The organism is Clostridium boliviensis (assembly GCF_033342255.1).
GTDB classification, from domain to species: domain Bacteria; phylum Bacillota; class Clostridia; order Lachnospirales; family Lachnospiraceae; genus Lacrimispora; species Lacrimispora boliviensis.
Genome location: NZ_JAWONS010000280.1, coordinates 1 through 57,671 on the forward strand (window position 1 = coordinate 1; position 57,671 = coordinate 57,671).

Here is a 57,671-nt window from a genome sequence, read left to right on the forward strand (position 1 = left end):
GCTTTGCATCTTGTAGAAACGCTTGTCTCAACTCAACGCTGACGCAGAAGGAGGGATTTGAACCCTCGCGCCGCTACTAACGGCCTACTCCCTTTCCAGGGGAGCCCCTTCAGCCGCTTGGGTACTTCTGCAATTAGCTGATTTCTATGTTATTAGCGGCTAAAACCTGCCAACGGAGAGGGTGGGATTCGAACCCACGCGCCCTTGCGGACAAACGGTTTTCAAGACCGCCTCGTTATGACCACTTCGATACCTCTCCAAACGCGCTTTTACATTTTAATAGAAGTTTGTACTTTTGTCAAGCACTTTTTTCTATTTTTTCAAATCTCTTGGAGCTTTTTTTCTCTCAATTACCGGCTTCATCAGCGGCAACTTGGATAGTTTATCATTGTTTGTTCCATCTGTCAACATATTTTTACATATTTTTCAAATAATTTCTAACACCCCAATAAATACTCCAAAAGGCGTTGCTTTGCCTGCTCAGCAGTGCTAAAGTTTTCTTTTATTTCGGTTATATAATACAACGCATCCTGCCATACTTTTACTGAATAATCCAATGCCGGAATATCAGAAACAATAAAACGGAACTTCCCCTTGGCTGTGGCTCCCCGCAGATCTGATAAATACATGCAGCCCATTTCTGATGCGATCCGTTCCAACAGCCCCTCCCTGGTGCCTGAATCCGTTTCTTTCCTGGTTTTTCCAGTTTCCATCTATATGTACCTTCTTTCCTGCTTTTCATCTGACAAAACAACTGTTACTATCTAATAGCCATAAGATCCTGATAGCGGATCTCTTAGTCTGATTATACATTACATACTTTATATAAATAATAATATTGTAATGAATGCAACATGTCAAGTGATCGAATGCATTATTTACTACACATATTTCATTTAATGCAATACTATGGAATCAGGAGGAGTTATCCATGTATATAGACTTCAATTTTTCCAAACGCCTCTCAGAGCTAAGAGCTCAAAAAGGTGTATCCGCGCGTGATATGAGTCTTTCTCTCGGACAGAATCCCACATATATTCATAAAATAGAGAATGGACGGGCACTCCCCTCTATGATGGGTTTTTTCTATATATGTGAGTATCTGGATATTGAACCTTCCGAATTCTTTTCCCGTGACATAAACAGTCCAGCCAAAGTCAGAGAACTTATGGATGATGCACAGTATTTGAATCGAGAGCAGCTTGAACACCTTCATCTGATTGTCAGAGATTTGTTAAAACCAGGTGGAAAAAAATAAAAGGAAGCTGCTCCTACAGCATTCCTTTTATCTATTCCCATATATTCTGTTCAGAAATACACCGGCGATCTCTAAATCTTCTGGTGTAGTCACCTTAATATTGGTATAATCGCCCTGTATTAATTTCACCTTTTCTTTCGTCATGGTTTCTACTACCATGGCATCGTCAGTAACCCCTTTTTGAAACTGTTCTGAATCCATGAGTCTGGTATAAGCATAAAAGACCAGATCGTAGCGGAAGGCCTGTGGAGTCTGGATCTGCCAAAGGCTGTTCCTGTCCGGAGTTACTGCCGCATATCCGTTCTCATCCGAAACCTTAATGGTATCCTTTACCGGCATTCCAACAACACACGCCCCATATCTGATTGCTGCAGATTTAGATGCATCAATAATTTCTTTCGTGACGCAGGGTCTTGCACCGTCATGAATCAGCACATAGGCACAGTCCCTTACCGCCTTCAATCCGGCATAAACGGAATGATACCGCTCTTTCCCGCCTTCTGTTACGCAGGACACTTTGCGAAACCCATAGCGGTCTGCAATCTCATTCTGACAATATGAAACCTCACCCGGACCGGTTACCAGAACAATCTCATCCACTGAGCTTTCTTCAAATGCTCTCAGAGTATAATAAAGAAGCGGCTTGCCGCACAGCTCCATATACTGTTTGTGGATCTGGCTTCCCATACGGGTTCCTTTTCCTGCTGCCAGCACAACTGCTGCTGTTCGTTCCATAGTCCGTTACCTTTCCCCCAGTTTCAGATTAGGTACTGCGTTTAAATCCCAGCCGGCCCTCGCTCCATTAATAAATTCATAATAGGCAGCTGTTCCAATCATGGCAGCGTTATCGGTACAATATATAGGAGATGGATAATAAAATGAAATTCCATTTTTTTCACAGGCATTCTTCATCCCTGCACGAAGAGCTGAATTAGAGGCCACTCCTCCTGCGATCGCTACTTTTTTAAATCCGTATTCGTTTGCCGCATCTACCGTATGGGATACCAGAACATCAACCACCGCATTCTGGAACGATGCCAAAAGGTCCGGAATATGGATTTCTTCTCCCATCATATTAGCATGATTAATATGATTTAAAACCGCAGATTTTAATCCGCTGAAGCTGAAATCGTAAATATTGCCATCCACTTTTGCTCTGGGGAACTTAATGGCGTTTGGATTACCCTCTTTTGCTGCTTTATCAACCTTTGGTCCGCCAGGATAACCCAGACCCACAGCTCTTGCCACCTTGTCAAATGCTTCGCCTGCCGCATCATCTCTGGTTCTTCCCAGAATCTCAAATTCTCCGTAATCCCGTACAATCACCAGATGAGTATGACCGCCTGACACAATCAGACACATAAAAGGCGGTTCCAGATCAGGATGCTCAATAAAATTAGCGGATACATGACCTTCTATATGATGAACACCTACCAGAGGCTTGTCTGCTGCATACGCCATTGCCTTCGCTTCTGCTACTCCAACCAAAAGTGCTCCCACCAGTCCTGGTCCGTACGTAACTCCGATTGCATCCATCTCCTCAAGTGTCAGCCCTGATTCCAAGAGAGCAGACTCGATGACCTGATTGATCTTTTCGATGTGCTTTCTTGATGCAATCTCAGGAACCACACCTCCATATAAGGTATGAAGATCGATCTGGGAGGAGATTACATTGGATAATATCTCTCTTCCGTTCTTCACCACTGCCGCTGCTGTCTCATCACAGGAGCTCTCAATTGCAAGTATATAAACATCTTCTTCTGTATGATTCTTCTTCATAGCCATGCCCTCATTCCTCATCAAACTCCAGTTCCAGTGTCCAGGCATCTCTTGCAGCCTTTGCCCTGGGGAAAATCTCACGGACTTTATCCATAAACTCCTCCGGTCTGGTTAAAGAGGGACTGTAGTGAGTCAGCCACATCTGCCTTGGCTGAGCTTCCTTCGCCAGTCTGGCAGCCTCATAAAATGTCATATGACGGTACTCTCTTGCTTTTGCCTCTTTCCCATCTTCTCCATACATGCCTTCGCATATGAAAAGATCGGCATCCTTTGCATATTCCGCAATAACGGGTACGGGTCTGGTATCTGTACAGTAGGTTACCCTAAGCCCACGCCTGTCCGGTCCTAAAACCATATCAGGTGTCAGGATCTCACCATCATTGTCAATGGTTTCTCCTTTCTGAAGACGGCTCCAGAATTTTTGCGGAATACCGGCTTCTTTGGCCCGTTCCACATCAAACCTTCCTGTCCTTGGAATGGAAATGGAATAACCATAGCAGACAACGTTATGATTGACGCGGTATGCATCAATTACGTAAGGCGCCATGGTTATCTTCTCCCTGTTTTCAGAGAGTTCAATAAATTTAAGTTCAAACGGAAGCTCCGGCGCAATGGTACGTAGTGCACCCACCACCCGCTCAAGCCCTTTAGGACCTATCAGCGTTAACGGTTCTGTCCGTTCTGCATTCCCCATTGTCAAAAGAAGTCCGGGAAGACCGCTGATGTGATCCGCATGATAATGGGTAAAACAGATGATATCGATGGGTTTTGGGCTCCAGCCCTTTTCTTTTAATGCAATCTGGGTTCCTTCCCCGCAGTCAATCAGTAGACTGCTGCCATCACACCGTGCCATCATAGACGTCAGCCAACGGTATGGCAGAGGCATCATGCCCCCGGTTCCCAGCAAACATATATCCAACATAGAATTTCCTCGCTTTTGTCTCATTCAGTGGGCAGTACAAAAAACTGCCACATAAAATCATAACACAAAGCAGAGGGAATTAGCAACTATAAATATTCCAGCTGTTCTTCTACCTCCACCGGTATCTTAAACTCAGATATCAATACATCATAGCAGTTTTCACATAAATCAAAATGATGGATCTCCCCATCTTTCTCTGAAAAGAAGTCCCACGCGTGGTTAATGTTTAAAACCCCTTCCCTGGCAATCCCTTCTGACACAATAATTTTTTTGCCGCAGCAGTTGCAAACAACTGTTTCTAGCTGACCGCCGTTTTTGTACTTTCTCATCTTAGTCTCACCTTTCCTTTTACCGCCCATGCTTTTCTTTCCAGACATACCGGGATGCCTGCAAGGCGTTCCTTTTTCGCATTTTCCAGCTTTATCCCTTAATTTCTCTCCCCGCACACTGGGATAGAAAAAAGGGCATCCTTACTGGATACCCCTACATTATAAACGGTGTTATGCCTTATTTTTAGTGGTAAATGTTTCAAATATTGCGGCAAACCATTAAGACTGCATCTTCACATGGATTAAGGTAATAGTTTTTTCGGATCCCTTCTTCCGTGAATCCGTAGGATCTATAAAGGTTTCTCGCCCGCTCATTGCTTTCCCGGACCTCTAAAAATATAGATTTTACATCTTTTTGTCTGGAATAAAAAACCAACTGGTCCATAAGTTTCTTAGAAAGGCCCCTCCCCCTGTATTCAGGACGGACCGCGATCCGAAGCAATTCACATTCGTCTGCCACAATCCGGAACACACAGTATCCTGCTGCCCCTTCTTCTGCCAGCACCAGCCAGGTATCCAGACCGCTCTTCATGCTGTTTTCAATCATCCGCTCAGACCATGGATCCTTAAAACACAGCTGCTCGATTTTAAGAATACCGGGAATCTCTTCCCAAGTCAGTTCATGAACCATCTTATTCTCCTTTTAATGCCTCTTCCCTCTCCCGTTCTGCCTGCGGCTTTCGCAGATAATCGGGAGCATGCTCCGCTGCAGTAACAGTTTTCCCCTGAGAAAACAGGCGGGCTCCATAGGACGCCACTGCCCCTGCCCGCTGTCTGTTAAGATGGGCAGGGGCAAATTCAAACGGAACCTTCATGAATTCTTCTATACTTTCTTTACAGGCCGGTATTCCATCCCCAGAGAAAATCACACTCTGTCCCATAGAATTCAGCTCATCAATCAATTCCCTTATGTCCATAGCACAGGATTCCTTTATCACAGAAAAGCCCTTGCGATTATCATAAATACCGGTATAAACCTGGTTCCTTCTGGCATCCATAATCGGACAGATGGTGGATGCACTGCCATAAAACTGATAAGCCATGGCATCGATGGTAGGAACCGAGATCAACGGTTTTTTCAGTGCCAGACCCAGGCCCTTTCCAGTAGCAGAACCGATCCTGAGACCGGTAAATGACCCAGGTCCTGCAGAAACTGCTATGGCATCTATATCTTCTAAGCTGATACCTGTCATGGTGACAATCTCGTCTAACATGGGCAGCAGAGTCTGGGAATGAGTCTTTTTAAAATTAACCGTATATTCTGCAGTCAGTATATCATCCGTCAGAAGGGCAACAGATGCAACAAGAGACGAACTTTCAATTCCTAACAGGTTCATTTACATTCCCTCCACGGTGATTTTTCTGTAGTCAAATCCTTTTTCCAAATCTTTTTCTATTGTTACTGTAATAACTTGTTCCGGAAGAATCTCCCGAATCAGTCCGGACCATTCAATCAGCGTTACGCCTTCACCATAAAAACAATCTTCATAACCGATTTCATCCATTTCGCTGACATCACCGATCCGGTATACATCAAAATGATAAAACGGCATACGCCCGTCGTCATATTGCTTCACGATTGTAAATGTTGGACTATCCACGGGCTCTTTAATTCCAAGACCTGCGGCAAACCCCTGAGTAAAAACGGTTTTGCCTACCCCAAGATCTCCATTTAAGCAAAAGATGGAGGAAGGATACGCATCTTCTCCCAGTTTTTTTCCAAATTTAAAGGTTTCTTCAGGTTTCCAGCTTTCTATTACCATCACTTATATCCTCTTTCGCCTCTCCGGAGGCAGATTCTCTTTTATGAATGCCATTAGTTCTGATGTTTTTTCACCTGTTACAGAATCCGGAATCAGATAGGCATGAATCCGGTCCATATAGATAATCAGCATAGTTCCAATTCTTTTAACTAAAACCACATCTTCCCACAACAATTCAAGCTTCTCCTGCCCCTGGGTTACCACAATCCCTTCCGCTGAGATGGAAAGAGTCATGCCATCATGAATTACAGACCGTTTTGCCTGTCTGGCTGCCTTCATATAAAGAATAAACGGCTGCCACACAGTAAACATCAGTACACAGACGAATAAAAGAAGGCGGTATGGAAGTGTTGCCGTCCTCCAGGTTGTTGCCAGCGCATACAGCGCTGCGGCACTGAAAAGGATGCTGAAAATCCCCTGAAATCCCCTGTATGAATGATACATGGAGAATTTCCAGAGATCTTTTGCATTAAGTTTTATATCTAACACAAGCGGATTATTTTGTTCCACGTTTTCCTCCTTTTGTACAGCGGCAAGCTGTATCTCCTAGAACTTCATGGTAAGAGCAATTCTCTTTTTAGGAATATCTACGCTTATCACTTTAACTTCCACGACATCTCCCACACTGACCGCTTCTAAAGGGTGTTTAATAAATTTATCAGATATCTGGGAAATATGAACCAATCCGTCCTGATGAACGCCAATATCCACAAAAGCGCCGAAGTCAATGACATTTCTTACGGTTCCCTTTAATACCATTCCTGGCTGTAAATCCTTCATCTCCATAACATCAGTGCGCAGGATTGGTTTTGGCATCTCATCACGGGGATCCCTGGCCGGCTTCTCCAGCTCTTTTACAATGTCACGAAGGGTAATCTCACCAATCTCCAGTTCCTCAGCCAGCTCTTTATAGTTATGAATCTTCTTACTGATTCCGTTTAACCCGCCATTCATCAGCTCTTTGGCCTCATATCCCAGTTTCCTCAGCAGCTTTTTCGCAGCATCATAGGATTCCGGATGAACGCTGGTAACATCAAGAGGATTCTTTCCTCCCTGAATTCTCATAAAACCTGCACATTGCTCAAATGCTTTCGGTCCCAGCTTTGCAACCTTAAGCAGCTGGCTCCTGCTTTCAAATGCTCCGTTCTCCTCCCGGTAAACCACGATATTCCTGGCAATGGGCTTTGAAATACCGGATATATATTCCAGTAAAGAGGCAGATGCTGTGTTTAAATCTACGCCTACTTTATTGACACAGTCTTCCACGACTCCCTGTAACGCTTCACTTAAATGCTTCTGATTCATGTCATGCTGATACTGACCCACACCAATGGATTGGGGATCAATTTTTACCAGTTCTGCAAGAGGATCCTGCAGTCTTCTGGCAATAGAGGCAGCACTTCTCTGTCCTACGTCAAAATTGGGGAATTCTTCTGTTGCCAGTTTACTGGCGGAATAAACAGAAGCTCCGGCTTCGTTGACTATAATATACTGAACCTGCTCCGGAATCTCTTTTAGCAGTTCCACAATAATAGTCTCTGACTCTCTGGAAGCAGTTCCATTCCCAACGGAAATCAGGGATATTCCATACTTTTTAATCAGTTTCTTTAAAACAGTCTTCGCTTCTTCCACTTTATTCTGAGGCGCAGTGGGATAAATGACAACGGTATCCAGCACTTTTCCAGTCTCATCAACCACCGCCAGCTTACAGCCGGTACGAAAGGCCGGGTCCCAGCCAAGAACTACTTTTCCCACAATCGGAGGCTGCATAAGCAGCTGCTCTAAATTTTTACCAAATACACGAATCGCTCCATTTTCCGCTGTTTCCGTTAAATCATTTCTGATTTCCCGCTCAATTGCAGGTGCGATCAGACGGTCATAACTGTCTTTTATGACTTCCCTTAACACAGGAGCAGTCACAGGATTGTCCCGGGTAATTACCTGTTTTTCCAGATAACGAAGAATCACGTCCTCCGGTGCCAGGACTTTCACAGTCAGAACCTTTTCCTTTTCTCCTCTGTTAATAGCAAGAATCCGATGTCCTGCGGTCTTTTTTAAAGCTTCTTCATAATGATAGTACATTTCATAAACAGATTCCGTTTCCTCATCCTTTGCGGCTGAGATAAGAGTTCCCTGGTTCATGGTTGTATTGCGGATGTAAGTACGGTACTCTGCCTGATCTGAAATCCGTTCCGCCAGAATATCCATAGCTCCACTCACTGCTTCTTCGGCAGAGGCAGCTCCCTTTTCTTCTGATATATAATCCGATGCAGCTTCCAGAAGCGGTGTCTTTATCATCTGAAGTAAAATCAGATCTGCTAACGGCTCCAGCCCCTTTTCTTTGGCAATCGTAGCCCTTGTCCTTCTTTTCTGCTTGTAAGGGCGGTATAAATCTTCCACTGCAACCAGGGTCAGGGCATTTAAAATCTTTTTTTCCAATTCTGGTGTCAGCTTCTCCTGTTCCCGGATGGATGACAGTACCTGCTCTTTCCGCTCCTCTAAATTTCTTAAATAGCGAAGCCTTTCGTCTAAGTTACGCAGAACTTCATCATTCAAAGAACCAGTAACTTCTTTCCGGTATCTTGCGATAAAAGGTATGGTGTTCCCCTCATCAATGAGTCTGATCGTCTCTTCTACCTGGTTCCTGGAAATGGAAAGTTCTTCCTGCAAAATCTTTATGATATCCATGCTGTACCTCTTATTTTTCATAGTTGGTTCAATTCAACTATTATAATTCATCATTCTGAGTAATGCAATACCCGTCTGGACACAGCGGTTATTTCGTGCTACAATCATACAATACAGTTTATATCAGGAAAATCCTGGATGTTCTTATGTACTATACAAAAACGAGGTAAACATTAATGGGAGAAAATTATAACAGCAACAATGGCATGCTTCCGCAAACTCCGAATACCGGATCGTTTTTTGCATTCTGGTCTGTCCTTTTCGGCGGTCTGGGACTGCTTACAGACTGTCTTCCCTTATTCAGTATCTGGAACCTGCCTGCAGGTCTTATTTTTGGTTTGACCGGCATTGCTCTTGCCGTATTATCTAAGAAAGGAAAGCCCTTCAGCCATCAGGCACAGCTTGGCCTGATCCTTTCCATCATTTCTGCTGTCTGCGGTCTTTTACTGGCATTATTTATCATATTTGTCTATGATGTCATGGATACCAACACTCCTTTGGGGCTGTATTTCAGACAGGTCTTTGAAGCAACCACTCAGGCACTGATGCCCTCCTCCGCAAAATAATCTTAATTTAACGGAGGAAGCAGATCAATTCCTCTAACCACAAGCATATAATTCTTAAAAATCCAGTTTATGATCACAATTGCAGCACCTATAAGAACAAGTATCCGTTCCCTTTTTCCATGGTTAAACGGATGCTTTCTTTTTTTTGACACCAGCCGAATGGTTATCTCTGCTATAAAAGCTAAAACAGTATAAAGGACCAGCGGATGATACTCAACACTCATCCGCAGGTCCCCCTGTAACAATGTCCGGACTGCCCTCGTTCCCCCGCACCCTGGACAATAAAGCCCGGTAAGGGAATGAAAGATACAGACGGATCCTAATTTCCATATTTTTTCTAACCAGATCATTCGTTCTTCCTTCCTTTAATCTGCAAGATCAAAGGCATCATGAACCGTTCTCATGGCGCGGTTTACGTCTTCTTCGTGAAGCAGAACCGTGATCCTGATTTCAGAGGTTGCGATCATCTTGATATTGATGCCCGCATTGTAAAGCGCTTCAAACATCTTTGCAGCAACTCCAGGATTACTTGTCATACCGGCACCAATGATGGAGACCTTCGCCACATCTTCCTCACTGGTTACACTCTGTGCTGTGATCCCTTCCTTATGCTCATTTAAAAGCTCCATGGTTTCTTTTAAATCAGGCTTTGCCACCGTAAAGGAGATATCTTTTCTCTCTTCCCTGCCAATGGACTGGATGATGATATCAACATTAATGTTGTGTTTTGCCAGAAGATTAAAGATTTTAAATGCGATTCCAGGCTCATTCTTTACCCCTATCACTGAAATACGGGCTACATTTTTATCTGCGGCAACCCCGCTCACCAGCATTCTTTCCAATTTCGTTTCCTCCTTGACGATGGTACCTTCTTCTCTGTTCAGACTGGACCGTACGACCAGCTGCACTCCATATCGTTTTGCCATCTCCACCGAACGGTTGTGAAGTACCTTCGCTCCCAGAGATGCAAATTCCAGCATTTCGTCGTAGGAAACCTCCAGAAGTTTTCTGGCATCTGGTACAATACGGGGATCTGCAGTATATACCCCATCCACATCGGTGTATATTTCGCATGCGTCTGCATGGAGCGCAGCAGCAAGTGCCACAGCAGTCGTATCCGATCCTCCCCGTCCGAGAGTCGTCAAATCGTCATATTTATTAATGCCCTGAAAACCAGTGATAATAACGATTTTCTTCGCTTCCAGTTCATGCTGGATCCGTTCCGTATCTATTTTTTTTAATTTGGCCATCCCATAGGCTGATGAGGTATGCATGGCAACCTGTGCCGCGTTTAACGATACAGATGGTACACCCAGAACATTCATGGCCATGGACATCAGTGCCACACTGATCTGTTCACCTGTTGCAAGCAGCATATCCATCTCTCTCTTGGGAGGGTTGGGATTAATCTCATGAGCTTTGGCAATCAGACCGTCGGTCGTCTTTCCCATTGCCGATAAAACCACTACCACCTGATTGCCTTTTTCATATTCCTCGATGCAGCGTTTTGCTACATTAAATATTCTTTCTTTGTCTGCGACGGAGCTACCGCCAAATTTTTTAACAACTAACATTGATGCCTCCTGGCGAAATTAAATTTCTGCGCGGATGCGCTGTCTGATCCCGGACAGTTTTTTCGCTCTTAACCTGTATTCTTCTTCCGTCATAACATCTGTCATAACTGCGAATTCGTCCATATGATCCAGTTCTGTGACTTCTACCTTTCCAAAGGCATCTTCTATCTCACTGAGCCGTTTGGCCGCAATCCCCTTAATCCGTACGAAATGACGAAATGAGACGCTGTCCATGGAAGAGAGATTCAAACTGTTTCCATCCCAGCCCATCTTCACATGATGGTCCGGGTTTTTAAGGGCTTCAATAATATCTGCTACTACGGCACTTGCTGTGGGGAGCTTCCCAGCTCCGCTTCCATAAAACATGGAAGTGCCCAGCATATTTCCCTTTACAAGAATGCCGTTATAAACATCGTTTACTAAATACAGCGGATTGTCCTTCCCGATCATAACCGGAGCTACAAAGGCATGAACTGTATTCCCATTGATTCTGCTGGATCCAAACAGTTTAACAGAAGTTCCAAGAGCTTCGGCATAACGGAAATCCACATCCGTTATATTTGTTATCCCTTCTGTATAAATATGCTCATAATTCACTTCGTGTCCCGTGGCAAGGGCAGTTAATATGGCAATTTTTCTGCAGGTATCATGTCCTTCCACATCTGCTTCCGGATTTCGCTCCGCATATCCCAGTTCCTGAGCTTTGCGAAGTGCCTCTTCAAAGGTCTCACCGGCTTTGTCCATTTTAGTCAGTATGTAGTTGGTAGTACCGTTTAAAATACCTGTTATTTCTTCGATTTGTTCACCGGCAAGAGATGTATACAAAGGACGGATAATAGGAATACCGCCTCCCACGCTTGCCTCAAACAGAAAATTAACCTTATTTTCTTCTGCTGTTTTTAACAGCTCTGTTCCATACGCAGCCACCAGAGCCTTGTTGGAGGTAGCCACATGCTTGCCTGCCTTAAGGCTGGCTTTTACAAAGGGATACGCCGGATTTAATCCTCCCATGGTCTCAATTACCATGGAAATTTCCGGATCTTTCTCTATAACGGAAAAATCATGAACAATCTTATTTTCAATGGGTGTACCGGGGAATTCTCTTAAATCCAGAATGTACTTCACATTCACCGGTTCACCGACTTGTCTGGCAATGATATCTTTATTCTTTTCCAGAATCTCAACAACACCTGACCCGATAGTACCATAGCCCATAACTGCAACATTCATCATATTCTCACTCCCTGGCTAAAATTTTTACGTAGTGGACCCCATCCTTTTCTTCCATATCCTCAACCATCTTCGAAACATTCCCTGTTGTTTCAAGAACCTCAACACTTATTGTGAGGGTAGCAACGCCGTTGACCGGAATACTTTGATGAATGGTTAATATATTCGCGCGGTACACAGCTACCACATGAAGTAAATCGGATAGAAGACCCGGTTCATCATCCACCTGCATGACCAGCGTAATGGTCTTACCTTTGGCATTGTCATAAAACGGAAAAATATCATCTTTGTACTTGTAAAAGGAGCTGCGGCTGATTCCAACCCGGTCTGTAGCCTCCTGTACGGTGATAACCCGTTCCGATTCCAGTAATTTTTTTGCCTCAACTACCTTCAGCAATACTTCAGGTACAGCCTTCTGCTTAACCACAAAATATTTACTTTTATCTTCCATAAAAAAATATCTCCCCTTCTGTGTCCGCATCGGAAATACATCTGTGCTCATAGGGAAGATATTATCATATTTACAATTGGTATGCAACTATTTTTATATTTATTTTCTTCGGTATTGAAAAAAATGCATGAAAAAACTAGGTATCTGCGGAAACTTCATCAGCTTTTGCTCCAGTACTTATCCAGCGGAGATATGCATACATAAACTGGTCCAATGCTCCATCAAGAACACTGTTTACATTGCCGGTCTCTGAATTGGTCCTGTGATCTTTCACCATCGTATATGGCTGAAGCACATAAGAACGAATCTGGTTTCCCCAACCGATTTCCGTTACATCTCCACGGATTCCGGAAAGTTTTTCCGCATTCTCCTGCTGCTTTAACATATAAAGCTTTGCTTTCAGCATCTGCATCGCCTTGTCCTTGTTTTGGAACTGAGACCGCTCATTCTGACACTGCACCACAATTCCAGTCGGAAGATGAGTGATCCGGATGGCAGAGGAGGTCTTGTTGATATGCTGTCCGCCTGCTCCACTGGAACGGTAGGTATCAATTCTTAAATCTTCTTCATTGATATCCACATCAAGATCTTCTTCAATATCTGGCATGACATCGCAGGACACAAAGGATGTCTGACGTTTGCCTGCCGCATTAAACGGGGAAATCCGTACCAGTCGGTGTACCCCTTTTTCTGATTTTAAATAACCGTAAGCATTGATGCCATTAATCTGAACAGTTACGGATTTGATACCTGCTTCATCTCCGTCAAGATAATCAAGCACTTCTGTCTGAAAACCCCTTTTCTCCGCCCAGCGGCAGAACATACGGTAAAGCATGCTGCACCAGTCACAGGATTCAGTTCCACCGGCACCGGCATTCAGTTTTAGAATGGCGTTATGGCTGTCATACTCACCGGAAAGCAGGGTATTAATCCTCATCTCTTCCAGTTTTTCTTTCAGCTCAGCCAGCATCTGGGCCACTTCCGGAATCAGGGAAGCATCGTTTTCCTCGTTTCCCATCTGGATCATGACTCCAATGTCTTCATATTGCTGCTCTAAGTCTCTGTAGCTTTGTACAGTATCCTTTAAATTCTTAGCAAGCTGGACGATCTTTCCTGACTTTTCCGGATCTTCCCAGAAACCAGGTTCCTCCATGGACTTGTCCAACTCATCGATTCGCTTTAACTTGTTATCTAAGTCAAAGTGAATCCCTCACTTCCACTAATGGTTTTTGATACGTAGATAATTCGTATTTGTACTGATCTAATTCTACCACTGTGTCACCCACTTTCTGTTTTTTAATTTATCAATATAAAATTGGGGTCCGGCCCCTAAAAGGGAACGGACTCCAATCTCATAAAAATACTATACTAATTTACGTCCGCAGCACTGCTTATACTTTTTGCCGGAACCGCATGGACACGGATCATTGGGATAGACCTTATTATCAGCCTTTTTCACCGGAGTCTTCACTGAACTGTCATCCTTATTGGTTCCTGTCACCTTGGCAGCGGGTTCCCGCTCCACCTTCTGCTCAACTCTGATATGGAAGAGGATCCGGACGGTATCTTCCCTGATCGCTGCTGTCATCTCATCAAACATCTGATAGCCGCTCATCTTGTATTCCACAAGGGGATCTCTCTGACCATAGGCCTGAAGTCCAATACCCTGGCGCAGCTGATCCATATCATCAATATGGGACATCCATTTATTATCAATAACTTTTAAAAGAATAACACGCTCTATCTCACGGATCTGCTCTCCCTCAGGGAACTCCGCTTCCTTTGTTTCATAAAGCTTAATCGCTTCTTCCTTGAGCATATGCTTTAGTTCATTCTTTTTCATCTTACCGTCTTCAGGAAGAGTGATCGGCGAAAGAGGGATCACAGGAAGGAGAAGGGTATTCAATTCATTTAAATCCCATTCTTCCGGTGACTGTTCGTCGCTGACGGATAAATCCACCGCATTCTCCACAATGTCAGTGACCATCTTTAAGACAACGTCACGCATATTGTCTCCATCAAGAACCTTTTTTCTCTCATCATAGATCACTTCACGCTGTTCGTTCATGACCTCATCGTATTTTAACAGGTTCTCACGGATTCCGTAGTTGTTGGTCTCTATCTTCATCTGTGCCTTTTCAATAGCATTGGACAGCATCTTATGTTCAATCTGCTCTCCTTCCGGCACACCTAAGGCATTAAACATACCCACAAGGCGTTCGGAACCAAAGAGACGCATTAAATCATCTTCCAGAGAAATGTAGAATCTGGATTCACCCGGATCTCCCTGACGTCCGGAACGACCGCGCAGCTGATTATCAATACGGCGTGATTCATGGCGCTCTGTACCGATAATTTTAAGACCACCTGCAGCTTTGGATTCGTCGTCCAGCTTAATATCAGTACCACGGCCTGCCATGTTGGTAGCAATGGTAACCGCTTTATGCACACCTGCGTCAGCAACAATTTCCGCTTCCAGCTCATGATATTTTGCATTTAAGACTTTGTGAGGAATCCCTCTGCGCTTTAACATTGAGCTTAACATCTCGGATGTTTCAATGGTTATGGTACCAACCAGAACTGGCTGGCCCTTTTCATAGGCAACTGCCACTTCGTCGCATACTGCTTCAAATTTTTCTTTCTTAGTTTTATAAACTGCATCTTCCTGGTCGATACGAGCAATGGGACGGTTGGTTGGAATTGAAATCGCATCCATTCCATAGGTATTTCTGAATTCCTTCTCTTCTGTAAGAGCCGTACCGGTCATACCTGCTTTTTTGTTGTATTTATTAAAGAAGTTCTGGAATGTAATGGTCGCAAGAGTCTTGCTCTCTCTGCGGACATTCACATGCTCCTTCGCCTCAATTGCCTGATGAAGACCGTCAGAATACCGTCTTCCCGGCATAATACGTCCTGTAAATTCATCTACAATCAGGACCTCATCATCCTTAACCACATAATCTTTATCCCGGAACATCAGATAGTTTGCCCGGAGAGCCAGGATTATATTATGCTGGATCTCTAAGTTTTCCGGATCTGACAGGTTCTCAATATGGAAGAACTGCTCAACTTTTTCCACACCCTGTTCTGTTAAGTTAACAACCTTGTCCTTCTCATCCACAATGAAATCACCGGTCTCTATGATTTCTTCGCCCATGATGGCGGCCATCTTAGAGAATTCTCCGGAAGCCTCGCCCTTTTCTAACTGGCGTGCAAGAATATCGCAGACTTCATAAAGCTTCGTGGATTTTCCGCTCTGTCCGGAAATAATCAGAGGCGTTCTTGCCTCATCAATTAAGACAGAGTCGACCTCATCAATAATACAGAAATCTAAATTTCTTAATACCATCTGTTCTTTATAGATGGCCATGTTATCCCTTAAATAATCAAAACCAAGCTCATTGTTGGTTACATAGGTAATATCACAGTTATATGCGTCACGTCTTTCATCGGAGCTCATGTTATTCAGTACAACACCGACAGTCATGCCCAGGAATTCATGAATTCTTCCCATCCATTCCGCATCACGCTTTGCCAGGTAGTCGTTTACAGTAACAATCTGCACACCGTTGCCAGCCAGTGCATTCAAATAAGCCGGACATGTGGAAACGAGAGTCTTTCCTTCACCCGTTCTCATCTCCGCAATACGTCCCTGGTGAAGAACCAGACCACCGATTAACTGCACACGGAAATGTTCCATATTAAGAACTCGCCTTCCGGCTTCTCTTACAGTTGCGAATGCTTCCGGCAAGATGTCGTCAAGAGTTTCTCCTGCTGCCAGTCTTTCCTTAAAAAGCTTCGTGTTATTCTTCAATTCCTCATCCGTAAGTGCAACCATGGTCGGGCGCAGAGATTCTATTTTATCCACAATGGGATTAACAATTTTCAATTCTCTTTCACTATGAGTTCCAAATATTTTTTGAACCAAGTTCATGATTTATTCTCCTACTCTATCTTTCAATATACACCGTACAATCCTGTATATTGTAGCACTAACCCGTATTTAATTCAACGAATTCATAAAAAATTAACATTCTGGTAACAATCAGACTTATTATTGCCAGGTACTGCCAATTTCATCAGCAACCTCCAGCAAATCATGAGAAAATTATGGTTAACCTGACACATTGCACAAAAAATTTGTTCGATTCCCGACTTTTCCACATTATCCACATCCGATTGTGTATTTTTCCCCCATTTTTATCCCCACCACCAACCCTCACAATTGCGAAATAAATCAGTTATACACCGAGTTATCCACATTATCCACATTTTTTCTCCACATTTACCCAGCATTCCCATGACAATGACAAAACCATTCATTTTTGTATATTTGTCATAAAATTTACTTTTTCGACGAAAAATCCCATTTTTCCCTTGACTTTTTTTTAGTCTTATCTATAGTTTTTCAATAAATTGATAAAATAAGAAGAAGATAATTTTTACATTAACTTTTCATGAATTATCTTAACATTTTACAATCACATTGAATTATTCTAATAAATGTGATATACTATACCCATCTCAAGAAAAAGGAGCTGATGACTTATGCGTTTTACAATTACAGGAAGAAATATTGAGGTGACAGCAGGGTTACGGGAGGCTATTGAAGACAAGTTTGGAAAGCTGGACCGTTTTTTTGCACCTGCTACAGAAGCAACAGTAAGACTCAGCGTGCAGAGGGAAATGCAGAAAATTGAAGTGACTATTCCAGTGAAAGGACATATTATTCGTGCGGAAGAATCAAGTAATGACATGTACGTTACCATCGATCTGGTTGAAGAGATCCTGGAACGCCAGTTGAAAAAATATAAAAACAAATTAATCGACAAAAAATTAAACGCACCTTCCTTTTCAAAAGCTTTTATAGAAGATGAAACTGTCTCCGATGATCATGTGGACATAGTGAAAACGAAGAAATTTGCAGTAAAACCAATGGATCCGGAAGAAGCATGTGTGCAGATGGAGCTTCTCGGACATAACTTCTTCGTATTCCTCAATGGGGATACCGATGAAGTGAATGTAGTATATAAAAGGAATAGCGGTTCTTACGGACTGATTGAACCGGAATTCTAAGAAAAACTTTAATTAAATAATAATGCAAGGGCGGAACCATAATCGGTTTCCGCCCTTTTTATAGTTCACCTACTGCATAACCAATCATTCTGCCTGCATTTCGCAACATTACACTTGAAGTTTCGCATTATCAAATGTATTCTTAATATGATTTATTTATTACATGATACTGAGGTACTTATTTTGATTAAAATAGCGGTATGTGATGATGATGGCAATATGATACAGGAATTAAAAAACAAGATATGTGATTATATGAATAAAACCAGTTATAACGCTGATATACTTTCCTTTTCCAGTGCAGAAGATCTGCTTAAATACGATGAATCATTTGATATCATCTTTCTTGATATACAAATGAGCAGTTTAACCGGTATGGAAGCAGCAAAACGGCTTAGGCAGTCCGGTTCAGAAAGCTTTATTATTTTTGTAACAATCCTAAAAGAATATGTCTATGATGCCTTTTCCGTAGAGGCAGCCGATTATCTGCTCAAACCACTGAACAGTCAGCGTTTTCAATCCACAATGGACCGTATAATCCACTATGTTTTGGAGAAAAAAACAGCCGTTTTGACAATTCAAAAAGGATCCTGGTGTCAATCTGTCCATTTTGCTGATATTTTATATTGCGAAGCTATAAACAGAAAAATTTTTGTACATACAAAACAGGAGATTATTGACTACTATTTTAGGATAAATGAATTAGAGAAACAGCTGGCACCTGACTTTTTCTGCTGCCACCGCAGCTACCTGGTTAACCTTCACGCTGTCATTGGGTATGAAAATGGACAGGCGAAGTTAGTTAACGGGGAGAACATCCCCGTTTCCAGGCTTCGCAGGCAGGAGTTCATAGAAGCAATGCTGATTTATATGAAGAAAGGGGACAGATAGATGCCGATAACCGGACTGTTCATCGGGTGGTTTGATTTTATTTACTTCTTCTGTATATTGAATGCCTGTCTGGCTTTGCTGGAGATTTGGTTTTTGGGGAGATTTACGATTCGAATTGTAAAATGGTATCATTTTGCAGGTTACATACTTGTCATTTATCTGCTGGCTGCAATTGAACTATTCACCCGGGCTGCATTTCCAGCATCCACTCTTCTGGAGCTGGTAGCACTTTCTTTATTCGGATGGCTGGCTCTAAAAAGTCCGCCGGCATCGTCTGCGTCTTCAGCTATACTGGCAATCTGCATTATGCAAGTGGTTAACGGGATATTTCAGACTTTGCTTAATATAGCCTTAACACTCTTGTTTCCCTATACTACGGTTCTTACGGTAATAAGCAGTCTGTTTGTAATGGCAGCCGTATTTTTTTCTTATCAGCTTGCCCTCAAATGGCTGAAAGACAGGAAATTACCCATGCTGCGTTATATTCTGATTCTTTTGCTGCCCATCCTCTTCGTGCTTTTAGTTATGCAGCAGGTTTTTGCCACATATGGGAATACCGTTACAGTAAATTCAGAAGGCACTAGAATCTTACCTGTTGTAAATGACTGGACGATGCTGATTATCCAGATTGCTGCTTATTTATGTCTGTTTGCAGTGCTATTTGCTTATAAAAAATTATTGGAAAGCTTTGCGCTGCAAATGCGGAATACTCTTCTGGAACAGCAGGTAAGCATCCAGACTAATTCTGTTCAGGATATGCAGATGCGCTATGAACTGACAAGAACATTCCGGCATGATCTAAATGGCCACTGGACCGTACTGAGTGGTTTTTTAAAGACAGGACAAAACCAAAAGGCCTTAGAATATCTGGGGAAACTGACCACGATGTCAGATCAGCTTTCTTTTCCATGTCAGACAGGAAATGCCATTCTGGATATTTTGTTAACAAATAAATTAGGGATAGCACACCAGAAGGGAATAAACGTTGACTGCACCGTAAAAATTCCTGATAGCAGTAATATCGATGATATTGATTTATGTATCGTATTCTCAAATGCTGTGGATAACGCTGTCAAAGCCTGCAGCAGTGAAAGCAAAACACCTCAATATATGATACTTAAAACGGTCCGGAAAGGCGGCTTCTTTATGATTGAGATAGAAAACAGCCGATCCGACGACATTGTGCCAGTCAAAGGCTCCGGAATCGGACTTCAAAGTATAAAAGCAGTGGCAGAGAAATATCATGGCACTGTCGATGTTGAGAAAGGTCCGAATAGCTTTCGTTTAAATGTGCTCTTTATCATTTCACAACAATCAGAATACATCTCAATGCAAAGCTCTTGAAACCCCATGATATCCTTAATATATTCATAGTATCTCAGAAAAAAGGAGGATTTACTATGAATGTCAGCAATATGGGAACTTATTCACCTCAATATTCGGCTGGGGCAGACACCAGTCAAAAAACAGAACCGGATACCAGTGATATAGAACAGCAAATAAAAACGCTGGAAAAGGAAAAGGGAAAACTGGAAGATCAACGGGATAAAGAACGAAATCCTTTTGCATTGCAGCAAAGCAGCAAATACAAAGATCTGGAAAAAAGAATCAAAGAATTGGACAAGCAGATACAGCAGTTAAAAGGGGATGCATCCTCTGCTCAGAAAAAAGCAGATAACGAGAGCCAGGAGGCAGGCTCCAGCAGAAAACCTTTCGACACCTATATGCCAGAAGAGCAGGAGTTTAACGGTTAGCAAAAACACTACCCTGATAGTTAATCTAACTATCAGGGTATACTGTTTTAGAATTATCTTACAACAGCTCTGGTTTTCACTTTCCTAAGTTCCTGGTTTAAATCCCGTTCCGATGAGAGGGAAAATACCGGATTGCCAGTTATGTCAAAATGAACCCGGTGAATTCCGGTACACCGAATGTGATCCTTTATGGATTCCACCCCATGGTAAGCAATCATTAAATTCCCTTCCGGATCCACAAAAAAGGAGTTATGACCAGGGCCATATCTGTGTTCCAGAGAATAATAGGAAAGAACCGGTGCAGTACTTTTATTCCAGCTTTCCGGATTTAGCAGATCAGCCCCTGTCTTTGCCTTCAAAAGTCCTAATGCATATGTGTAACCATTGGCTGCACCTCCGGAATATGTAACATATACCGTATCATCCGTTACAAATGCATAAGGTCCTTCATTATTGATGGTTCCCTCCACATTTTCCCAACCATAACGGGGACGTGACAGCAGCACCGGATCACTGGTTAATTTCCATGGAAGCTTCTCATCTGTTGTTGCAATATAAAGCATAGATCCGGTGTCTAAATCTGTACCAATGTGTTCCCGGTAAGACCATATCATATAGGAGACTCCCTTTACCTTTAAATATGTCATATCTAAAGTTATCCCCTTATCTGCCAGCCACGATCCATCTCTTTTCTGTATTCGAACGGGCTTTTCCCAGCTGTTTTTATCCAGTATATTTCCTCCCTTTTTCAGCTTCATTAAATGGCACTGAGGAGACCATCTTTTTCCCCCGACTGCGAACAGAATATAAAGCTCACCACCTATGATATGAAATTCCGGTGCCCAGAAAGTCTGAATAAACTCATCCTCTTCATTATACTCAAGAATCAGCTGATGTTTGGTGCTTTCATAAAAAAGCGCTTCCGGCGTATCTGCCTGACGAACATAGAGGCCCACATCATTTAAATTATCATTGGTTGAAATGAAATAATAGGTTCCGTTCCACTGGAAAACCACCGGATCTGCAAATCCTCTTGCAAGGGGAAATGGATACTTCCGGTCTGCAACCGTTCCGTTTACCGTATATTCCCCCGGCCGTTTATAATCCACACCGCTGTGATCCCACCGGACAGCCTTTAACACACTAGATCCATCTGAATAGAAGGCTGTTGCGCAAATCTGGTTTAGATCCTCCTCAGACGAAACCTCCACTTTATCCGGGACAAGAATCTCTGTATTCCTGACAGGTCTCCATCTTCGGACAATGCGGTCACAGAAATCGCTTTTTATCTTTATACAATTCCCAGGCAGTGCTCCTTCCGGTCCTTGAATCTCCATAGCCTCCCCTCTTTTAGAAGCAGATTGGGGAGCAGAAAGATCCGATGGACTAATTATATCTGAGGTTGTATTAAAATAGAGTCCGTCTTTCTTATCCTCCCATAAAATTTCATAAAAACCAGCTGTCCTTAAGTACTGACACGATACCCGGTTAACAGGAATATCCCCTCCCAGATTCAACATTCCTCTTTCCTTAAATTCTATAAAATCTTCTGTGGTCCATAAGAAAACGCATCCCAGACTCTCTTGATCTGCACTCCCGTCTTCATTCACCCGTATTGCAAAAATCCCATAGGAGCCCGCGGGCATCTCAAATACCCATGGGTTTTTCAGCCCCTTGGCGCAGATGGTATTGTTTTTGCGGATAACAGCCTCTGCAAACAGTATTCCATAATTCCGGTTTAACGGCTGATAAATGCGTCCATCTTTGCTCCATGCTAAGTGAATGCTCCGTGCCAGGCCGTCCGGATATTGTTCCCTGTCGGGGTGACGGGTATAAATCAGCAGTTCTGCCTCTTTTTGCCTGTAAATCTCATTCATTTATATTCTGCCTCCCATAATCTATTTTGCTACTTTAAAAGAAGATTTCCCCATTTGGCCGTTGACTGCCAGGAATTATCAGAATCATCATTAAACTTGGCTACACTGATCCGTTCTCCCCGTTCATTGCTATCATTGATCTGAATATCAAATCCCATAATTTTACCTTTACAAGCTTCACTTGTTAACGGAATCTTCGTTTCCACCAGATATCCTTCTTCCGTCACTTTTACCGCTGACTCAAACCCTTCTCTCGTTCCATTACTTCCAAACGTAACAACGTTTTTACAAGACACTCGATACTGTCCGTCGTCCTCCTGGTAAGAGTAAGATTTGTTATTGTTTTCATCTAAGAAGACTTCAACCGAATCCTGCTCATAGGCATTTTGGCTATCCGTATTTAAAATCTTATCTTTAACATTCACAAGAACATAAATATTCTTTTCATCCCAAAGTGTTCTTACAGTGCCGGATGCTCCCTGCCAGGCCATTGTCATAATATTAACCGGCTCTTCCTTTGCACTATTCCAGATTTCATCTACAGCACCATCGATTACCGGGCTGCCTTTTGCCGCAGTGATGGTATTCGGCTCCGGGATCTCCTTAACAGGGTGTTTTCTTAAATATCCATCGGGATCTGCAACTGCATAATAAGCTTCTTTGGCTTTGTAATTCCCGTCAAATAAACAAGGGAAATAGGAGCTTCTCCAACTCTTTGTATCATTATAACCCCAAAACGTTACTCTTTTTATAACATCTGAATATTGGTTATAAAGTTTGAAAAGCTGGGCATATATCTGTCCCTGAGCAATCTCCTGATCTTTTGTAAGCCCTGAGGCCTCAGCCTGGCTGACTACGACATCAAGTTCCGTTATTGATATTTCGGCCCCGGACTCTTTAAACAATTCCAGGGAATTTTCTACTGTAGCAACAGGCAGGGTGGTGCTGTAGTGTGCCTGCATACCTATCCCATCAATGGGAATACCCCTTTTCTTTAAATCAGAAAACATTGCGGCTGCTATCTGAGCTTTGTTAATATCGTTTAAATTGTAATCATTATAATACAGTTTGGCATTGGGGTCTGCCTCATGGGCAAACTGAAAAGCCAGTTCTATATAATCGTTACCTATGTTTCTCAGCCACGGAGTATCCCGTAAGCAGGATTTCCAGTTCCCGTCTGCAGGAAGTCTGGCTCCGTCCTGAATCGCTTCGTTTACCACATCCCAGGATAGCAGTTTTCCACTGTAATGCCCTGCCACATTGGATATGTGATTTCTCAGTCTGCCAATTGCTTCTTCCCGGCTGCATCCGGCATTCATCCAGTCAGGAGTCTGCCCATGCCATGCCAGTGTATGCCCCACAGTCTGCAAACCATTCTCCTGGCAGAATCCGGTCATTGCATCTGCGGATTCAAAAGTAAAGACCCCTTTTTCCTTCTGCATTGCATCTGGTTTCATCATATTTTCGGGTGTAACCACATTGTAATGTCGGAGTATGATGTCTCTGTCCATTCCCGTAAGGTTAAAGCTGTTATAAATATTGCCGATCAGAAATTTTCCCTTATAAATATCCTTTAAAGGAACCTCTCCCTGACTATCAGCCCAGCCCATGCCTGTTGTCATATTCAGACAGACCACGACCCCCATGCAGACTGCCGCTGCTTTCCCCAATAACCTACTCATTGCTTTTTCCTCCTTAAAATTTTACTGCAGACAGTTTCCCGTCACTTATCAGTTCATAATACCATTTTATTATTTTCAATACTTTTCACAACCGGAGAAAGCATATAAGAAGTCATGGCAGATTATATGTTTTAATGGGATTAAACTCAGACTGTAATATTAATATGCTCCCTTCTCAGCAGACAGTTAAAACTGTTTGCTGTGAAGAGAGCATATCCAGACTTCAGTAGTTATTTTATTTTCCGTTCCGTGTCAGGTAACGCTCCACGCTTGTAATTGCATTGGCACCGTCTGAAACTGCTGTGGATACCTGTCTCAGCTGTTTGGTTCTGACGTCACCTGCTGCAAAAATTCCTGGAATATTGGTTTCACAATCTTCTCCTGCCTTAATGTATCCATGATCCATTTCCACAAGATTGTCAAAAGCATCGCTCTGCGGATTGATTCCCACTGCTATGAACACACCATCAACGGAAAGTTTGCTTGATTCTTCTGTTTTGGAATTTTTAATGGTGAGCGATTCCACCTGATCTCCGCCTTCAATCTCTTCTACTACCGTATCCCAGATGATTTCAACATTCTTCTGGTTAAAGAGCTGTGTCTGCAGTGTCTTCGCTCCACGCAGTTCATTTCTTCTGTGAATTAAGTACACCTTTTTGCACATTCTGGAAAGGAATATGGCATCTTCAATTGCCACATCGCCCCCGCCTACAACAGCGGCTACCTTGTTGCGGAAAAACGCTCCGTCACAGGTTGCACAATAGGAAACACCCATCCCGGTCAGTTCCTTTTCACCAACGACGCTGAGTTTCCGGTACTGTGCGCCAGTTGCGATAATAACCGTTTTAGTTTCATAGGACCGTTCCTGGCCTACAACTGTGAATTCTCCGCCTGCTGCTTCTATACGAAGCACCTCATCTATGGAGAACTCAGCTCCCAGCTTTTCAGCATGCTCTCTGAATTTCATGCCTAAATCAAATCCGTTAATACCTGGAAGGCCCGGATAATTATCCACCTCGTAGGTATTAAGAATCTGGCCGCCGCTGGCTACCTCTTTTTCAATCACTACCATTCTCAGTTCTGCTCTTTTACCATATACTGCAGCGGACAGTCCTGCAGGACCTGACCCTATAATCACTACGTCATAAATCTCATTCATTTTATCTACCTGCTTTCTTTATTTTGTAAATACAGATTCTTTTGTATTCATTATATCTCACCCATCTTTTTGTATGCAATGCCCTCGTTGCATTTTGAAGCAGAATTTGTTAAAATATAGGCATCATACAACGACAGAGAGGGTGGTTTTATGTCTCGAAAAACAGTACTTGTAACCGGCGCTTCCCGTGGAATCGGTAAGGCCATTGCTGTCAAATTTGCAAAAAAAGGATACAATGTGGTCATTAACTGTCTCCATAATGAAGACCGCCTTTTACAAACCAGGAAGGAACTGGAGTCCTATCAGATCTCCTGCCTCTCCTACATGGGTGACATGGGTGACATCAATCAATGCCAGGAGCTTTTTTTGCAGATCAAAAAACAGTTTGGTTCTCTGGATGTTCTTGTCAACAATGCAGGAATTTCCTACATCGGTCTTTTACAGGATATGACAACTGAGGCCTGGGACCGTATTATACGGACCAATCTAACCTCCGCCTTTCACTGTTCCAAGCTGGCTATCCCAGGAATGCTGGAACGCAAACAGGGTAAAATTATAAACATCTCTTCCATCTGGGGTGTCTCGGGTGCTTCCTGTGAAGTAGCCTATTCCGCTACCAAGGGAGGAATCAATGCATTTACCAAGGCTCTTGCCAAAGAACTGGCTCCAAGCAATATCCAGGTTAACGCGGTTGCGTGCGGAGCTATCGATACGGAGATGAATCAGTTTTTAAGTGAAGATGAGCTGATTGCCTTAATCGATGAGATCCCGGCCGGAAGACTGGGAAAAGCCGAAGAAGTCGCAGATCTTGTCTATCATCTGGGTTATAAAAACTCCTATTTAACCGGTCAGATCATTGGTCTTGACGGAGGTTTTATTTAACAGGCTTTCCACATTCTGATTCATAATTGACGCGGTGCGGTGAAGAATCCCGATATATTCTTTGGGAATATCTTTGTGAAGCTCTTCCACGAAGTTCTTCCTGCACCGCCTGATCCGGTTCACAACCTCATCGCTTTTCTCCGTAAGCTTTAAGAGAACCAGCCTTCGGTCATTTTTATCTCTGTCTGCCGTGATATATCCCTTCTCACAAAGAGAATCCACAGATTTCGCAATCAGACCTTTTGAGATGTTTCTATATTGGGCAATCTCCGAAGCACTCTTTAATCCCCCATTATTTGCAAGAAACATCATGACTACTATTTCATTGGGAGTAAATCCGTACTCTGATACGGACTGACTGCATAGTTTCTGATAGATCTTATCGATCTTTACAAAACATGCCAGACAGCATTCCTCTTCCAGACTCATTCTTTCCCCCGGCATATTCGTTACAGTCTCATTCATTCCAACACCCTTACTAAATCATATGAGAAAATCGCCTCACTGTATACTGATGGATTCGTTCTCATGTTATTATTAGTTCATTATTGAACCGTTTACTTTTGAAGTATATCTCAGAAGCAACAACCTGTCAACCCGAAACACACATAAAACCCGGAAAAAGTAATCTTTCTCCGGGTTTTTTAATTCTATCGATACATTCTATGCTTCTGGCTTTTCAACCTGTACAATGGCTGATTTCTGCGTAGGAATTCTACAGTTTTTATTGTTGCCGAATTCTACAATTACGGTATCATCCGTCATGTCGATAATGACTCCGTAAAAACCACTGCTGGTTAATATGCTGTCACCGATTGCTATGCTGGCGAACATCTCCTGCTGTCTTTTCTTCTCTTTCTTCTGTGGTCTGATCGCAATAAAATACATAAAGCCAAAGATTACTGCAATATAAAGCACCCAGAAACCCATGCCCATCGTACCGCCTGTTGCTAATAACATAACCGTTTCCTCCTTATAGATCGATCCTGCCGTATATGCCTGTCCAAAGGGAGCGCTTTATTCCCCGGATGTACCTGCTGCCATGCCGGAAAGCTTCCTCTCCTTATATTCTCCATAACGGTGGTTCTCAATCGCTTCTCGAATCTCTTCCATCATTGTATTATAAAAATACAGATTATGCAAGACACATAATCGCATGCCCAGCATTTCTTTTGCTTTCAATAAATGCCTGATGTAAGCTCTGCTGTAGGAACGGCAGGCAGGGCACTGGCACCCTTCTTCTATCGGCCTATGATCCAGTTCAAATTTGGAATTAAATAAATTTAATTTTCCATGGTTTGTATAAACGTGGCCGTGACGGCCGTTTCTTGACGGGTATACACAGTCGAAGAAATCAACTCCCCTGTCTACAGACTCTAAAATATTAGCAGGAGTCCCAACGCCCATAAGATATGTGGGCTTGTTTTCCGGCAGATAAGGCACAGTCTCATCAAGAATGCGGTACATCTCCGAATGGCTCTCGCCAACAGCAAGACCTCCCAGTGCATATCCGTCAAGATCCATAGCAGATATGGTATTTGCATGGGCTATCCGGATATCCTCAAAGGTACCGCCCTGATTGATTCCAAAGAGCAGCTGATCTTTATTAATGGTGTCCGGAAGCTCATTCAGTTTTGCCATCTCTATTCTGCAGCGCTCCAGCCATCTGGTGGTGCGGTCCACACTGTTTTGCATGTACTCCCTGGTTGCCGGGTGGGGTGGGCACTCATCGAATGCCATGGCAATGGTAGAAGCCAGATTGGACTGTATCTGCATGCTCTCCTCCGGTCCCATAAAGATCCTGTGGCCGTCAATGTGAGACTGGAAATACACGCCTTCTTCTTTTATTTTTCTTAACCCGGTGAGTGAAAACACCTGAAACCCACCGGAATCTGTCAGAATCGGGCGGTCCCAGTTCATAAACTGATGAAGCCCGCCAAATTCCTTAATTACCCGGTCGCCTGTGCGCACATGAAGATGGTAGGTATTAGACAGCTCCACCTGGGTTTTGATCTCCCGGAGATCATCGGTGGAAACAGCACCTTTGATTGCCCCCACCGTCCCCACATTCATGAAAACCGGCGTCTGTATCGTTCCATGAACGGTGGTTACTTCCGCCCGTTTGGCACGTCCGTCCTTTGCAATGATTTTATAGTTCATTTACAATTCCTTACTTTGATTTTTTGCTGTTTTTAGCAGTTGCTTTTGCATTAACACTTTTCTTATTCTTATTGGCAGTCATGACATACCACAGAGAACCTGTGATGCAGACAGAAGAATAGGTACCGCAGATAATGCCTACCATGAGCGGAAGAGCAAACTCCCGAATGGAAGACACTCCCATAAGAAACAGAACAAATACCATGACAAATGTGGTCAGTGAGGTATTAATACTTCTGGTAATTGTCTGGGTTATACTTAAGTTAACGATATCAGAAAGTTCAAGCTTGCTCTGAGTCTTTAAGTTTTCACGGATACGGTCAAAAATGACGATAGTCGCATTGATGGAGTATCCTACAATGGTAAGCATACAAGCAATGAAAGTGGAACCCACGGACCATTTCAGGATTGCGTAGAAGGTAAGCACGATCAATACATCATGAACCAGTGCCAGTACTGCACTTCCTGCAAAACGGATATCCTTAAACCGGAACCAGATATAAAGCAGCATGCAGATGGTAGCGATGATCACTGCAACAATGGCATCTCTCTTCATCTCCTGGCTGATTGCACCGGATATACTTTCCGCTGTAATCTTCTCTGCTTCCACACTGAAATGATCTACCATGGCTTTGTCTAACGCTTTTCTTTCCTGTACAGTCAGAGTTTTCGTCTTAATAATTACTTCGTTGGTTCCTGCTACCTTCTGAGTCTGAACATCTGTGTCATTGGTAACTTCCCGCACAACAGGTACCACCTCTGAGGAGATCTTGTCCAGTGACAGATCCTCATTAAAGGTTACATTGGTGGAGGTACCGCCCTTAAATTCCATGCTGTAATTTAAGATATTCCCTGTCTGGGATTTATTTAAACCAAGCCATACCAGTCCGACAACGATTACAAGCAAAGATGCGGAAAACCAGATCTTACGTTTGGATACAAAATCAATGATCTTTTTATCCTTTTTCATTCCATACAGCTTTTCATTTTCAAAGCCAAGCAGGAACAGGCTGTTTAAAATAAACTTTGTCACAAACAGTGCGGTAATCATGGACAGTACAATACCGATTGCCAGTGTGGAGGCAAAGCCCTTTACTGTACCGGAACCTCTCCAGAACAGAACTGCAGCGGCAATCAGAGTGGTCACGTTACCGTCCACAATAGCAGACAGTGCCTTGTTAAATCCAACCTGAATTGCATTTTTTACTGCTTTTCCAGACCCGATCTCTTCTTTGATACGGGTAAAGATAATTACGTTGGCATCCACCGCCATACCGATGGAGAGAATAATACCTGCAACTCCGGGAAGTGTAAGTGTCACCTCAAATGCATCCAGCAGAATTAATATAACGCCTACATAAATAGATAATGCCACAACTGCAGCAAATCCCGGAAGTAAATAAGCCAGAATCATAAATACTGCCACGATACCAAATCCGATGGCACCTGCCTTTAAGCTGGTGGTAATGGCTTCCTGTCCAAGTTTTGCACCAACTACATTGGAACGAAGCTCCTCCAGCTCGAGAGAAAGGGAACCGATACGGATAGTGGAAGCAAGTGTTTCTGCTTCTTCATAGGTGTCCATACCGCTGATCTGGCACTGTCCCTGGGTAATTGGTTCCTGCACAACCGGATTGGAATAGATCTTTCCGTCATAGATGATGGCAATTCGTTTCCCAACATTGGCAGTGGTTGCGTCTGCAAACGCCTTTTTCCCTTCATCGGTGAAGGTCAGATCAACCATATATTCCTTGATACCATTATTTTCTGTGATAACCGGCTTTGCTGTTGATACCTGATTACCATTTAAGATAACTTTTCCGGCTTCATCCGTAAATGATAAAGAGCCGGGTTTTCCAAGTTCTTCAAGAATTGCATTGGCATCGGAAACGCCAGGGATGTCCACATTAATACGGTTGTCCCCTTCCTGGTATACTTCAGCTTCCGTGCTGTAATTCTGTACTCTCTGCTGCAGCTTATAAATTGTGTCCTTCATATCCTCGGCACTTGGTTTTTCTTCTTTTGCCTGATAGGTAATGCTGACGCCCCCCGCCAGATCCAATCCAAGCTTAATGTCACTCATGGTGCTATATCCGAAATAGCCGAACAAACCAACCAGTGCCAGTGCAATAATCAGCCCTAAGAGGCCCTTGCCTTTGTTACTTTTCATGACTTTTCTCCTTCACATTATTCTTCAGCCAAAGCTGCCTTAATCATGATCGCACACTCAATCCGCTTCTTCTGCATCTCACAGCCGATTTCATACGCATCGGTAATGCTTCCATGGAAATTATAGGAGTTGGCTGCACAGCCTCCGCTGCAGTAAAACCTTGCAAAACAATCCCGGCATTTATCTTTTGCATAAACATTGCAAAGTTTAAATTCGTCGCGGATCTGTGTATTTGTCACACCTGTATCTACATTGCCGAGAAGAAACTTCTCTTCTCCGACAAACTGGTGGCATGGATAGAAATCCCCCCACGGGGTAACTGCCAGATACTCGGTCCCAGAACCGCAGCCAGACAATCGTTTCGCTACGCAGGGTCCCTGAGTCAAATCAATATTAAAATGGAAGAAATTAAATCTTCTTCCTTCCTTCTGTCTTTTAATATACTCAACAGCCAGCTTATCATACTCCTCTAAAATTGCCGGAATATCTTCCTGTCTGATAGAATACTCCTCTTCCTCCTGAGCCACAACGGGTTCAATGGACATACTCTCAAAACCAAGATCGGCAAACTCCAGCACATCCTTTGAAAAATCCATATTATTCCGTGTAAATGTACCACGGATATAATAATCCTTTGACCCTCTCATTTTTGCAAACTTCTGAAATTTGGGAACAATGAGCTCATAGCTGCCCTTTCCATTGCGGAACGGCCGCATCCGGTCATTGACTTCCCTGCGCCCATCAAGGCTTAATACCACATTGCTCATCTCCCGGTTGCAGTATTCCATGATCTCGTCATTTAAAAGAACGCCGTTGGTTGTCATGGTAAAACGGAAGTTTTTATTATATTCTTTCTCTTTTGAGCGTCCGTATTCAACAAGCTGCTTAACAACTTCCCAATTCATCAAAGGTTCGCCGCCAAAAAAGTCCACTTCCAGATTCTTTCGGTTCCCGGAATTTGCAATCAGAAAGTCCAGTGCCTTCTTTCCAACTTCAAATGACATCAGGGCACGGCGTCCATGATACTCTCCTTCTTCCGCAAAACAGTATTTACATGCAAGGTTACAGTCATGAGCAATATGTAAGCAAAGTGCCTTTACAACCGTCTTTCTCTTTTTAAAATCAACCACATAGTCGTGGTAAATATCCCTGGTAAACAGTTCTCCTTCATTGATCAAAGACTGAATTTCTTCCAGCGCCTCTCTCACCTCGGGCTCTCCATAAGTCCCTGTAAGGTCATGAAGCACTTTTTCCTCCACCTCTTTTGGAAGTGCTGCCGGTTCTTCCATATCCGGCACCAGTTCTGCTGCAATCTTTACAGCATCATACATAACCGGATCAACCGAATGAACAGAACCGCTGTTGACATCCATAATAATATGGAAGCCATTATTCGTATATTGATGGATCACTTGTATTCTCCTTCATTTAAATTTAAACCTGAAATCATTTTTAGCAGACAAGCGAAGCAACCCCTACCGTCTAACGACCGTAGGGGCATCTGCTTATCTGCCTTAAGGCTGCTCTATACAGTTATATACTAGCGGTTGCTGTTCTCGCAGCTCTGGTTTCCTACTGTACAGGATGTTTTGCAAGCTGACTGACAGGAAGTCTGGCACTCACCGCAGCCACCTTTTTTCATAGATTCTTTTAATGTACTGGAACTTAATGTTTTTACGTGTTTCATATAAACTTACACCTCCTGTATTTGCCTAATTCCCTGAGATTATACCACATGTTTCTAACCAGTGCAAGATTTATTCCCCCCTGCCCATGGGCTGAAACAATTTTTTGAACCGTCAATATATTTGAATATCCTCCCTAATGGACGAATATACTGAACCATAAGACAAGACGTAAGGAGTAATAAAATGGAAAAATCAAAGCTTCAGGTCACACTTAGAAATCTGCTTGTCACCTACATACTGACCGGAGTCCTGCTGGTGGTCCTGGCCTTAGCGCTTTATAGATTCCGGCTGAAGGAAGGTCAGATCCGGCTGGGTGTCAATGCAGTCTACATCATCACCTGTCTCTTTGGCGGTATTCTTATGGGAAAAAGCATAAAGCAGCGGAGATTCTTCTGGGGTCTGTTACTGGGTCTTTTGTATTTTCTTGTGCTTATGGCAGTTTCCTTTTTGCTGAACAAAGGGATCAATGGGTCGATGAATCAGATTCTTACAACTATGGCTATCTGCGCGGCAAGCGGGACCGCGGGGGGGATGTTAAGTTAATGGGTTGGCGGAAAATGAGGAGTGCTGTCCCCGCCTGCGCTCATGGCTCCGGGCGGGATAGGTGTTAGGGATAGAAAGCACGGAAATAAGGACACCGGCACCATTCATCGGGTTTTCCTGATGAAAACCCGATTCAGGGCGCCTAAAAAACGGACTTTGTGAGTCCGTTTTTTGTCCTCATTTCCCCGCTTCCTCTCCCTAACACCTATCGACGCCCTTCTCGAATCGACGCAGCCGGGGACAGCACTCCTCATTTTCTCCCAAACAGTAATGGCTTATCTGGTAAAAAAACATTAGCAGTCGGAGGGTATGCTTTTACTCATGGACTTTATTGTTTTTTAACAGGTGGTTTCGAAGACGTCGCGGGAAAAAGGACAGAGCAAGAGGGGCAGAGACGGTTTGGAGGCGGGATAGAACTTCTTAGGGCGGACAGGTGCAAAAAGCATGGGCGGCAATTGGCTTCAAAGCCAATTTCCGAGGAAACCCTGAGCGCGAATTTCTTTCAGAAATTCGGGTGAAGTGTTTCCGATCCCATAATTTTTGTACCTGTCCGGCCTTAGAAGTTCTCCCGCCGAAACTCCGTCTCTGCCCCTCTTGCTCTGTCCTTTTGCTCTGACCTTTTTCATCACCCCATCAAATCCTGATTCGGCAGATACATCCTTACTTTATCAATTCTGTTCTTATCCAGACCTTCAACTACCAGTCTGATGTCACGGAATTCTACTTCTTCGCCCTGCTCCGGAAGGCGGTCTAAAAGTCCGATAATCAGTCCGCCGATAGAATCGTAATCCTCTGATTCCAGCTCAAGACCCAGCCTGTCGTTTAAATCGTCAAGCTTTATGGAGCCTTCCACCAGATATTCATAAGGTGCTACTTCTACCAGTTCGTTCTCTTCGTCTTCATCGTACTCGTCCCTGATCTCTCCTACAATTTCTTCCAGCAGATCTTCTAAGGTGATCATGCCGGCGGTTGCTCCGTATTCATCAAGTACGATGACTACATTGTTGCAGGTCTGGCGCATCTCTATCATGAGTTCAGCCGTTTTTTTGTACTCATATGTATAGAGCGGTTCTCTTAAGAAATTACGGATATTAAAATCGGTACTGTTGTCGTTTAAAAGAAGGTCTTTCATATTGATGATTCCGATTACGTTATCACTGGTCTCCTCGTAAACCGGTATTCTGGTGTACATCTCCTCACGGAATATATCGATGAGTTCTTCGTATGTGGCGTTAACTTCTACAAGTGTCATATCAATACGGGGTATCATGATGTCCCTGGCTACAGAATCGCCGAAATCGAATACATTGTTAATCATCTTTCTTTCTTCTGATTCAATGACTCCCTCTTCATGACTTACATCTACGATGGTTCTCAGCTCGTCCTCGGTGATGGCATCCTGCTTTCTGTTAGGGTTCACATGCACCAGACGCAGAAAATTGAATGAGAGTATATGCACTACATAGATGACTGGTGTCATGATTGTCATAAAAGGGTATATGATTTTCGCATACTTTAGAGATATTGTTTCGGAATATAAGGTAGATATGGTTTTTGGTGATATCTCGCCGAAAACCAAAATTACAAGCGTCAGAATACCGGTCGCAATGCTGATTGCCTTATTCCCCCAGATGCTCATGACCAGTGTGGTGGACATGGACGAGGCGGTTAAGTTAACCACATTGTTACCAACGAGAATAGCGCTGAGCATCTTACCCTGGTCTTCCAGAATCTTTGCAAGCGTAATGGCATTCTTATTGCCTGCTTCCGCCAGAGTCCTGACCCTGATCCGGTTCACCGTTGTAAGTGCTGTCTCAGCTGATGAGAAAAATGCTGATAGTCCAATTAAAAAAGTCAAAATAAGCAACTGTATATAGTCACTCGAATCCAAAAAGATCAACTCCTGTTTTATAATATTTTATGAATGATTGTACAATAGAAAAACGGCTGTGTCAAGAAGACAGCCGCTTTTTTAGGTTCAGCGTTCTTTGAATGCACGTACCATTTCAATGATAATGATGAGACCGGCTCCCAGAAAGATGAAAAAATCGCCCAGGTTAAAGACTACTTTTTTCAGCTTTCCGTACTGAATGCTGAAATAATCTACTACGTAATGCCGCACTAAACGGTCGTAGAGATTGCTGACAGCCCCCCCCAGTGCTATGGATAAGGCCAGCTTCTCTGCGGTCTTACCCCTGGTCCTTAAAAGACATGCAAGCATGCCTCCGATAAAGGAGGCAACTGCCAGGGGAATCATGGAAACCAGATCCGGATGGTCTTTGAAATAACCGAAGGAAAAACCGGGATTGTGATTCTTGTATAGCAGGATCTTTCCCCCGCTTTCGTTTAACTCTTTGGGAAAATCAGAGTCATTCTGCTCTTCAATGGCCTTTTTGATCCATAAATCGAGAGCCGCCAGAACTCCTATAATACCAATATAGATCATGATTTATTCTCCTTTTTTCTTATCCTCTCATCTGGATGAGAGGTCCGCCGTTTTTATCTAAATAGGCTCTGGTTATAATGACTGATCCGATGTTGGGATCCTTGGGGATCTCATACATAATGTCAAGCATAAAGCTTTCCAGGATGGCTCGAAGTGCTCTGGCACCGGTCTTTTTCTTGATTGCCTCTTCTGCGATCCACTCCAGGGCATCGTCTTCAAATACCAGTTTTACTTCATCAAGTTCCAGAAGCTTCTGATACTGTTTTAATATGGCATTCCTGGGTTCATTTAATACCCGGACAAGCAATTCCTTTGTTAATGATTCTAAGGTGACTGTAATGGGCAGACGTCCGAGAAACTCCGGGATCATTCCGAATTTTCTTAGGTCTTCATTGGTTACACGGGAAAGTATGTTGGCGTCCTTTTCATACTTGTCCTTTAATTCTGCTGAAAATCCCATGGAGGACTTTTCTTTCAGCCGCTCCTTTATGATATCCTCCAGATCGGGAAATGCGCCTCCGCAGATAAATAAGATGTTATCCGTGCGAATTGTCGTCATTGGAGTCATGGCATTCTTCTGGTTTGCACCTACCGGAACCTCAACCGTACTTCCTTCCAGCAACTTTAAAAGCTCCTGCTGAACAGACTCTCCGCTTACATCTCTGCTGCTGGTATTCTTCTTCTTGGCAATCTTGTCAATCTCATCAATGAAAATGATTCCCCGCTCTGCCCGCTCTACATCGTTGTCTGCAGCAGAAAGAAGCTTTGATACTACGCTTTCAATGTCATCACCGATGTAACCGGCCTCCGTCAGGGAGGTGGCGTCTGCGATGGCAAGAGGGACATCAAGGAGTCTGGCCAGTGTTTTCACCAGATAGGTCTTTCCGCTTCCGGTGGGTCCGATCATGAGAATATTGGATTTCTCAATCTGAATGGCATCTTCCTCTTTTCCCGCCGCATCCGCTAAATATACACGTTTATAATGATTGTAAACTGCTACGGATATGGCTTTTTTCGCCTGGTCCTGCCCGATGATGTATTCATCAAGCTTCTTGCGAACTGTATGGGGCGCAGGAATATCTTTTCGCTCCATCTGCTTTTTCGGTTCCTTGTCTGATTTCTTTTTAATCTTCTGTTTCTTCGGAATCTCAAGGTCTTTGTTTAAGCTTCCAAGATCGTTGAGATTCAGGTTCATATAGGGCATTCCTGGAATCTTGCTTAGATCAAGGCCTCCCTGGGTTACGGAATCAAATGCCTTTTGCATACAGTCGTGGCATAAATTCATTCCGCCCGGCATGGAAACCATAGCACCTGCCTTGCTTTCCGGTCTGCGGCACACATAGCAGATTTTCTCGTATTCCTGCTCATCATCTTTTTTTTCTTTATCTACATCAGAGTTTTGGATCTCTTTCTCATCCATCTTCTCCTCCAGAATATCGTTATCGTTCAAAGTATAATCTCCTTTTATCTTTAATTCTATACGGTATACCCAATTATTATAATGCATTTAAAACACTCCTACAAGAGGAGACAGGCAGTTTAGATTTTTTTAATGAAATGAAAAACTCCCGGAATTTAGATCTGAATTCCGGGAGACAATACTTTCTGTATGGTTTTGTTATATTATTACTGCTGTTTTACTTCTGCAGGCTTTTTGCCAAGTGTGATTTCCACGCTGCGCTCCACATACTGTCCGTTTTCAAGTGACTGTACTGTGAGAGTGACTTTTGTACCGCCTGCATAGTATTTTAACATGCCGGTTAAATCATCGTAGGTCTTGATCCCCTGTCCGTCGAATTTGGTGATAATATCCTTTTCTCGCAGATCGGACTGAGATGCTGCTCCGCCTTCCACAATCTTATAGATGAAGACACCCTGAGGCATACCAAGCTGCTGGCTTGTGGTGGAATCAATATTCTTGCACTGAATTCCCAGATAGCCCTGATCGTCGTCTGCAACCTGTGTTCTGGTTTTCTTTGTCATAAGACTGTCTATAATTGTCTGGGCCTTGGAGATAGGAATGGCATATCCCATACCTTCCACCTCAGTAGAGGAATACTTGGCTGAGTTAATACCGATTACCTCTCCCTGCATATTTAAAAGAGCGCCGCCGCTGTTACCAGGGTTAATTGCTGCATCGGTCTGAAGCAGATCACGGTTTGTTCCGTCTTCGGTCTGTACGGAACGGTCAAGTGCACTGATGTAGCCTACTGTTACGGACTGTCCATATCCCAGTGCATTTCCGATTGCAATGACTCCCTGCCCTACTTTTATGGTGTCTGATTTGCCCAGTGAGGCAATGGCTATTTTGGACAATGTGTCGGAAGAAATATTTTTTAACGGAACTGCTATTACTGCCAGGTCACTCTCAGCATCAGTTCCCTTAATTGCCGCGTCAACAGCTGTCTGGTCGATAAAGGTTACTTTCAGTTCGCTGGCACCCTGAACTACGTGGTTATTGGTCACAATCAGAAGCTCGTCGTCATTTTTACCGACCACAATACCGGAACCGCTTCCTTCCCCTTCCTGCTGCATGGGTCCAAACCAGGTCTGGCTTTCATATACCACTTTGCTTGTTATTGCTACAACAGAGGGCATTGCTTTATCAACAATTGCAGATACATCGTTTAATGTAGAAATCTTGGAGGTATTAGTTGCCGGTACGGAGTTATTATCTGCTGCTGAGGGAATGGTTTCCGCACGGCTGATCTCTACCTGATTCTTCTGGGTATAGGAACCTGCTGCCCAGTTAATTCCTACCATCGTACTTCCGGCAACAATTCCAAATACAAGAGCTCCTCCTACAATTCCTGCTGCCTTTTTTGCAAAACCGCCTTTTCTTCTTTTCCTTTCTTCCTCGTGAAATGGAAGCTGATCCGGTGTTCTCTGATAGCGGTACTCCTGATAATGGGGAATGCTGTTGTGAGACGGATCCTTTTCCGGCTCCGGATCTCTCATCGTAAAATTAGTTGTTACTGCTTCTTCTTTATTGGCTTCCGGATTAACACGGCCTGTTTCCATATTGTTATTTTCGTCATACATAGTACCAATCTCCTTTCATGTATGTTTATCTCATCTGATAAACAAAGTCTACCAATGAAATGTGACCATTCTGTGATAAATTTATATTGAATATGTGAATTGAAAAAATCCCTGCAAAAAGTGCTTTTTAAAGCCCAGTTTGCAGGGATAACTGTATTTTTTTAATTGGTCGGTGGTGCAGGAACTACTATGGCATCCGTTCCGCCGCCAGGAACAGCAGCTGATGTGGTCGGTGTCGTCCCCTGAGACTGGGTTGTTTCCGTTTCACCCGGACCTGAAGAAGTCGTTTTTGTCTCTTCGGGAACCGTTGCTTTTGTAGTTGAGGTGGTTCCCGGCCCTGCTTCAGCCGTAGTCGTCTCATTACTTCCGGGAACAGTTGGTTTTGTCTCTCCCGGTTTTCCATTGCCTTTCGTGGATTCGGAAGGCTTGGTTTCCTTCGTCGGGCCTATCTCGCCTTCTGATGATTCCGTTGTCTTTATAGGATCTCCAAACTCATCTGTTTCTTCCACTGTTTCTCCCTCACTGGAAGACTCTTCTGCCTCAGTCGTCTTGGTCTCCTTCACCGTTGGTTTTATTTCTTCATCAAGCCCCTTATCCGTAGGCACATGATCAATGCTTTTTCCTTGTTTATACATGCCGGAATCAGCCGCAATCTTCGCGCTGATCTTTTTAACCATATCTGACGGCACGTAGTCATCCTTATCAAACAGGAACTTATGAAGCTGTTCCACATTGGTCTCAAGAGTCTGGGGTATTACGCAGTCGCCCTTTTTCCCCATCTTCATATCTCCGCGGGCAAATGGAAATCCGCCTGTTTCGCCAATGTGATATTTTCCAATATCCAGAAGCAGTTCTGTAAAATCACTGAATGTTAAGTTGGAGCCGACCTGGTCCACTTCCATAAGAAGAATCCGGTTTAACAGTCCAAGATCCGCTTTTTTTGCTTTATCAAAGGTTTTCTGTATAACAAGGCGCTGACGCTCTGTTCTTGCAAAATCCGTATCCATCTTCCGGAGTCTGGCATAGGCTACAGCCTGGACTCCATCCAGATGATTGGGACCTGCCGATTTTAAATGAACGGAAGGAACACCGGATTTTTCAACGGTTTCTGTAATAAAGGAATTGATATAACGGAATTCTGCCTTGCTGATATCAATATCAACGCCTCCCAGCATATTGATTCCATCCGCAACCGACTTCCAGTTAAAGGTGACATATTCGGTCACATCCAAATCCAGGTTTCTGTTGATTGCAGCAAGTGCCTGGGAAGCTCCGCCGTTGGCATAGGCTGCATTGATTTTATTATAAGTACTTCCTTCATTTATATTCAGATATGTATCACGGAAAACAGATACAATTTTAATTTCTCCTGTGCCTCTGTTTATGTTGCAAAGCATAATAACGTCAGCATTGGTTCCTTTATTGACATTGCCGTCACGGCTGTCCACTCCAAATACTGCTATGGTCCTGTATCCGGTCATATGCTTCTTTTGTTCCGGAGACATCTCCTCGTTACGTACCTGATTGGTGTTAAAATCATCGGGCTTTTGAATCGCACCCATGAGTCTTGCCACATAAGCATAGGAGAAAATAATCGCGAGGGTAAAAACTTCCGCAACTGCAAGAATTATGAATTTACGAATCCGTCTCTTTTTTTCAGTATGGGCTGCCATACGGCTGGCTGAAGCGGCCTTTTCCTGAGGCGAGATCCTGGGCTGCTGTCTGGAAACTCCATTTCCTATCACGATCTGGTCCTTCCTGGCAGTTCCCGCACCAGTCCTTGGCTGTCCGCCGCCCTCCGGCCGTCTGCCCCCGTTCTCAGTTCGTCTGGCACTGCCTTCCGGCTGTCTGCTTCCGCTCTCAGTTCGTCTGGCACTGCCTTCCGGCTGTCTGCGTGCCGGACCGCCGGTTTCAGCGGAGTCTGGCCTCGAATCAGAACCGCGCCTTTCCTTTCGTGTATTCTCGCGGTTTAATTCATCATCAAATTCATTTCTCATTTACTTATCCTCATCCTAATTGTGTCGTAACCGAAATCAGTACGCATTTTTATTAATAAACCCTTTGAACATGGTAAGGAACAGGATTTTAAAATCAAATCCAAGTGTCCAGTTCTCTATATAATACAGATCATGCTCTATCCGTTTTGTAATGGAAGTATCCCCCCGCAGACCATTCACCTGCGCCCAGCCTGTGATTCCGGGACGTACCTGGTGCTTGATCATGTATCGGGGAATCTCTTCTTTGAATTTCTCTACAAAAAGCGGACGTTCGGGTCTGGGACCTACAAGACTCATATCTCCCTTTAAGACATTAAAAAACTGAGGCATCTCATCAATACTGCTCTTTCTGATAAAACGCCCGACAGGTGTCACTCTGGAATCGTGCTTTGTCGTCCATCTCATTTTTTCTTCTGAAGGAGCCTGTACCACCATAGACCGGAATTTGTACATATGAAATGACCGGTTGTGAAGCCCTACCCTCTCCTGCCTGTAAATCAGAGGACCGGGAGCAGTAAGCTTGATTAATATGACAGTTACAAGCATAACCGGTGAAAATAAGACCAGGGCAAAGGAAGCACCGAATATATCTACCGCCCGTTTTATCATGGCATTTACCGGGTCTGTTAACGGCACACGCCGGATATTCACTACGGGAAGCCCCTGTAAATCCTCAATATAAGGTCTTGTGGGAATCATATTGTTATAATCGGGTATAAATTTGGTGTGAACGCCTGATTTTTCACAGGAGGCCACAATCCGCTCCAGATCTGCATATTCGCTGATGCTTAAGGTAATGGCAATCTCATCAAGGGAATTAAGAGCGAGTATTTCATCTAAATCACTCACCTTTCCAATGACATGAATTCCTTTATATTCAAACCCCCACTCATTGTTGTTATCAAGGATTCCCTTAATCTGATACCCCCATTCGGGATTCATAAGAACCCGGTCAATAAAGCCTTCCGCTGCCCGGCTGTAACCCAGCAGCAGAATATGCTTCTGGTTGTATCCCTTCGACCGCATGGAGTGGAGCGCCATACGGATGAAATTCCTCTCAGCCGTCTCCAGAATCACATTGACAGCAAAGAAATAAAAGACCATTCTGGTTGAAAAGTTACCTAAAAACGGGTTCTTCTTAGCCAGAAACAGACTGAGGGCAAACAACAAAAGCCCGAAAACGTTGGCCTTTAAAATATTAGTAAACTCGTATCGTCTTTCCTGAACCCGCTTCGGTGCATACAGCTGGAAAATGCCGTAGAGGAGCAGATAGGTCGGCAAAATCAGGAGAAGCGCCGCAAAATAGTACTGTGGAGGCAGAACCTGTTTATAGGGACTGAATATCTGGTTGCCAAGTAAAAGCAAAAGCCAGGCAATCACATAAGATAAAATAATGACCAGTCCATCCAGTACTACATGGAACCCGTTAAATTTTTTCTGATTATCTTTAATCATAGCAGCAAAACCTTCCTACTTGCATGACTCATACTCTTCCATGATAATTTCCCGTTAATTATACATGATATGTCAATATGATGCCATTAAATTATTCTTAAATTGTCCTGTCAATTTTTAGTTTCCTTTTCAGAAATTCCCATACATAGATAAATGTTCCGAAAATCAATTCTCCCTCAATTCTTATATAATTTCCAAAGCGGGACATTTGAAACCGTACTTTTTTCGTTTTTTTCAGAGTCCTTATGCCTTCTTTTACTCCTTCTATATAATCAGAAGCGAATCCTATACGGCGGAAAAATAAATATTTTACTGCCATACCTGCTAGAAGGGGGATGAGATTAAGGATCAGCTGCAGCAGGGGCATATTTTTATAATTTAAATAAAGATTGTTTCTCGCAGCCAGCTTTACTTTAAAGGAGTTATATTTGGAACCGCTGGTTCCGCTTCCCACATGGTAAACCACTGCTTTGGGGCAGTACCAGTTCTCATAGCCCCATATTCTGGCCCGGTACCCCACGTCCATGTCTTCCAGGTATGCAAAATGCATCTCGTCAAAGCCTCCGATTTTACCGAAAACCTCTCTCCTGTAAATGGCGGCACCGGCACAGGCAGAAAATACCCTGCAGGCCTTTTTATAGCCGTTACTTTTCTGTCCCACACCTCTTTGATAGGCCCAGCCCAGTACGCTGTACATATCACCGGCATCATCCATGAGATCCTTATGGTATAGCTGAATCATCTTGCTGCTGACAGAGAAGATCTTTGGAGAGCGCTCTATGGCCTTTACCATCTCTTTTACGTAATCCGGCTCCGGCTCCGTATCATTGTTTAATAAGATGACATAGGGAGTAGCGGACTCCTGAATCCCAATATTGACCGCGCCGGAAAAGCCTGTGTTCTCCTCCAGAAATATAGATGGAATCTGATGATCCTTCAGCCAATTAACGCTGCCGTCAGTGGAACCGTTATCCACCACAAGAAGCTCAAAGTTCTGATCACTTTGAGCTTTCAAGGCTTTAAAACAGGGTTCCATAAATTTTAATCCATTATAATTTGGTATAATGATGGTTACTTTCTTTGGCATCTTAAACCTCTAACTGATAGGGTTCCCCTATTTTTTCTTTCTTTAAATCTCTCAATGCAAAATTGGATTTGCGGAGAGTTAAATTGGGGTTATAGTAAGGATCACCGTCCCGTAAAATATCCGGCCACTTTTCTGAAAACTTTCGGATCTCCCGGTTAAAGCGTTCCACTTTCTCAGGCGTGTCCTCAAGTCCTCTGGATTTGGACTCGTAATGATAGAAAAGGGCATAGGGCGCATAAACCACCAGTTTATTTAAAGAACGGATCTTCATGCAGTAATCAATGTCATTAAAGGCAACAGCCAGATCTTCCGAGAAACCGCCCACTTTATCAAACAGGGAGTGCTTACTCATCATACACGCCGCAGTAACGGCACTGTAGTTCCTTGCGCACATGGCCTGGTTGAAGTAGCTGCTTTCTGCCTTATGCAGTCCGATGAAGGTATGACCCGCAATTCCACCGAATCCCACAACCACTCCTGCATGCTGAATGGTATCATCGGAATACAAAAGCCTGACTCCGGTAATTCCCACATCTTCCCTCTGGCAATAGCCAAGCATCTCTTTCATGCTTTCCGGATTAATCAGCTCTGTATCGTTATTTAAGAATAACAGATACTCTCCTTTCGCAAACGAAACACCGAAATTATTGATGGCTGAATAATTGAATTCTCTCTCCCACGTCACAACATGGACAAATTCAAATTCCTTTTGAATCTTTTCATAATAGTCAAATGTTACCGGATCTGTACTGTTATTTTCCACTATAATAAATTCCAGGTTCTGATACGTGGATCGTTCAATGAGAGAGCGCATACATAAATCCAGATCAGCGCTGTGATCTTTGTTTGGAATAATCACAGATACCAGGGGATCTCCCTCAATCTCAAATGTAGTGTGGTATATCCCATAATCAATGCCCTTTTCAACGGAACTCACAGGGATATTCAACCGGTCATAATGGGCTTTGACTGCTCTCGCACCTGCCTCAAAGGCATAAAGCTTGCTTTCCGGATTACTGGATGTGGAATCCTGGTGGCAGCGCCAGTGGTAAAGTGCTTTGGGAATATGGCAGATTTTTCTTGCTTTTTCCGTACATCGCAGAATAAAATCATAATCCTGGGCTCCGTCAAATTCCTGTCTGAATCCCCCTACTTCCAGAAGAAGTTCATGGTTAACCACAAATAAATGACAAATGTAGTTGACACTGGTTAATAAATCCGGGCTGAAATCGGGCTTGAAATGCGGCTCAAACAGTTCGCCTCCATCAATATCCAGCTTATCTTCATCTGTATAAACCACATCCACCTCAGGATCCTCGTTAATAGCTTTCACACATTCAAAGAGGGCATCCGGAGCGAGGGTATCGTCATGATCTGCAAGTACAACGAAATCACCTGCAGCCATCTCAATGGCAGCATTAGTATTGCCGGCGATTCCCTTGTTTTCCCCGAGTATCACGTAACGGATCCGTTCATCCTTTATGGCATAACGTTTCAGTACCCGTTCCACCCCTTCTCCCTTAGGACTTCCGTCTGCAACGCAGACCTCCCAATTGGTATAAGTCTGGGCAAGAAGTGAATCCAGCATAGCAGCTAAAAACCGTTCCGGCGTTTTGAATGCAGGTATAACAACGGAAAGTTTCGGTCTGTAATCAAACACGGTCTGTCTCTGCTTCGCCAGTTCTTCCTCTGTAGTTTTCGTAAGGGACACCCATTCGGTATAGTCATAATCACTGTCAATTCCCTGAAGCTTATGCCTGGATTTGATCATAAAGGCTTTCAGACCGTTCTCCATCAGGAAGTCCATGGCAGACTGCATCGTCTGTTTGTTCATCATGCTCTTTAATTTGGCGGACTTCTTATGTGCGGAACTGTTTTGCTTTTCAATAATATCCGCATTCAGTTTTACACGGACTGATTTGTTTTCACAGTGTATCACCAGAGTACGGTCTTTTTTACTGTCCCTGACATATGGGATCCGGATGTCAAAACCCAGGTCCTTCTCAACCGTCTTCTTAAAATAGATCTGACTCACATCATCTCTTCGAACCGGTACATATTTAAACTGGACCGGATTTTCCTGCTCATCGAGTACCTGGAATTTTGCTGTTTCTTCCGGAGTTTTTCCGATTACCCAGCCATTTAATACGATGGAATTATCGCGGATCCTTGCTACGTCAATCTTATATTTCATCTCTGATTCCCATCCTCCATGGAGGCTGCCGTAAGAAGCAGATCCTCATCTGTATCTTCCTTAGTTTTGCATGTGAAATTAATCCGCTCTTCTTCAATGACAAGAGGACGTTTCATAATGCGGGCATTAATTGAAAGAATGTACTCACCTACAAGACCGATAAAAAAGATCTGAACAGAACCCAGGAAGCTCATGCCAATCAAAAGCGGCGCCATCCCTGCCGGGAAACGGTCCCAGTAAACCAGCTTTAAAATCAGATAAATAAGGGCGACCATCATGCTTGCGAAGGAACAGATGCTTCCAAAAATAGTTGCCAGACGAAGTCCGACCTTTGTATAGGAAGTGATACTAAGCATGGCTGCATCGTAGAGCTTAAAGAAATCATTGCTGGTTTTACCAGCCCTGCGCTTTGGCTGCTCGTAAGGGATCTCTTTTCTTCTAAAGCCCAGCTCTGCCACAATTCCCCTGAGAAAGGGAGTCGGATCGTCAAGCTGCCTTAAAACATTAATAAATGTTTTATCATACAGTCCGAATCCGGTAAAATGCTCTATCTGTTCCACATCTGAAAGTTTTTTGATCATCTTATAGTAACAGCTCCTCAGCCAGTACATGATCCTGCTCTCTTTGCTGGACTTCTTGATTCCGATTACAATCTTATAACCGTCTTCCCATTCTTTTACATATCTGGGGATCATATCAACCGGGTCCTGAAAATCTGCTGCCATTAAGATCGTGCAGTCCCCTTCCGACTGGAGCATGGCATAGTACGGGGAGTTGAACTGCCCGAAATTCTTCGCATTCAGAATTCCCTTTACATCCTTATCCTTTGCGCATAACGAACGGATTAATTCCCTGGTCCTGTCTGCAGAATCATTATCAATAAAAATAATTTCATAACGGTATTGCTTCAACTCCCTGGCAAAAACGCCGTTAATCGCCTGATACATGGCTTCTACGTTCTCTTCCTCGTTATAGCAGGGAACTACAATGCTAATTGTTTTCATCTGTTCACTTCCCATCTGTCTGCACCATCACTTTTACTAAATCTGCGGGTTTTTCTTTCATCAGCTGGAGCGCAGTCTCCACCTCATCCAGTCCGTGCAGGTGATGGGACACCAGCTTCTGGGGATTGATTCTTCCATACTGAACCATCTTTAAGAGACGCTCAATCCTGACTCTCCCGCCTTTTGCCAGTTCCGTATGAATGGTTTTTCCAGCCATTCCCCTGCCGCCGGAAAATTTGGGAAACGCAAGATTACCGGTACCTCCAAAATAATTGACATTGGAAATGGTTCCGATTCCATATCTTGCCATATCAACGGCCTGAGTAAACACCTCGTCTCCGCCCCCGCAGATAATAACGCCATCGGCTCCCAGGCCACCCGTCCGTTCCATCACCTGATCCACAATATTGCCGTTTTTATAGCTTAAAACTTCCGTTGCCCCAAATTCCACAGCCAGTCTGGTGCATACAGGTCTGGTTCCAACTGCAATGATGCGTGCTGCGCCTAAATGCCTGGCGCCTTCCACTGCCATCAGACCGATGGGGCCAATCCCCATCACCACTACCGTATCGCCAAATTGAATGTCTGCATATTCCGCTCCTGTAAAACCGGTGGTTACCACATCAACGCACATCAGTGCCTGCTCCAGGGTAACTCCTTTGGGAATCTTTGCCAGCGTGGTATCCGCATCGGGGATCAGAAACTTTTCTGCAAATACGCCTGGAATGGATCTTCCCAGCTGATGGCCGGAAAACGGAGCAGATGCATGTTTATAGTTTCCTTCCTGAATCCCCATAGCTCTCCAGTCTGGGGTAATGGCAGGAACTGCAACAATCTCACCAGGCTTAAAATCCTTGACAAACTCACCGGTTTCTAAAATTTCCGCCACACATTCATGACCCAATACCAGATTTGGTGCTTTTCTTGAACCCCCTCCGTAAACGGTATGGACATCAGAGGAGCACGGAGCAACTGCAACAGGCCGAAGAATCGCCCCGTATGGTGTAAGTTCCGGCTCCGGCGCGTCATGCCAGCCTGCTTTTCCCGGTTCAATTAAGACAAATGCTTTCATACTTTCTACTTATATCCTTTCCAAATGATTGGATTTCAACGCCAGAATCTCTACATTCCAACCAAATTTTTCCACAATCGTACGGGCAATCTCTTCCGTATAGCCCGGTGCCACAATTAAAATAACATCTACAGGGTCCTTATGGAAATAATCCGGTGCCACAATCGGCAGATGGGAGGCAGGCGCAAATCTGCCCTGCTTAAAGGGAGCGGAATCAATGATATATCTTGCAAATTCTCCGATTACGGTAGTTGAGGCAAGAGTAAATCCCTGATGACTGGCTCCCCAGATCCCAAGGCGCTTACCCTCTGACTCTAATTTGCCCGCCAGTTTTTTTAACTCCTCACCAATGATAACACGGCTCTGAACCAGACCGGACACATCAAGCCTGTCCGGGCTTTTCTTCTTTCTGACAATAACAGAAAGCGTATCCCGGTTAACCATTTCCTCCTCAAGCACCTCAAAGCCAGCCTGATCTGCTGCAAAGCGCAGTGTATCAAAGGTATAATAGGCAATGTGGTCCCGGATAAGCTCATAGTAACCGTCATACTTTAAAATATATTCAAGGCTGGGCACGGTAATTAGACCTACGCCCTGATCCGTTAAATTCTCTGCAATACAGCGAAGCATCCCAACCGGATCCGGTTGATGCTCCAGATAATTAAAGGACAAAAACCCATCATAGGGTCCGCTCATGCTGCCATCGGGAGCCTTTAAAATCTCACCTTCCTCTGCAAACTGCTTCCAGACATTCAACCCTTTTTCTTTTCCCAGGTTAACCAGACTCTCCCTGTGTTCGATTCCGCAGGCAGTAACCGGAAACCCGGAAAGAACAGAAAGGAATTCTCCCTGGCCGCATCCTGCTTCAATGAGCTTCTTCCCTTCCAGATGATACGAATCGATAAAATGCCGGTACTGACGCTGCCTTAACTCCACCATGGTGGTGGTAAAGCCTCCTGACCGGATTACGTCCTTATAATATGGCACAGGCTCACAGTCAAACTGGACCAGCCCGCAGCAGCTGCATTGATGAAGATTCAAACAGATACCTCTGTCCTCTGCCAGATCCTCCTGGCCCGGTATATCCTGTGCAGATGCCGGCATTTGATCTAATGTCAGCAAAGGCTCCCCGTCAAGCGCCTGTTTACACACAATACAAATCCTATCTCTCATACCACATTTTCCCCTCCATGTCAATCCTTTTTTCATATCCCCATGTTTTCCGGGTCCCCTCTGAAAAGCTTACATGGGGACAGAATCCGGTTTCTTCCTCCAGTTTTCTTATGTCCGGAATCAGATTTACAAGTCCCTCTGCGTTGGGACGTCTTCTACCAAAGCTGTAGCTGCCGTGATATCCCATGGTTTCATACATCTGCCGGATGTATTCTCTCAAAGGCTTCGTCTCACATTCCGGCGCTGCAACATTATAAATTCCGGAAACTGATTCTTTTTTACTTTCCATTAAAAGCATCAGCGCCCGGACACAGTCTTCCAGATATAAAAAATTCCACATTTGTGTACATTCTCCAAGAGAGATGTATTCTCCTCTGCCAAATGCCCTTAAGCAGCTTTCCACCAGGGACCATGGGTGGTCTCCTGGTCCGTATACGCTGAAAATCCGCGCATGAATATATTCCATGGAAGAGATCCCGGACTGTCTCCACTTGCTGGCCGTTTCTTCGGCCTGTCTTAAAAAATCCAGCTTTGCCTTTCCGTATTCAGAGACAGGATCGCAGACCGTATCCTCTGAAAGCGGACCGGTATGGATTCCGTATTCCGCCTGGGAACCGCTGAAGAGAAAACGGCTGCAGCCTAAACGCATGGCTCCCTCTAATGCCTTTAAAGAGTCCCTGACGTTCCTTTGCTGAACCTCCCGCTTCATCCGGTTCTCACTTCCTGATCCATCCCAGCCAAAATGATAGAATGCCTGGCAAGTCCCTCCGATCACCTGATCCAGTGTATCAAGTGCTTCTAACTCCCGCTCTATTACCATAAATCCCGGCTGGTCTGCCGGTAAATATCTCATGTTTTGTGAGCCGGGACGAACCACACCATAGACTTTGCTGCCCTGTTTTAAAAGTCGGTCCGCCACCGCTCTTCCCAGGAAGCTGGTCGCTCCTGTTACAACAACGTTCACCGTATTTCCTCCCTGTAATAAGTCTAATCCCTGATTCTGGGTATGAGCATATTGTGCTCCATCTCTTCCTCAGAAAGGAACGGGGATAAATCCTCCAGCGGAGGGGATACCATGGTTCCGTCGGGAAGACGCTTAGCCGCTGATTTTGGCTCAAAATTCTGGTCCCTGCTGACAAATACTTCGCAGATCACAGGCCCGTCCTGTGACAGGGTGTGAAGGAGTGCCTGGTCAATCTCACCGTTGTGGCAGGCGCAGACATAGGGATATCCGTATGCAGCGGAAAGCTTCTCCATATCAGGAAAGCTTAAATCTCTGCTGTCTTCCCCGATTCCCACAAGGGGCTCACCAAAATAATTCTTCTGCGTCTGCCGGATGGAATGATAACCGCCGTTATTAATTACAAATATCTTAATTGGGAGACGGTGGTGTATAATTGTCTGCAGCTCCTGCAGATTCATCTGTATGCTTCCGTCTCCTGTCACCAGGATAATGTCTTCTCCTGGATCCGCCTTGGCAGCGCCGATGGCTGCAGGCAGGTCATATCCCATGGAGGCTACTGCAGAATTGGTAATAAAACGCTGGCCGGGCTTGATGACATATGCATGACCTCCCACAACACAGGCTGATCCATTGCCGACCACAGTAATCCGATTGGGGGGAAGACGCAGACTTAATTCTTTTATAAATGCATAAATATTGACTTCCTTCCCCTCTTCCTGATTATAATGTCTGGGAAGTACCACAGGGTACGTCTCTTTCCACATGCGGCAGGTCTCGTTCCAGGTAAGGGAGTCAATTCCCTTTCCTCCCTGAAAGAGCGGTTTATCTGCCGTTGCCATAAATTCATGATCCAAAAGGTCCTCCAGCACAGCCAGCAGCTCACTGATGTGTGCATGAATACACACATCAGCATGAACGGAGGGTTTCTTTAGTTCCTCGGGATCAATGTCATTGACAATTACAAAGGCCTCTCTGGCCCAGGTGGCATAATTATACCCCACCTGACGGATGCTTAAGCGGCTGGCAAGTGAAAGCACCAGATCACTGTTCTGGATAGCGAAGTTACCCGGACGGTCTCCCATCCCTCCGCCTCTTCCGGTGTACAGAGGATGTTCATCGTAAATGCAGTCCTGGCTGTTCCAGCCTGTCACAACCGGCACTCCCAGCTTCTTAACCACCCGGAGAAAAGCTTCATGGGCCTGTCCGATGCGGATTCCATTCCCTGCATTGATTACAGGACGAGAAGCCTTTTTGATTCTTGAAAGAATTTCTCGCACCGTATCCCGATCCGGCTTCTGGGGAAGTATCTGGCGTTTTTCACCACAACCACACGCATCCTCACGGATCTTTGCTTCGCATTCAGCTGCCCAGCCATCACCGCCCTGCTCATAATTTTCTGCATCAAATCCCATGAGATCATCGGTTTCCACGTAAGCTCCCTGGACATTCAAAGGTATATCCAGCCATGATGGCCCCGGGCGTCCGGAATACGCAAGATAGACTGCCTTTTCAAGGCAGTAGCGGATTCTCATGGGATCGATCACCATCTCACTGTATTTGGTCATGCAGTCAATAGCTCTGGTAATATCAAATTCCTGATCCCCCATGGCACGGATTCCTACACCGGACCATCTGGCCGTGGTATCATAACGGACCTGTCCTGATAAAATCAGCATGGGAATGGAATCCAGCCAGCCGCCTAACACTCCGGTTATGGCATTGGTACCCCCCGGGCCTGTCGTCACGCAGACAGCTGCCATACGTCCCCTGATTCTGGCATAGGACTCCGCAGCAATAGCACATGCCTGCTCATGGTGGTTATAGAGACAATTAAGCCCTTCCTGATGACCCAATGCATCGTTTAAATGCATGGCACCTCCTCCTGTCACGGTAAACACCTGGGAGACACCGAGTTTCACCAGCCTCTGGGCAATATAATTGGATATTTTCATTCTCATGATTATTTTCTCCTTTATTAAGGAATGGTAATGATCTGTCTGTGATTATACCACACCGAACTTTATTTTCCTATTAAAGTTTTCTTACTTTCTAATTCCTTCCTGCATTTCCATTTTTCTTCCGTTTCTTTCTCCATTTTCTTAGAATTCTCCCGAATTCCCCGTATTCACGGCATTGCAGGGTTCCCATACCAGAAGGGAAACCCCTGCCTGTTCTCAACTTTTCTCCTGTTTTGTAAGCGCCTTCCATATCTGCCATCAAACCACACTTTCTTTGTTTGGCTCATGTACGTTATAATCGCAGAGTAATGCAACTATGGATTTTCGGCCACGATAAAACTTACTGCAAAAAAGGAGAGAACATATTTATGAAAAAGCAAATGAAATTGATGGCTGTATTATCCGCTGCCGGTATTTTAACTGCTGCAGCCCCACAATTTGGGATCTTAAACACAGCCTCAACTGTCTATGCCAAAGCAACTGGCTGGGTAGAAGAAGATGGTACATGGAAATTCTATGAGGAGGGTGATTACGCCGCTACTGATTCCTGGAAGAAATACGGTAATGACTGGTATTACTTAAATGAGGATGGCGAGATCGCTACCAGCCAGGAAATTGATGAGTACTATGTAGACGAGACTGGAAAAAGAGTCTCCAATTACTGGGTCTCTGTCACCAATGACAGCTACTGGGACTCCCCTGATTCACCAGAAAACTACTGGCATTATTACGGAAAAGGCGGAGAAGCCGTTGTATCCAAATGGCAGAAGATTAACGACAACTGGTATTACTTTGACGATCAGGGACAGATGCTTACCGGAAAGGTAGAGATCGAAGGTTCCACTTATTATCTGGGTGACGAAAATGACGGCGCACAGAAAACAGGCTGGTTTCAGCTTGAAAGCGTTGATGAAAACTCTGAGAATGAATTTGCCTGGTTCTATTTTGACAAAGACGGTACCATGTTAACAGACAAAGTAGACAAAAAAATCAACGGTAACTACTACACCTTTGTAAATGGTGAAATGCAGACTGGCTGGTACAAACTTCCTGTAACAGCAACTCCTTCAGAAGCGGCCGAAAATACTGACAACAATACGTTTTTAGCAGCAGGCTATCAGTACTATGACGAAAGCGGTGCAAGAGTCGATGGCTGGAAAGAAATCGAAGGCATCGAAGGCATCAGCGCAGAAGGCGAACAGCACTGGTTCTTCTTTAAAGACGGTGCTCCTTACTTTGCGGAAAAGGGTATTGAAATATTTACTGTAAATTCCGAGAAATACGGATTTAATACTAAAGGTGAAATGCAGACAGGTCTTGAAGTTGTAACTCTGAAAGACGGAAATACTGCAAACTACTATTTCGCAGACAACGGCGTTATTAAAACTGGTAAACAGACCATCTATGATGAGGATTTAGGCGAGAACCAGATCTGGTACTTTGCGACTTCAGGATCTAAAAAGGGTCAGGGCTATACCGGCATTCTTGATGACACCCTTTACGATAACGGTTTAAGAAAAGAAGCTGATGCTGATTTAAAATTTGCTCCATATACTCTGAACGGCAAAAACTATCTGGTAAATACCAATGGTTCTCTTCAGACAGCTTCCTCTACTTCCAAGTCCACAATTAAGCCAGAGCTTGGCGCAGGCTTCAGAGATTATAAAGACACCAACGAAAAGTTCTATGTTGTTGATGTAAATGGTGTTATTCAGTAATACAAAGCACCGCTATAAATGAAACATCCGTTCAATTGCCAAAAAATCCGCAGCGAACCCGCTGCGGATTTTTATTTTTTTTTTAACAATTGGGAACCGATTGAATGTACAATATAGATAAATAGAAATATTTTTATCGATATCTCTGTTTTTGCGTTATATTTTTGTCGATTTAACGTTATATATATAGGAGTAGGTTGTTTAATATCTAAACAAAAAAAGGAGGAGACTAATGAGAGAACTTTCCGTATACTATTGTTCCAGATGCGGGTATTATGGTTATTATCAGCTGGAAAGGAATGCTGTATGCCCGAAATGCAAAGTGGACATGCTGCCGTTGTCCATCAGTTATCAGGCATTTATGGATTTGTCCTGTGAAGAAAGGGACGAACTGCTGTCTTCCCAGATCATAGCCTCGTCGTCTCCTTATGTGAAGCGTCTGCTTGTACCTCACAAAGTTAACAATAACCGGGAAGTCATCGCCCGGATGGGCGACCGCATTACTGAACTGGAGATTGAAAATGAGAAGCTGAATAAAACCATTGAATGGATGCACCAGACAATCTGGGAAATGGTACGTAAAAACAAAGGACTAAATATAAGCGGACAGGAAATCTCCCATGAGGGGATTGATCCCTGACAGGGACATACCGGGAGTGCCCCCCTGCACTCCTTACCCATCCCCTGTCAGGCGATTTTGTCAGTACTTATGTAACGTCCGATCAATCTGTTCAGCGTCTGATTCAACCTTTCAATCACTTTATGGAGTCTCGAATTTTCTTCCATCAGCTTCTCCTTCTCCATTTCTACAATCCGCAGCTTCTCAGCATCTGTCATAAAAGATACCCCCTCCTTTTCTGCTTTACTTGTAATCAATATAAGTCCTTTCGAAGTGTTTGAAAAGTAAATTTTATCGCATTTTTCGACATTTTTTATATTTTCTTGCTCAAAACTATTCATTTTACCATGGCGATTTTTAACAAAGTACTACATATGCCCTGTCGAAAAAAGCGCGCCACTAAATGTGCGATTCCCTCAAATCTTATATTGTCGACATAATTGATATCAATTATACTAGATTATTTTGTAATTTTTATAATACATACTTAACTTTTTTATCTCGTCAGATTTTTCACATTTTTAATGCCATATATCTATTTATTGATTTTTCAATCTCAAAAAGCCGGACTTATGTCCGGCTATCAATATCTTTCTATAATCAGGTAATTCCATAAGATTTACGAGTTTTTCACTCGTGTCATAAGAAGAGGAAACTTAAGCTCAAAAAGCACTTCGTTGATACGAAACAGAATCGGAACTGACCCATCGGTCTTTCTGTCACCGGAAAGGAACCAGCAGACAACCGCATCATTGGGAAGAGACGCTGATAATGCATAACCTGCCTTTCTAAGCAGGGATTGTATCTCGTCAATTCCAAGTCCCAGTGAGATGGCAATTGCCAGCAGCGTTTCCTTTGATGGGCGCTTCTGACTCCTGCTATACTGAAGCATCCGCTCACTGACATTGGCTGCCTCACAGATTGACTTGTATCTTCCCCTTCTGCCATCTAAATACTGTCTGAAATATCCACAGAAATCGTGGTCACTAAAAATGGAGATCCCTGCCTTATTAGCCAGAAGCTCTGCTTCCTCTGGATTTAAGCCAAACACTTTTGCGCAGGAAGCAATTACCTGTTTTTTGGATTCCTTTGCCTGAGTACTGTACGGATGGTTTTTCCACCAGGAAACAGCCTGTTTATTTACCCCCAGTTTCTGATAAACTTCCTCAAGTAGTCTTAAGTCATTTGATACCTTGTAGGACTTTGCCAGGTTATTTAGTGCTGTATAAAAGCTTTCCTCCAGTATCACGCCGTGATCATTGAGCCATAGTTTCGTTTTTTCACAGTCCATTTGATTCCGCCTTCCTAATATGCTGTCTCCGGCTTTTATTTCCACAAAAAATAAGCCAGCTGGTTTCTCTTCACCAGCTGGCTACATTATATCTATATTTTATTTTCCGGAGGCGGAATATCCACAAGATGCAAAAAGCCGCCATAACCAGTAAAATCAGCGTGATAAACGGTTATAAGAATCCTTATAAACCTTCATAATCAACGGTGCCAATGCAGGTTAAGTTTAAGGTATTCTCAAACAAGTCACATGGAGAAATGAAGTACTCTCTCATATCCTCCAGCTTCGTCAGATAATAAACAGCATCCTCCCGGCTTTTGTCTGCATCCTCTAAAAAAGTCTTTACAAACTGAATGCAGAAACGGGTTATTTCTATAATAATGCTGTCCGGCAGTTCCTTGGCAGACAAAAGCGGCGGAACAGCCTGGTTCTTACTTAGAGCTTCATATAGCTCACTGACTGTTTCATCCACACTTTCGTCGGTTACGACCCGGTTTTCCCCATTTACAGCAAAGATCCGGCTGTTATATCCGTCAGGGTCCTTCTGTATGACCTCCATGATCTGGTCGATCAGACGAAAACCTGTATCCCCCTTTATGTGAATCTCATATTCTGCTCCTGCTTCTTTATAACAGTGATAAGCAAACTGAGAGCACATCATGGCCTCCCTGCCATTATAAATCACTGCATCCTCCAGTTCGATTAAAATTCCCATGGCAAGCTTTACAAGCTTTGTTATAATGCCCTGCAGCCCGGCATCCCCCAATATGTTATTGGTGATGCAGTAAAGACCGATAAAAGGCAGCTGTGCGCGGGCATATGGCAATTGATCCCTGACATACCGGGCTGCAATGTCCATGACCGGCTGGCAGCTGCTGTTTTCAGGATTTAACCGCATGACATAGGCTGTCCTTGCTGTTCTGTTAAGGATGGTAGCCTCGATTGCACTGGGAGGGGTTTCTTCAATTACGGTTCCTGTTACCTTTCCGGGTCCGCAGCTCAATGCAGTATGGCTTACCGCCGATCTGGTGACCCATGCAATAATCTTTGAGATCTTGTCTTCACTTGGTTCCAGCAAAAGAATATCTCCTGCCTTCAATTCACTTACCCTGACTTTTTCGCTCATATTTCTACCTCCTGAGTTAATTGAAATATTGTTTCAGTTCCTTTACCTTGTTCCGGCTGACCAGTATCACATCCGGAATATCCTTAAAATACATATCATAGGTATAATTAATCCGCGGGCGGAACCGGTCTGCTCTGGCTAAATTGGCCAGATAGCACTTATGAGTCCGGAAAAACGAATTTTTCTTCAGCTTCTCCTCATAGAAATTCAGGGTTTTATTGCCACGGAACACGTAATCCCTGGTATGTATCATACAGGTTCCCTGTAATGCTTCTATATAAAATATATCAGCCGCAGGTATAAGAACAATATCTTCCTCCTTAAACCCGCAGATCATATCTAAATTATATGCACATTGCCCGCTGATCTCCTTAAATATCTCCTTCCCGGCAGCGGTGTTCTTTAATTTATCCAGACACTTAAAGAACCGTTCCTCCGTGTATGGTTTTAATAAATAATCCACTGCATTCAGTTCAAATGCCTTTGCAGCATACCCATTATACGCAGTTTCAAAACAGATTTTCGTCTGTGGATAAAGACTGCTGATCTGTTCTGCAATGTACATTCCGCTAATTCCCGGCATATCAATGTCCAGAAATAACAGGTCACATGGATTTTTCAGTAAATATGCCAGACCCTCTCTGGAATCAGTAAATGCTGCAGCTAAAGTAAACTCTCCCTTTTTCTTCAATAATTCCGTAAGATATTCAATTGAATTTCTTTCATCATCAATCACTACAACCTGCATTTTAACTATTCTCCCCTCTTTGGTATCTGAAAGCTGATCTTCGTTCCTTTTAACCACTGGCTTTCAATGACCAGCCTGCTGTTAAAGCATATATTAAGCCTGTAATTGATATTGCTGATTCCGACCCCGTTTTTTGTAGTATCCTTACGACCTATGGTCTCAAGAACTTCCGGCGGAATTCCTTTCCCGTTATCCTCAGTACAAATTACCAGTATCTCTCCGATTGGTGTAACACTGATCCGAATTTCCAGCTCACCGGAATCATATCCGTGCTTAATGGAATTTTCCACAAGGGGTTGAAGGGTAAGGGGTAGAATTTCATTTGAAAGAAGTTCATCCGGTGCATCAATAATAAGCTTTAAGGCACCATTCATTCTCACATTCTGCAGTTCCACATAGGCTTTCACCAGATCAAACTCCTCCCTTAGCTGATAAAGCGTATAAGTCCTGTAATCAAACCGGTATTTCACCCTTAAAAAATCAGACAGACACATCAGCATATTTTTCGCTGTCTTAATATTTGAATCCATGAGGCAGTATATGTTATTGAGAATATTAAACAGAAAATGAGGGGAAATCTGAGCCTGAAGAGATGCGATTTCCATTTCATGGGCAAGTTCCGACTGACGGAAGGTGTCTTCCACATTGACTGCCAGAACGTACCCCTGGCTAAGAAGGAAAAAAAGGACACCAAAATAATAGAAATTAAAATCGCTTACATAAGTGACATCAATATGATGCTGGATATCCACAATCTGTAAGATACAGGACAGGACATATACACAATAACCGAGAAAAATCGGGCCGGCATTTGGTTTTTTCAGACGAAATGCTTTAGCAATCAGCATGAAATAACAAAATGCATTGATCACCAGGACCGGCACAAAAATCCTGTCATCATACAAAAGGGGCAAGGCAGGAAGACAAATCAGAACAGCGGTATAAACAAAATCCAGACCCTTTAAAAAATAAAGGGGGTGAGCTTTTCCAAGCTCTGGAAACATGCTCCACAGAAAATACTGAATGGCTACAATCTGGACCATAAAGGACACATACTCAATCTTCAAAACAGCATTGATGGTAAGAAAGGGGAAAATACTGACCAGACTTTCACCGTCTATAATAGAAGCAGCGACCAATACGGAGATACAAAAAATCCATAGATATACAGACTGTGCTTTCTTATTCAGGCACCAGTTAAAAACATATAAATAGCACGCCATACCTGCAAGGATGCCGATAAAGCCAATGTTCTTCATGAGATTGAATAGTTGAAACCGGATAAGAGGTGCCTGCCTGCCAAAATACACAGGGAGTACGATACCTCCATTGTTG

54 protein-coding genes and 2 tRNA genes (1 of these 56 running past the window's edge) are annotated in these 57,671 nt (G+C 43.7%); 10 read left to right on the forward strand and 46 right to left on the reverse strand.

What is annotated here, in order from left to right; genetic code table 11:
• Window positions 1-42 precede the first annotated feature (42 nt).
• The 3 genes from RZO55_RS18680 to RZO55_RS18690 all read right to left on the reverse strand — a co-directional run bounded on the left by RZO55_RS18680 (window position 43) and on the right by RZO55_RS18690 (window position 713).
• Window positions 43-131, reverse strand: a tRNA-Ser gene (locus tag RZO55_RS18680).
• Window positions 132-173: 42 nt separating this feature from the next.
• Window positions 174-259 (reverse strand) — tRNA-Ser (locus RZO55_RS18685).
• A 178-nt stretch (window positions 260-437) separates the two neighbouring features.
• Window positions 438-713 carry a hypothetical protein gene (locus RZO55_RS18690; protein ID WP_318065775.1) on the reverse strand — a complete coding sequence of 92 codons (276 nt, stop codon included), beginning with the start codon at window positions 711-713 and terminating at the stop codon, window positions 438-440.
• Between the two features lie 218 nt (window positions 714-931).
• On the opposite strand from RZO55_RS18690, the gene RZO55_RS18695 reads away from it, so the two are divergent.
• Entirely contained in the window at window positions 932-1,258 is a 327-nt protein-coding gene (locus RZO55_RS18695) for a helix-turn-helix domain-containing protein (RefSeq protein WP_318065776.1), read from the forward strand.
• A gap of 27 nt (window positions 1,259-1,285) precedes the next feature.
• Here RZO55_RS18695 and ispD read toward each other — a convergent pair whose 3' ends face one another.
• From ispD to RZO55_RS18740, 9 genes are all read right to left on the reverse strand, one after another.
• A complete protein-coding gene (gene ispD, locus RZO55_RS18700; protein WP_318065777.1) occupies window positions 1,286-1,993 on the reverse strand; it encodes a 2-C-methyl-D-erythritol 4-phosphate cytidylyltransferase in 708 nt (235 codons plus the stop codon).
• A 6-nt stretch (window positions 1,994-1,999) separates the two neighbouring features.
• Window positions 2,000-3,037, reverse strand: a complete 1,038-nt coding sequence (gene tsaD, locus RZO55_RS18705) for a tRNA (adenosine(37)-N6)-threonylcarbamoyltransferase complex transferase subunit TsaD (protein ID WP_318065982.1) — start codon at window positions 3,035-3,037, stop codon at window positions 2,000-2,002.
• Window positions 3,038-3,047: 10 nt separating this feature from the next.
• Window positions 3,048-3,959 carry a ribonuclease Z gene (locus RZO55_RS18710; RefSeq protein ID WP_318065778.1) on the reverse strand — a complete coding sequence of 304 codons (912 nt, stop codon included), beginning with the start codon at window positions 3,957-3,959 and terminating at the stop codon, window positions 3,048-3,050.
• An 86-nt stretch (window positions 3,960-4,045) separates the two neighbouring features.
• Window positions 4,046-4,288, reverse strand: coding sequence for a hypothetical protein (locus tag RZO55_RS18715; protein WP_318065779.1), 243 nt, complete (start codon window positions 4,286-4,288; stop codon window positions 4,046-4,048).
• A 199-nt stretch (window positions 4,289-4,487) separates the two neighbouring features.
• Window positions 4,488-4,919 carry a ribosomal protein S18-alanine N-acetyltransferase gene (rimI, locus tag RZO55_RS18720; RefSeq protein WP_318065780.1) on the reverse strand — a complete coding sequence of 144 codons (432 nt, stop codon included), beginning with the start codon at window positions 4,917-4,919 and terminating at the stop codon, window positions 4,488-4,490.
• A gap of 1 nt (window position 4,920) precedes the next feature.
• Window positions 4,921-5,625: a tRNA (adenosine(37)-N6)-threonylcarbamoyltransferase complex dimerization subunit type 1 TsaB gene (tsaB, locus tag RZO55_RS18725; protein ID WP_318065781.1), complete on the reverse strand. Its 705-nt coding sequence runs from the start codon at window positions 5,623-5,625 to the stop codon at window positions 4,921-4,923.
• The gene (gene tsaE, locus RZO55_RS18730; RefSeq protein WP_318065983.1) at window positions 5,626-6,051 is read right to left on the reverse strand and encodes a tRNA (adenosine(37)-N6)-threonylcarbamoyltransferase complex ATPase subunit type 1 TsaE; all 426 of its coding nucleotides are present in this window, start codon (window positions 6,049-6,051) and stop codon (window positions 5,626-5,628) included. It lies immediately after the preceding gene.
• A gap of 3 nt (window positions 6,052-6,054) precedes the next feature.
• Window positions 6,055-6,561 carry a YcxB family protein gene (locus RZO55_RS18735; RefSeq protein ID WP_318065782.1) on the reverse strand — a complete coding sequence of 169 codons (507 nt, stop codon included), beginning with the start codon at window positions 6,559-6,561 and terminating at the stop codon, window positions 6,055-6,057.
• Window positions 6,562-6,597: 36 nt separating this feature from the next.
• Complete coding sequence (locus RZO55_RS18740) at window positions 6,598-8,739, reverse strand: Tex family protein (RefSeq protein WP_318065783.1); 2,142 nt, start codon at window positions 8,737-8,739, stop codon at window positions 6,598-6,600.
• A 176-nt stretch (window positions 8,740-8,915) separates the two neighbouring features.
• Between RZO55_RS18740 and RZO55_RS18745 the strand changes: the two genes are divergently transcribed.
• A complete protein-coding gene (locus tag RZO55_RS18745; RefSeq protein WP_318065784.1) occupies window positions 8,916-9,305 on the forward strand; it encodes a sodium:solute symporter in 390 nt (129 codons plus the stop codon).
• A gap of 2 nt (window positions 9,306-9,307) precedes the next feature.
• Here the strand turns inward: RZO55_RS18745 and RZO55_RS18750 are convergent, their stop codons facing one another.
• From RZO55_RS18750 to secA, 6 genes are all read right to left on the reverse strand, one after another.
• A complete protein-coding gene (locus RZO55_RS18750; RefSeq protein ID WP_318065785.1) occupies window positions 9,308-9,655 on the reverse strand; it encodes a DUF2752 domain-containing protein in 348 nt (115 codons plus the stop codon).
• A 15-nt stretch (window positions 9,656-9,670) separates the two neighbouring features.
• Entirely contained in the window at window positions 9,671-10,879 is a 1,209-nt protein-coding gene (locus tag RZO55_RS18755; protein WP_318065786.1) for an aspartate kinase, read from the reverse strand.
• 18 nt (window positions 10,880-10,897) lie between these two features.
• On the reverse strand, window positions 10,898-12,112 hold the full coding sequence (locus RZO55_RS18760) for a homoserine dehydrogenase (protein ID WP_318065787.1): 1,215 nt from the start codon (window positions 12,110-12,112) through the stop codon (window positions 10,898-10,900).
• A gap of 4 nt (window positions 12,113-12,116) precedes the next feature.
• Window positions 12,117-12,560, reverse strand: a complete 444-nt coding sequence (locus RZO55_RS18765) for an ACT domain-containing protein (RefSeq protein ID WP_318065788.1) — start codon at window positions 12,558-12,560, stop codon at window positions 12,117-12,119.
• A 136-nt stretch (window positions 12,561-12,696) separates the two neighbouring features.
• Window positions 12,697-13,834, reverse strand: a protein-coding gene (gene prfB / locus RZO55_RS18770; protein ID WP_318065789.1) for a peptide chain release factor 2 whose coding sequence is annotated in 2 segments (ribosomal slippage) — window positions 12,697-13,758 and window positions 13,760-13,834 — 1,137 coding nt in all. Because the reading frame shifts where the segments join, the coding sequence is not laid out codon by codon here.
• A gap of 89 nt (window positions 13,835-13,923) precedes the next feature.
• Entirely contained in the window at window positions 13,924-16,494 is a 2,571-nt protein-coding gene (gene secA, locus RZO55_RS18775; RefSeq protein WP_318065790.1) for a preprotein translocase subunit SecA, read from the reverse strand.
• Window positions 16,495-17,108: 614 nt separating this feature from the next.
• Here secA and hpf point away from each other — a divergent pair.
• From hpf to RZO55_RS18795, 4 genes are all read left to right on the forward strand, one after another.
• On the forward strand, window positions 17,109-17,636 hold the full coding sequence (gene hpf / locus RZO55_RS18780) for a ribosome hibernation-promoting factor, HPF/YfiA family (protein WP_318065791.1): 528 nt from the start codon (window positions 17,109-17,111) through the stop codon (window positions 17,634-17,636).
• Between the two features lie 147 nt (window positions 17,637-17,783).
• The gene (locus tag RZO55_RS18785) at window positions 17,784-18,527 is read left to right on the forward strand and encodes a LytR/AlgR family response regulator transcription factor (protein WP_318065792.1); all 744 of its coding nucleotides are present in this window, start codon (window positions 17,784-17,786) and stop codon (window positions 18,525-18,527) included.
• The gene (locus RZO55_RS18790) at window positions 18,528-19,871 is read left to right on the forward strand and encodes a GHKL domain-containing protein (protein ID WP_318065793.1); all 1,344 of its coding nucleotides are present in this window, start codon (window positions 18,528-18,530) and stop codon (window positions 19,869-19,871) included.
• Between the two features lie 56 nt (window positions 19,872-19,927).
• Entirely contained in the window at window positions 19,928-20,281 is a 354-nt protein-coding gene (locus RZO55_RS18795) for a FlxA-like family protein (RefSeq protein ID WP_318065794.1), read from the forward strand.
• A gap of 53 nt (window positions 20,282-20,334) precedes the next feature.
• On the opposite strand, the gene RZO55_RS18800 is transcribed toward RZO55_RS18795, so the two are convergent.
• From RZO55_RS18800 to trxB, 3 genes are all read right to left on the reverse strand, one after another.
• Window positions 20,335-22,158: a family 43 glycosylhydrolase gene (locus tag RZO55_RS18800; RefSeq protein ID WP_318065795.1), complete on the reverse strand. Its 1,824-nt coding sequence runs from the start codon at window positions 22,156-22,158 to the stop codon at window positions 20,335-20,337.
• A 29-nt stretch (window positions 22,159-22,187) separates the two neighbouring features.
• The gene (locus RZO55_RS18805) at window positions 22,188-23,840 is read right to left on the reverse strand and encodes an endo-1,4-beta-xylanase (RefSeq protein WP_318065796.1); all 1,653 of its coding nucleotides are present in this window, start codon (window positions 23,838-23,840) and stop codon (window positions 22,188-22,190) included.
• A 235-nt stretch (window positions 23,841-24,075) separates the two neighbouring features.
• Window positions 24,076-24,999: a thioredoxin-disulfide reductase gene (gene trxB, locus RZO55_RS18810; protein ID WP_318065797.1), complete on the reverse strand. Its 924-nt coding sequence runs from the start codon at window positions 24,997-24,999 to the stop codon at window positions 24,076-24,078.
• 150 nt (window positions 25,000-25,149) lie between these two features.
• Between trxB and ymfI the strand changes: the two genes are divergently transcribed.
• Entirely contained in the window at window positions 25,150-25,881 is a 732-nt protein-coding gene (gene ymfI, locus RZO55_RS18815; RefSeq protein WP_318065798.1) for an elongation factor P 5-aminopentanone reductase, read from the forward strand.
• Here the strand turns inward: ymfI and RZO55_RS18820 are convergent.
• The 6 genes from RZO55_RS18820 to scfA all read right to left on the reverse strand — a co-directional run bounded on the left by RZO55_RS18820 (window position 25,840) and on the right by scfA (window position 31,898).
• Window positions 25,840-26,346: a MarR family winged helix-turn-helix transcriptional regulator gene (locus RZO55_RS18820; protein WP_318065799.1), complete on the reverse strand. Its 507-nt coding sequence runs from the start codon at window positions 26,344-26,346 to the stop codon at window positions 25,840-25,842. The genes ymfI and RZO55_RS18820 overlap by 42 nt on opposite strands.
• A 198-nt stretch (window positions 26,347-26,544) precedes the next feature.
• Window positions 26,545-26,817 carry a preprotein translocase subunit YajC gene (yajC, locus tag RZO55_RS18825; RefSeq protein ID WP_439100064.1) on the reverse strand — a complete coding sequence of 91 codons (273 nt, stop codon included), beginning with the start codon at window positions 26,815-26,817 and terminating at the stop codon, window positions 26,545-26,547.
• Window positions 26,818-26,898: 81 nt separating this feature from the next.
• A complete protein-coding gene (gene tgt, locus RZO55_RS18830; protein WP_318065801.1) occupies window positions 26,899-28,041 on the reverse strand; it encodes a tRNA guanosine(34) transglycosylase Tgt in 1,143 nt (380 codons plus the stop codon).
• Window positions 28,042-28,051: 10 nt separating this feature from the next.
• Window positions 28,052-30,211 (reverse strand): protein translocase subunit SecD, encoded by a 2,160-nt coding sequence (secD, locus tag RZO55_RS18835; protein ID WP_318065802.1) that lies wholly within the window; start codon window positions 30,209-30,211, stop codon window positions 28,052-28,054.
• 17 nt (window positions 30,212-30,228) lie between these two features.
• Window positions 30,229-31,623: a thioether cross-link-forming SCIFF peptide maturase gene (scfB, locus tag RZO55_RS18840; RefSeq protein ID WP_318065803.1), complete on the reverse strand. Its 1,395-nt coding sequence runs from the start codon at window positions 31,621-31,623 to the stop codon at window positions 30,229-30,231.
• A 128-nt stretch (window positions 31,624-31,751) separates the two neighbouring features.
• Window positions 31,752-31,898 carry a six-cysteine ranthipeptide SCIFF gene (gene scfA / locus RZO55_RS18845; protein ID WP_097003442.1) on the reverse strand — a complete coding sequence of 49 codons (147 nt, stop codon included), beginning with the start codon at window positions 31,896-31,898 and terminating at the stop codon, window positions 31,752-31,754.
• 184 nt (window positions 31,899-32,082) lie between these two features.
• On the opposite strand from scfA, the gene RZO55_RS18850 reads away from it, so the two are divergent.
• Window positions 32,083-32,442: a TIGR04086 family membrane protein gene (locus RZO55_RS18850; protein WP_318065804.1), complete on the forward strand. Its 360-nt coding sequence runs from the start codon at window positions 32,083-32,085 to the stop codon at window positions 32,440-32,442.
• A gap of 625 nt (window positions 32,443-33,067) precedes the next feature.
• Here the strand turns inward: RZO55_RS18850 and RZO55_RS18855 are convergent.
• The 14 genes from RZO55_RS18855 to RZO55_RS18920 all read right to left on the reverse strand — a co-directional run bounded on the left by RZO55_RS18855 (window position 33,068) and on the right by RZO55_RS18920 (window position 51,093).
• On the reverse strand, window positions 33,068-34,333 hold the full coding sequence (locus tag RZO55_RS18855) for an HlyC/CorC family transporter (protein WP_318065805.1): 1,266 nt from the start codon (window positions 34,331-34,333) through the stop codon (window positions 33,068-33,070).
• Window positions 34,334-34,420: 87 nt separating this feature from the next.
• Window positions 34,421-34,888 carry a signal peptidase II gene (locus tag RZO55_RS18860; protein WP_318065806.1) on the reverse strand — a complete coding sequence of 156 codons (468 nt, stop codon included), beginning with the start codon at window positions 34,886-34,888 and terminating at the stop codon, window positions 34,421-34,423.
• A 19-nt stretch (window positions 34,889-34,907) separates the two neighbouring features.
• Window positions 34,908-36,308 (reverse strand): ATP-dependent Clp protease ATP-binding subunit ClpX, encoded by a 1,401-nt coding sequence (gene clpX, locus RZO55_RS18865; protein WP_318065984.1) that lies wholly within the window; start codon window positions 36,306-36,308, stop codon window positions 34,908-34,910.
• Between the two features lie 206 nt (window positions 36,309-36,514).
• The gene (locus RZO55_RS18870; RefSeq protein WP_318065807.1) at window positions 36,515-37,930 is read right to left on the reverse strand and encodes a S1C family serine protease; all 1,416 of its coding nucleotides are present in this window, start codon (window positions 37,928-37,930) and stop codon (window positions 36,515-36,517) included.
• Window positions 37,931-38,091: 161 nt separating this feature from the next.
• Window positions 38,092-39,927 carry an LCP family protein gene (locus RZO55_RS18875; protein WP_318065808.1) on the reverse strand — a complete coding sequence of 612 codons (1,836 nt, stop codon included), beginning with the start codon at window positions 39,925-39,927 and terminating at the stop codon, window positions 38,092-38,094.
• A 36-nt stretch (window positions 39,928-39,963) separates the two neighbouring features.
• Window positions 39,964-41,382, reverse strand: coding sequence for an undecaprenyl-phosphate glucose phosphotransferase (locus RZO55_RS18880; protein WP_318065809.1), 1,419 nt, complete (start codon window positions 41,380-41,382; stop codon window positions 39,964-39,966).
• A 97-nt stretch (window positions 41,383-41,479) separates the two neighbouring features.
• A complete protein-coding gene (locus RZO55_RS18885; protein ID WP_318065810.1) occupies window positions 41,480-42,469 on the reverse strand; it encodes a glycosyltransferase family 2 protein in 990 nt (329 codons plus the stop codon).
• Window position 42,470: 1 nt separating this feature from the next.
• Window positions 42,471-44,663, reverse strand: coding sequence for a glycosyltransferase family 2 protein (locus RZO55_RS18890; RefSeq protein WP_318065811.1), 2,193 nt, complete (start codon window positions 44,661-44,663; stop codon window positions 42,471-42,473).
• Window positions 44,660-45,667: a glycosyltransferase family 2 protein gene (locus tag RZO55_RS18895; RefSeq protein WP_318065812.1), complete on the reverse strand. Its 1,008-nt coding sequence runs from the start codon at window positions 45,665-45,667 to the stop codon at window positions 44,660-44,662. Before RZO55_RS18895 ends, RZO55_RS18890 begins: the two co-directional genes overlap by 4 nt.
• A gap of 4 nt (window positions 45,668-45,671) precedes the next feature.
• Window positions 45,672-46,739, reverse strand: coding sequence for a zinc-binding dehydrogenase (locus tag RZO55_RS18900; protein ID WP_318065813.1), 1,068 nt, complete (start codon window positions 46,737-46,739; stop codon window positions 45,672-45,674).
• 9 nt (window positions 46,740-46,748) lie between these two features.
• Entirely contained in the window at window positions 46,749-47,912 is a 1,164-nt protein-coding gene (locus tag RZO55_RS18905; protein ID WP_318065814.1) for a class I SAM-dependent methyltransferase, read from the reverse strand.
• Window positions 47,902-48,876, reverse strand: coding sequence for an NAD-dependent epimerase/dehydratase family protein (locus RZO55_RS18910; RefSeq protein ID WP_318065815.1), 975 nt, complete (start codon window positions 48,874-48,876; stop codon window positions 47,902-47,904). The genes RZO55_RS18905 and RZO55_RS18910 overlap by 11 nt, the downstream gene beginning before the upstream one ends.
• Before the next feature lie 23 nt (window positions 48,877-48,899).
• Complete coding sequence (locus RZO55_RS18915; RefSeq protein WP_318065816.1) at window positions 48,900-50,834, reverse strand: thiamine pyrophosphate-binding protein; 1,935 nt, start codon at window positions 50,832-50,834, stop codon at window positions 48,900-48,902.
• Between the two features lie 91 nt (window positions 50,835-50,925).
• The gene (locus RZO55_RS18920; RefSeq protein ID WP_318065817.1) at window positions 50,926-51,093 is read right to left on the reverse strand and encodes a hypothetical protein; all 168 of its coding nucleotides are present in this window, start codon (window positions 51,091-51,093) and stop codon (window positions 50,926-50,928) included.
• A 109-nt stretch (window positions 51,094-51,202) separates the two neighbouring features.
• On the opposite strand from RZO55_RS18920, the gene RZO55_RS18925 reads away from it, so the two are divergent.
• The gene (locus RZO55_RS18925) at window positions 51,203-52,552 is read left to right on the forward strand and encodes a PspC-like choline-binding domain-containing protein (RefSeq protein ID WP_318065818.1); all 1,350 of its coding nucleotides are present in this window, start codon (window positions 51,203-51,205) and stop codon (window positions 52,550-52,552) included.
• 232 nt (window positions 52,553-52,784) lie between these two features.
• Complete coding sequence (locus tag RZO55_RS18930) at window positions 52,785-53,192, forward strand: hypothetical protein (protein ID WP_318065819.1); 408 nt, start codon at window positions 52,785-52,787, stop codon at window positions 53,190-53,192.
• Window positions 53,193-53,239: 47 nt separating this feature from the next.
• On the opposite strand, the gene RZO55_RS18935 is transcribed toward RZO55_RS18930, so the two are convergent.
• The 5 genes from RZO55_RS18935 to RZO55_RS18955 all read right to left on the reverse strand — a co-directional run.
• On the reverse strand, window positions 53,240-53,389 hold the full coding sequence (locus RZO55_RS18935) for a hypothetical protein (protein WP_166432488.1): 150 nt from the start codon (window positions 53,387-53,389) through the stop codon (window positions 53,240-53,242).
• A gap of 401 nt (window positions 53,390-53,790) precedes the next feature.
• Window positions 53,791-54,462 carry a hypothetical protein gene (locus RZO55_RS18940; protein ID WP_318065820.1) on the reverse strand — a complete coding sequence of 224 codons (672 nt, stop codon included), beginning with the start codon at window positions 54,460-54,462 and terminating at the stop codon, window positions 53,791-53,793.
• Window positions 54,463-54,646: 184 nt separating this feature from the next.
• Window positions 54,647-55,588, reverse strand: a complete 942-nt coding sequence (locus RZO55_RS18945; RefSeq protein ID WP_318065821.1) for a hypothetical protein — start codon at window positions 55,586-55,588, stop codon at window positions 54,647-54,649.
• A gap of 16 nt (window positions 55,589-55,604) precedes the next feature.
• Window positions 55,605-56,336 carry a LytR/AlgR family response regulator transcription factor gene (locus RZO55_RS18950; RefSeq protein WP_318065822.1) on the reverse strand — a complete coding sequence of 244 codons (732 nt, stop codon included), beginning with the start codon at window positions 56,334-56,336 and terminating at the stop codon, window positions 55,605-55,607.
• 5 nt (window positions 56,337-56,341) lie between these two features.
• Window positions 56,342-57,671 carry the 3' portion of a sensor histidine kinase gene (locus RZO55_RS18955; protein ID WP_318065823.1) on the reverse strand. Its footprint extends 527 nt past the window's final position, so 1,330 of the gene's 1,857 nt are visible here — the last part of the coding sequence; its start codon lies beyond the right edge, outside the window; it ends in the stop codon at window positions 56,342-56,344.

Coding starts and splice junctions, on each gene's coding strand:
- RZO55_RS18890 (WP_318065811.1), bottom strand. CDS start 44,663: ATGAAATATAAGATTGACGTAGCAAGGATCCGCGATAATTCCATCGTA.
- rimI (WP_318065780.1), bottom strand. CDS start 4,919: ATGGTTCATGAACTGACTTGGGAAGAGATTCCCGGTATTCTTAAAATC.
- RZO55_RS18885 (WP_318065810.1), bottom strand. CDS start 42,469: ATGCCAAAGAAAGTAACCATCATTATACCAAATTATAATGGATTAAAA.
- RZO55_RS18760 (WP_318065787.1), bottom strand. CDS start 12,112: ATGATGAATGTTGCAGTTATGGGCTATGGTACTATCGGGTCAGGTGTT.
- RZO55_RS18940 (WP_318065820.1), bottom strand. CDS start 54,462: ATGGACTGTGAAAAAACGAAACTATGGCTCAATGATCACGGCGTGATA.
- tgt (WP_318065801.1), bottom strand. CDS start 28,041: ATGAACTATAAAATCATTGCAAAGGACGGACGTGCCAAACGGGCGGAA.
- yajC (WP_439100064.1), bottom strand. CDS start 26,817: ATGGGCATGGGTTTCTGGGTGCTTTATATTGCAGTAATCTTTGGCTTT.
- RZO55_RS18875 (WP_318065808.1), bottom strand. CDS start 39,927: ATGAGAAATGAATTTGATGATGAATTAAACCGCGAGAATACACGAAAG.
- RZO55_RS18710 (WP_318065778.1), bottom strand. CDS start 3,959: ATGTTGGATATATGTTTGCTGGGAACCGGGGGCATGATGCCTCTGCCA.
- tsaB (WP_318065781.1), bottom strand. CDS start 5,625: ATGAACCTGTTAGGAATTGAAAGTTCGTCTCTTGTTGCATCTGTTGCC.
- RZO55_RS18950 (WP_318065822.1), bottom strand. CDS start 56,336: ATGCAGGTTGTAGTGATTGATGATGAAAGAAATTCAATTGAATATCTT.
- RZO55_RS18920 (WP_318065817.1), bottom strand. CDS start 51,093: ATGGCAGATATGGAAGGCGCTTACAAAACAGGAGAAAAGTTGAGAACA.
- clpX (WP_318065984.1), bottom strand. CDS start 36,308: ATGGATGAGAAAGAGATCCAAAACTCTGATGTAGATAAAGAAAAAAAA.
- secD (WP_318065802.1), bottom strand. CDS start 30,211: ATGAAAAGTAACAAAGGCAAGGGCCTCTTAGGGCTGATTATTGCACTG.
- RZO55_RS18790 (WP_318065793.1), top strand. CDS start 18,528: ATGCCGATAACCGGACTGTTCATCGGGTGGTTTGATTTTATTTACTTC.
- RZO55_RS18850 (WP_318065804.1), top strand. CDS start 32,083: ATGGAAAAATCAAAGCTTCAGGTCACACTTAGAAATCTGCTTGTCACC.
- RZO55_RS18860 (WP_318065806.1), bottom strand. CDS start 34,888: ATGATCTATATTGGTATTATAGGAGTTCTGGCGGCTCTCGATTTATGG.
- RZO55_RS18785 (WP_318065792.1), top strand. CDS start 17,784: ATGATTTATTTATTACATGATACTGAGGTACTTATTTTGATTAAAATA.
- RZO55_RS18765 (WP_318065788.1), bottom strand. CDS start 12,560: ATGGAAGATAAAAGTAAATATTTTGTGGTTAAGCAGAAGGCTGTACCT.
- ymfI (WP_318065798.1), top strand. CDS start 25,150: ATGTCTCGAAAAACAGTACTTGTAACCGGCGCTTCCCGTGGAATCGGT.
- hpf (WP_318065791.1), top strand. CDS start 17,109: ATGCGTTTTACAATTACAGGAAGAAATATTGAGGTGACAGCAGGGTTA.
- RZO55_RS18820 (WP_318065799.1), bottom strand. CDS start 26,346: ATGAATGAGACTGTAACGAATATGCCGGGGGAAAGAATGAGTCTGGAA.
- RZO55_RS18745 (WP_318065784.1), top strand. CDS start 8,916: ATGGGAGAAAATTATAACAGCAACAATGGCATGCTTCCGCAAACTCCG.
- RZO55_RS18695 (WP_318065776.1), top strand. CDS start 932: ATGTATATAGACTTCAATTTTTCCAAACGCCTCTCAGAGCTAAGAGCT.
- RZO55_RS18750 (WP_318065785.1), bottom strand. CDS start 9,655: ATGATCTGGTTAGAAAAAATATGGAAATTAGGATCCGTCTGTATCTTT.
- RZO55_RS18880 (WP_318065809.1), bottom strand. CDS start 41,382: ATGATTAAAGATAATCAGAAAAAATTTAACGGGTTCCATGTAGTACTG.
- RZO55_RS18930 (WP_318065819.1), top strand. CDS start 52,785: ATGAGAGAACTTTCCGTATACTATTGTTCCAGATGCGGGTATTATGGT.
- RZO55_RS18915 (WP_318065816.1), bottom strand. CDS start 50,834: ATGAGAATGAAAATATCCAATTATATTGCCCAGAGGCTGGTGAAACTC.
- RZO55_RS18905 (WP_318065814.1), bottom strand. CDS start 47,912: ATGAGAGATAGGATTTGTATTGTGTGTAAACAGGCGCTTGACGGGGAG.
- RZO55_RS18870 (WP_318065807.1), bottom strand. CDS start 37,930: ATGTATGACGAAAATAACAATATGGAAACAGGCCGTGTTAATCCGGAA.
- RZO55_RS18755 (WP_318065786.1), bottom strand. CDS start 10,879: ATGTTAGTTGTTAAAAAATTTGGCGGTAGCTCCGTCGCAGACAAAGAA.
- RZO55_RS18795 (WP_318065794.1), top strand. CDS start 19,928: ATGAATGTCAGCAATATGGGAACTTATTCACCTCAATATTCGGCTGGG.
- ispD (WP_318065777.1), bottom strand. CDS start 1,993: ATGGAACGAACAGCAGCAGTTGTGCTGGCAGCAGGAAAAGGAACCCGT.
- scfA (WP_097003442.1), bottom strand. CDS start 31,898: ATGAAACACGTAAAAACATTAAGTTCCAGTACATTAAAAGAATCTATG.
- trxB (WP_318065797.1), bottom strand. CDS start 24,999: ATGAATGAGATTTATGACGTAGTGATTATAGGGTCAGGTCCTGCAGGA.
- RZO55_RS18740 (WP_318065783.1), bottom strand. CDS start 8,739: ATGGATATCATAAAGATTTTGCAGGAAGAACTTTCCATTTCCAGGAAC.
- RZO55_RS18895 (WP_318065812.1), bottom strand. CDS start 45,667: ATGAAAACAATTAGCATTGTAGTTCCCTGCTATAACGAGGAAGAGAAC.
- tsaD (WP_318065982.1), bottom strand. CDS start 3,037: ATGAAGAAGAATCATACAGAAGAAGATGTTTATATACTTGCAATTGAG.
- RZO55_RS18935 (WP_166432488.1), bottom strand. CDS start 53,389: ATGACAGATGCTGAGAAGCTGCGGATTGTAGAAATGGAGAAGGAGAAG.
- tsaE (WP_318065983.1), bottom strand. CDS start 6,051: ATGGTAATAGAAAGCTGGAAACCTGAAGAAACCTTTAAATTTGGAAAA.
- RZO55_RS18925 (WP_318065818.1), top strand. CDS start 51,203: ATGAAAAAGCAAATGAAATTGATGGCTGTATTATCCGCTGCCGGTATT.
- RZO55_RS18715 (WP_318065779.1), bottom strand. CDS start 4,288: ATGAGAAAGTACAAAAACGGCGGTCAGCTAGAAACAGTTGTTTGCAAC.
- RZO55_RS18945 (WP_318065821.1), bottom strand. CDS start 55,588: ATGAGCGAAAAAGTCAGGGTAAGTGAATTGAAGGCAGGAGATATTCTT.
- RZO55_RS18690 (WP_318065775.1), bottom strand. CDS start 713: ATGGAAACTGGAAAAACCAGGAAAGAAACGGATTCAGGCACCAGGGAG.
- RZO55_RS18800 (WP_318065795.1), bottom strand. CDS start 22,158: ATGAATGAGATTTACAGGCAAAAAGAGGCAGAACTGCTGATTTATACC.
- secA (WP_318065790.1), bottom strand. CDS start 16,494: ATGAACTTGGTTCAAAAAATATTTGGAACTCATAGTGAAAGAGAATTG.
- RZO55_RS18805 (WP_318065796.1), bottom strand. CDS start 23,840: ATGAGTAGGTTATTGGGGAAAGCAGCGGCAGTCTGCATGGGGGTCGTG.
- RZO55_RS18900 (WP_318065813.1), bottom strand. CDS start 46,739: ATGAAAGCATTTGTCTTAATTGAACCGGGAAAAGCAGGCTGGCATGAC.